Origin of the sequence: Streptomyces sp. ICBB 8177, from assembly GCF_003144095.1 — a bacterium.
Lineage (GTDB): Bacteria > Actinomycetota > Actinomycetes > Streptomycetales > Streptomycetaceae > Streptantibioticus_D.
The window spans coordinates 396,654-454,324 of the sequence record NZ_NSKH01000004.1; the positions used below are offsets into that span (position 1 = coordinate 396,654).

A 57,671-nucleotide genomic window follows, 5' to 3' on the forward strand; every position below is an offset into this window, starting at 1 on the left:
CACCCTGCCCTGTTCCAGCCACGCGTACCAGGAGGCGCTGATGCCCGCGAGCTCTGCGACCTCCCCGCGCCGCAGACCCGGGGTGCGGCGGCGGGACGAGCCGGGCAGGCCGAGCTGACTGGGCGACAGTCGTTCCCGGCGGGAACGCAGGAAGGCGCCCAGCTCCTGGCGGGGTGTGCGTCCGCCGGACGGCTCCCCGGTCCCTGCTTCGTACGGCCGTCCCATCCGCCCCGTCCCCCAGCCCTCACCGCCGCTCAGGCGAGCGTGCGTCCCGTGCCCCTACAGCCAAGCCCGCCGTCGGCGGCGCGGACGCCGGACAGGCTGTCAGTGATGGTAATCGGCTGACGGATCCGGCCACGGCCGGCCGGTGGTGAGCTGGAGGCACCCGCTGGAGCTGTCGGACGGCAGCAGGAAGGAGTGCTCTCATGACCGCCACCACCCCGGACCCCGTGCCGGTCAGGCCACCGGCACCCACTCCAGCCCGGGCCGGGGGTGACGTGCTGCCGGGGCGGGCCCTGTGGTTGCTGCGGGCCGCCGGATTCGTCAGCAACTTCGACCGCTTCTGCATCGCCCCCATGCTGGTGCTGATCGGCCGTCAGCTCGGTGAGCCACTGCCCACGGTGGTCCTGGCGGCCAGCGGCTACTACCTGGCGTACGGGCTGATGCAGCCGGTGTGGGGGCTGGCCAGCGACCGCGTCGGCCGGGTGCGGGTGATGCGGATCTCGCTGGCGGGGGCGGCGCTGGCGGCGTTCGGCTCGGCGCTGGCGACCGGCGGACCGGAGTTGATCGGTGCCCGTGCGGTGGCCGGGGCGTTCTTCGCGGCCTCCATCGCCGCCTCGCTGACCTACGTCGGCGACGTCGTCCCGGTCGCTCTCCGGCAACGCCCACTGAGCGAGCTGATGACGGCGTTCGCGCTGGGCACTGCGGTGGCCACCGTGGTGGCGGGGGCTCTGGCGCACTGGGTGAGCTGGCGGCTGGTCTTCGCCCTGCCCGGGGTGCTGGCCGCCTACCTCGCGGTGGAGTTGCGGCGGTTGCAGGAGCCTCCCCGGGAGCGCGCGGCGTCACTTCTCGCGCCGTTCCGGGTGGTGATGGCGTCGCGCTGGCAGTGGTTAGTGATGGCGGTGGCCATGGTGGAAGGGGCCGTGCTGCTGGGCTTCCTCACCTACCTGGCGCCGGCGCTGGAGGCCCACGGTGTACCGACGGCGCTGGCTGGTGCGGTCTCCGCGTTGTACGGCGTGGGCTCGATGACGGCTGCCCAGGTGGTCAAGCGGCTGGTGGGCCGGTGGACTCCGGTACGGCTGATCGTGGTAGGCGGTGCGCAGATGGCGGTGGCGTATCTCGTCGCCGCGGGCAGTCAGTCGCCTCAAGCCCTCGTGGTGACGGCGCTGCTACTGGGTGGCGGCTGGTCGTTCATGCACTCCACCATCCAGTCGTGGGCGACGGCCTTGTCGCCGACCGCCCGGGCCACCGGCGTGGCGATGTTCGGCGTCGCGCTCTACGTCGGCAGCGCGGTCGCCAGCGAACTGGCCTCGGGCGCCGCACAGGCCCACCACTACCGGCCCATGTTCCTGTTGGCCGCGGTTCTTTCGGTACCCCTGACCGCGGCGGCGGCCGTCGGTCGCGCGCGGTACCGCTGAAGCCCCGGCGGTGCGGTCCCCCGTACCGCACCGCCGGCAGCCGGGCCCCGCCGCCCGTCCCCACCGACCGGCCCCCCGTCCGGTCGCGGGGCGGGGCGGGGTTCGTGCTGATCACCGCGTCCATCGTTCGGGTGTCGGTATTCGGGTGTCGGTGCGAGCAGCCTGATCGGAGCGGCCCTTTCAGGGGGCGCATCTTCCCGCCGGTGCCCGGCACCGTGCCGGCCAGGGTGCTCACCGAGCCGAGCACCGCAGTCGGCGCAGCACGGCTGCGGGGCGGCGACCGGTCGAACGATTTCCGTACCGTGGAACGGATTGCGCCGACGCCGATCAGCAACTCGCCGGTGGACGGGCCGGCTGTCCCGGTGACCGAAAATCGGCGCAGAGCAAAACCGAGGTGATCACCTGGAGCCTCGACGCCGTTTCGTTCGGTGAGGGCGCCATCGGCCGTGTGGGGGTCTGTCGGTTCCGTCAGAGCCAGCCGCGTTGTGCGGCTTTGATGCCTGCTTCGAAGCGGCTTGAGGCACTGAGGCGTTCCATGATCGAGGCGACCTGCCGCCGGATGGTGCGATCGGTGAGGCCGAGGCGCTGTCCGGCCGCTTCGTCGGTGAGGCCGGTGCCGAGCAGGCGCAGGAGTTCGCGTTCGTGGTCGGTGAGGCCGGCTTGAGGGTCGTCGGGGCGGGTGGTCCCGAGAGGTACGGCTGTGTTCCAGGCCTGCTCGAAGAGTTCGAGCAGGGCGGTGACGATACCGGGCTCGGTGACGTGCAGTGCGCCTCTGCGGTTGTCGGCGGGGTCGGTCGGCACCAGGGCGTGGGTGCGGTCGACGATGACCATGCGTTGGGGGGTGGTGGGGGCGGTGCGGACTTCTCCGCCGTGGCTGAGCAGCGTGTGGGCGTAGTCCGCGATATGGGTGTGCCGACGGGCGTGTTCCTGGTACAGGGAGCGCAGGATGACACCACGGCCGAGGGCGGCGAGGTCGTGGTCACGTCCGGCGTTGAGGTCTTCGGGGCGCTGGATGCCGGGCTGGACGCCGATGATCTCCGTGTGGGCGGTGCGGCACAGGCGTTCCAGCCGGTTGTGGATGGCGTCCATGCCGAGCAGGCGCTCGCCGTGGGCCGAGCGGTGTTGGGCGCGATCGGCGACCATGCGGGTGACCGCCGCCCGGGATGCGGCCAGTTGGGCCTGCCGGGCCGCGAGTTCGGCTTCCTGGCGGGCAACGATGTCAGCCAGGCCGATGTCGGGGTCGACGGCCCGCATCTGTCCGGGGTGCTCGCTGGACGCGCGGACCAGCATCAACTGGCCGAGTTCGTCGAGGCAGTCGTGGACCTGCGTTGACGTCAGACCGCATACGTCAGCGATTTGATCGACAACGTAGTCAGGGTGGTCGAGCATCGCCTGGTAGACGTCTGCGGCGTCGTTGCTCAGTCCAAGTGCTTGCAGCATGCCCCGGTGGTCCCCTCCTGCTGAACGCCGCTCCCCGGCCGCACATCGAGCCTGACAACTCTAACTCTCGGCACCAGCATTCAGGCTTGTTTGAGCCACACATGCCGCAGGCCGGCAGACGGACATGTGCGGGGCGTTCAGGGCGCCACACCATGACGAGACCGAAATTTCCCCCGATGGACACGGCCTCATGTCCTGAACCGGATAAGCCCTGTTCAGGACCCCCGGAAAGCCTTCCAACGGTTTCGGCTTGCGATGAAGCTGTTCATCGCCGGCAGGGACAACCCGAACGGCGACCGGGCGAAGCGTCAACCGCGGGACGTGGGTCCGGAACAGGACACCTCGCCATGTGATTCAGAAAGGAACGGTCACCATGATCCGCACCTGTATAGCCAAGGCCACCGCGGTCGCCGCCTTCATGCTCGGCATCACCGTGCTCCTCACCCCCGCCGCGGTTGCGGCCGCTCCCTCCACCACGGCGGGCGCCGCCCCGGCCTCTGCCGTCCAGATGGCGTCCCCGGACACCGGCACCTGGGGCGGCTGACCGCCGCATGGACATCGTCTACACCAGCCTGAACCGTCGCAACCAGGTCTTCGTCGACCCGACGAGCGAGGTGTCCGAGGTGCTGGGCGCCCTGTGGGCCCACACGACACTCGAGGACGGTTTGGAACACGCCTCCGGCCGTGCCGAGACAGACCGTGTCCACCTGCTGATGTACCTGCTCACCCTCGATCCCGCCGCGCCCGGTTTCCGTAGCGCGACATGTCGTATCAGCGCCCTGCTGCACCGCTGCCATGCGGCCTCACCGCTGATGCAGCACCGCTACCTGCCGCCTGACGTACCGGTGTAGCCACGCCACCGACCGCTTTCCGGTACGCCGCCGCGGCCGCCTTGTTCCACTCGACCGTTGTCGCCGGACAGCAGTCCGCACCAAGCCTTCGAAGCGAAGGAGTGAACCGATGGTGAACGCGTTGGACGACCCCAGTAGCCGCCTGGTCGTGGTGGTGAACGGCGAAGAGCAGCACTCGCTCTGGCCGGACCACTGTGCCGTGCCCGCCGGATGGACCGTCGTACACGGGCCGGCGGACCGGTCGGCATGCCTGGCCTATGTCGAGGCGCACTGGACGGACATGAGGCCGTTGAGCCTTCGCCTTGCCGTCGAGTGACGGCCACGCCGCCCTTCCCCCTCCCACTCCCGCCGAAAACCAGAGGTATGCCGTGGAGGCACCACACCGGCCCGGTTCCCTCTTCCAGAACAGGTCGTTCGCCGTGTTCTGGTCGAGCCAGTCGATCTCTTTCCTGGGAACACAGATCACCTATGTGGCACTGCCTCTGACCGCGGTCGCCGTCCTGCACGCGTCGGCGATGGAGGCCGGCCTGCTGAGCGCCCTGGAGACGCTCCCCTTCCTGTTGTTCGGACTCTTCGTCGGCATCCTGGTGGACCGACGGGCCAGGCGACCCATCCTGATCACGGCGAACGCGATCAGGTTCGCCGCCCTTGCCTGGATCCCCGTGGCCTACTCGTTCGGCGTGCTGACGGTCCCCCAACTCCTTGCCGTGACCTTCCTCGTGGGCGTCATGACCGTCTTCTTCGAGATCGCCTACATGTCCTACCTCCCAGGGCTGGTCGGTTACGAGCGGCTGATGGAGGCCAACGGCAAACTGCAGGCCTCCGCCTCGACCGCCGAGGTCGCCGGCCCGGGCATCGCCGGCGGGCTGATCGGCCTGATGAGCGCCCCCTTGGTGATCGCCATCGACGCCCTCAGCTATCTGATCTCGGCCGTCGCCCTGATCAGACTGCCCGCGGACACCGCGCCCCAGGCCGAGGAGAGGCCCGAGGGCAAGCAGTCGATCCGGGCCTCGCTCCGCGAGGGATTCGCCGTCGTCGGCCGCAGCCCCCTGCTCCGCTGGTGCACCGTCGCGGTCTTCTTCCTCAGCCTGTTCTTCAGCTCCGTCATGGCGGTCTACTTCCTCTACCTGGTCCGTGAGGTGGGGCTCGCTTCGACGGCGGTGGGCCTGATCGTGGCTGCCGGCAGCATCGGCGGGCTCGTCGGCGCCCTGCTGTCCGGGCGGCTGAACGCCCGGCTGGGTATCGGCCCGACCCTGGTGGCCGCCGTGGCTCTGCCCGGCGTCGGCTTTCTCCTGCTCGCCACAGTGGACGGGGACTCCCTCGGTTCCGCCGCGCTGGCCGCAGTCGCCACCTTCATCGGATTCTTCGGCATTCCGGTGTGGGACGTGACCGTGATCAGCTTCCGTCAGTCGATCACCCCCGAGCCGCTGCAGGGCAGGGTGAACGCGACCGTGCGCTCGCTCTCGTGGGGAACCCTGTCACTGGGCTCCCTGATGGGCGGTGCCCTGGCCAGTGCCTGGGGCCTGCGCGAGACGGTCGTCATCTCCGCGGTCGGGCTGTTCGTGCCCGCCCTGGTCGTACTCCTGTCCCCGGTGCGCGCGATGCGGCACCTGCCCGAGCAGGTGAACGAGCCGGTGCAGCCGACCCCGGTCAGCTCCTCCTGAGAACCCGTCCGGTGAGCGTGCCGGATCCGACCGTCCCGGCTCCGTTCCCCGGTGAGCCATGTCCTGTGAAGGAGAAGTCCGACGTGGCGGACATCGCACACGAGCGGTACCGGCCCGGCGAAGCGTCCTGGTCGCCCGGTCTCCCCATCGACCGCCCGCGGTCCTCGACGCGCCGTGAACCGCGCGACTCGGTGCGCATCACACTCGGCGCCGGGATCGCACGGCGTCTGGCCCGGGTCGCCCACCTCCACGACACCGACCGGTTCACCACCCTGACGGCGGTGACGCTCCTGCTGGCCGGCCGTTGCGCGGGAGGGGCCGAGGCCCGCGTCGGTGTGCTGGTCGGGCCCCAGCCGCACGGCCCGCTGGTACTGCGCGCCCACGGGGAGGACAGGCGGACCTTCGGAGATTTCCTCGAAGGGATCCGAGACAGCCTGCGGGAGGGTGCCGAGCGCCCGCACGAGCGCGCCGACTCCACCCGGACGGCGCCTTTCCGGCTGCTGACGGCGATGCGTGGCGCCTACTCCGACCAGTCCGCCGCCTCGGCCCATGACCCCCACCTCGCCCTCGTCTGGGACGAGCCGTCACCGGACGGCACCCTGCGCGGCACGATCGACTACGACACCGCCCTCTTCGACCGGGCGGCGGCAGCACGGTTCGCGGACCACTTCACGGCCCTGCTGGAGTCCGCCCTCGACTCGCCCGCGTCCCCCCTGCACCGGCTCGTGCACACGACCGCCGAGGAGCGGGCGCTGCTCACCGCATGGGGAACGGAACCGGCGCGACCGGCCGCCGACGGCGTGCCCGAAGCGCTGCGCGAGCGGTCCCGGACCGCGCCGGACGCCGTGGCGCTGGTGTTCCGGGACGAGACCCTGACCTATGCGGAACTCCGGGCCAGGGCGGAGGACATGGCGGCGGCCCTCCTGGAGCGCGGAGTACGAGCGGAGAGCGCCGTCGGGCTCGCCATGGAGCCCTCGGTCTCGCTGGTCGTCGCGATGCTGGCGGTGCTGCTGGCCGGCGCCGCGTACGTGCCGCTCGACCCGGGGCATCCCGACGCACGGCTGGCCCACATGGTGGCGGACAGCCGCGCGTGCCTGGTGATCGCCGACCATGACGTCCGCTTCGCGGGCGACGTTCCCGTGGTCCCGGTCGGCGCTCTGCGGGCGGGGTCCACCGGACCGGCGCACCTCCCGTCCGCCCATCCCGACCAGCAGGCCTGTGTGCTCTACACCTCGGGCTCGACCGGTCTCCCCAAGGGCGTCGCCATCACCCACCGCGGGATCGTGCGCCTGGTGTGCGGCACGGACTACCTCGGCTGGGGCTCCTGCGACGTGGTGGGACAGGTCGCCAACACCTCGTTCGACGCGGCCACGTTCGAGATCTGGGGCGCACTGCTGAACGGCGCGCGGCTGGTGGGCGTCCCCAAGGACGACGTCCTCTCGCCCCCGGCGCTGCGCCGACGCATCGAGGCCGACGGAATCACCACGATGCTGCTCACCACCGCCCTTTTCCACAAGTGCGCCGACGCGGACCCGGCCATGTTCCGGCCGCTGCGCACACTGTTCTTCGGTGGTGAGGCCGCGGACGTGCGCAGGGTGCGGGCGGTACGGGACGCGGCCCCCGGCGTCCGGCTCGTGAACGCCTACGGGCCGACCGAGGGCACGACCATCGCGAGCTGCCACGACGTCGGCGGACCGCCTGTCGGCGCCCGGCTGCCCATCGGCCGGCCGATCACCGGAACCGAGCTGTACGTGCTGGACGCGCACGGCGGGCACGCCGGCATCGGGCTGCCCGGTGAGCTCCACATCGGCGGTCCGGGCCTGGCCCGCGGATACACCGGACGCCCCGGCCTGACCGCCGAGCGCTTCGTGCCCAGCCCGTTCGGGGACGGGGAGCGCCTGTACCGGACCGGGGACATCGTCCGCTGGCGGGAGGACGGCGCCCTCGAGTACCTCGGCCGCGCCGACTCCCAGGTGAAGCTCCGCGGGGTCCGTATCGAACCGGACGAGATCGCGAACGTGCTCCGCGAGTGTCCCGGCGTGCGCGAGTCGGTCGTAGCGGTGAAGGGTGAAGGCGAGCGGCGGGCCCTGGCCGCCTACGTGGTCATGGCGGCCGGGGAACGGGCGGAGCCCCGCGTCCTGCGGTCGTTCCTCGCCGAGCGGCTTCCCGCGGCGATGGTGCCGACCTGGTACGTGCCCCTCGACGAGCTGCCGGTCACACCGAACGGCAAGGCGGACCTCAGGGCGCTCCCCGAGCCGGACGAGCGGGACGGCGTCCGGTCCGGGACCCGGGTCCCGCCGCGAGGCGCGACCGAGAAGCTGGTCGCCAGGGTCTGGTCGGAGCTGCTGCGGGTCGCGGAGATCTCCGCGCACGACGACTTCTTCGTGCTCGGCGGAAACTCGCTGCTCGCGGCCCAGGCGGTCACCCGCGTCGCCGACGAGCTCGGCGCCGGGCTCGGCATCCGGGACATCTTCCAGGCGTCCTCGGTGTCGGCATTCGCGCGGCGTGCGTCGGCGGCGCGTTCCGTGCGCGCCGCCAAACCCCTGGTTGCCGCTGGCCCGGGACCCCAGCCCCTCTCCTTCGCACAGCGGCGCCTGTGGTTCCTCGACCGGCTCGACCCCGGCAGTCCCCTCTACAACGTGCCCCTGGCCATGACGCTCACGGGCGTCCTGGATCAGACGGCCCTGCGCCACGCCCTGCGGGCCCTGGTGCGGCGCCACGCCTCGCTGCGCACCCGGCTGGTGGCGACCGCGGACGGCGAACCCGTCCAGGTGGTGGACGAGGCCGATGACGTCCGGCTGGAGACCGAGGACCTCGGCCATCTGCCCGAGGCCGCACGGACCGCGGCGGCCGACGAGCGGGCCCGAGCGGAATCCCTGCTCCCCTTCGATCTGTCGGCGGGCCCGCTCGTCCGCTTCCGCCTGCTGCGTCTGCACGAGCGGCGGTCCGTGCTGCTGGTGACGATGCATCACGCCGTCTGCGACGGATGGTCGGTCGGTGTGCTCCTGCGCGACCTGGTGGCCCTTTACCGGGCGGCGCTCGGCGGCACGGCCGAACCGCCGCCGCAGCTGCCGGTGCAGTACCCCGACTACGCCGTCTGGCAGCGCGCGCTCCTCGACGATCCCGGCCAGGCCGGACGCCTCGGTTACTGGACCGACTGTCTGGCGGGCGCGCCGCCGCTCCTCGGCCTGCCCACCGACCGCCCCCGTCCGGCGTCACCCCGGCACGTCGGCGACACGGTCGCGGTGCGGCTGTCGAGCGAGCTGACGGCCCGGCTCGGCGAGGTGAGCCGACGCTTCGGCGTCACCCGGTTCATGACCCTGCTCGCCGTGTTCACGCTGTTGCTGGGCCGGTACGCCGGTGTCCGGGACGTCAGCGTCGGCACGCCGGTGTCCGGCCGGCCGCGTCCGGAACTCGAGGACATGATCGGCTTCTTCGTGAACACGCTGGTGCTGCGCTCCCGTTGGGACGAGGAGCAGACGTTCGCCGAGTTCCTCGCGGTCGTCCGGGAGAGCGCGCTGAGCGCGTTCGAGCACCAGGACGTCCCCTTCGAACAGGTGGTGGAGGCCGTACGGCCGCCTCGTGACCCCAGCTGGACGCCGCTGTTCCAGGTGATGATGGCGATGCAGAACGTGCCGGGGGACACCGTCGTCGCGCCGGAGCTCTCCCTGAGGGTGCACGAGTCCGTCAGCCCGGTGGCGAAGTTCGACCTCACCCTGGTCTGGGAGGAGTCCTCGCTCGAGTCGGGCGCTCTGCGCGGTGCGATCGAGTATGACGTCGACCTGTTCGACCGGGCGACCGTGGAACGGTTCGCGGGCCACCTCACAGCACTCCTGGAATCCGCGCTGGCCGCGCCCGAAGCACGGCTGGACGAGCTGTCCGTACTCGGCGCGGCCGAGCTGGAGGCGCTCGTGGCGAGCCCCGGCCCGGCGTCCGGGGCGGCCGGGGACACACTGGTACGGCTCCTGGCCGAGTCCTGCGCCCGCTGGGGCGAGCGCACCGCGGTCAGCCAGGACGGGCGGTCCCTGACCTACGCCGAACTGGCCGCCCACTCCGACCGGATCTGCGCCCACCTGCGCGCCCGCGGCGTCCGGCGGGGCAGCACCGTCGTCGTGCGCATGGAGCGCGGCCCGCTCTGGCCCGCCGCGCTGATCGGGGTCATGAAGGCCGGGGCCGCCTACGTCCCGGTCGACGTCGCCGCCCCGCAGGACCGGCTCGAACAGGTGCTCGCCGACTCGCGGGCCGTCCTCGTGCTGGGATCGTCGGCGAGCGGCCGGCCCGCGTGCGGTGACGTTCCCCTCGTCCACGCCGAGGAGGCGCTGCGCGCGGACGGGCCCGCCCCGGACGCCGCTCCCTGTGTCACCGCCCCGGCGGCGACCGCCTACGTCCTGTACACCTCAGGGACCACCGGCGCCCCCAAGGGGGTGTGCGTGAGCCAGGCCAACCTCGCCACACCCTGTCGGCGGTCGCGGACCGCTACGGGCTGCACCCCGGCGACCGGGTGCTCCAGTTCTCCTCCACCGCCTTCGACGTGGCCGCGGAGGAACTCTTCGCCACGCTCATCCGGGGCGGCCAGGTCGTCCTGCTCCCGCCGGGACCGGTGCCCGGGATCGCGGAGCTGACCGAGCTGGCCCGGCGGGAGCGGCTGAGTGTGCTCAACCTTCCGGCGTCGTACTGGCACGAGTGGGTGGCCGTGTTCGACCGGTACCCGGCGGCCTCCTGCCCCGCGCTGCGGCTCGTCGTGGTGGGCAGTGAGCGGGTCGACGCCGGGCGGCTCGCGCAATGGCGGGCGGCGGCACCGACCGGGCTGCGCTGGATCAACGCGTACGGCCCGACGGAGACCACCATCACGGCCACCCTGCACGAACCGGGCCCGGGCGAGACCTACGACGGGACGACCGTCCCCATCGGCAGGCCGCTGGCCGGGGTCCGCGCGTACGTGCTCGACGACCGGCTCCGGCCGGTCCCGCGGGGCGTCCACGGCGACCTCCACCTGGCCGGCCCCGGGGTCTCCCTGGGCTACCTGGGCGACCCCGGGCGCACGGCGGCGTCGTTTCCGCCCGACCCCTGGGGGCCGCCGGGCGAGCGCATGTACGCCACCGGGGACCGGGTCCGGGCGCGCGCCGACGGGACGCTCGAGTTCCTCGGCCGCGACGACCACCAGGTCAAGCTCCGCGGTTTCCGCATCGAACTCGGCGAGATCGAGGCCGCCCTCAGCACGCACCCGAGCGTCACGGACGCGGCGGCGCTGCTGCGCGAGGACGTCCCCGGCAGGCCGGTGCTGGTCGGCTACGCCGCCCGCTCCGGCGCCGTCACGGCGGCCGAGCTGCGTGAGCACCTCGAACGGAAGCTGCCGGAGTACATGGTTCCCGGCTCGATCGTCCTCATGGACGCGCTGCCGCGGGGCGAACGCGGCAAGACCGACCGGCGCGCCCTGCCACCTCCGGGCCCGACGGGGGCCGGCCCGGCCCGGGCCCCGCTCAACGGCGCGACCGAACGCCTGGTCGCCGCCGTCTGGAGCGAGGTCCTGGCGGTCGAGGAGGTGGGCGCCGAGGACAACTTCTTCGAAGCCGGCGGGCACTCGCTGCTGCTGCTGCGGATGCAGGCCCTGCTGACGGAACGGCTCGGACGGCAGATCCCCGTGGTCGACCTGTTCGCGTTCCCCACGATCCGCAGCCTGGCCCGGCACCTCGCCGACGAGGGACAGCGCCCCTCCGCGACCGGTGACGCGGGGCGCCGCCGGGCGGCCGCACGCAAGGCGCGTTCGCGCGCACAGGCACCGCGGGGGAGCGCGCGGTGACTTCCGACATCTTGGAGACGGGAATGACGAACGACATCCTGGACGACGGCGGAACGCCCGCCACAGCGGTCGCCGTCGTGGGCATGGCCCTGCGATGTCCCGGCGCGCAGACCCTGGACGCCTTCTGGCAGAACCTGAGCGACGGGGTCGAGTCGATCACCACGTTCACGGACGGGGAACTCCTCGCCGCGGGTGTGGACCCCGACGAGTCCGGTCGGCCGGATTACGTGCGCCGGCTCGGTGTGCTCAGCGACATGGAGGGTTTCGACGCGGCTTTCTTCGGCTTCTCCCGGCGTGAGGCCGAGATGCTCGACCCGCAGCACCGGCTGCTGCTGGAATGCGCCTGGGAAGCCCTGGAGCACGCGGGAAGCGCCCCGGGCTCACCGGAGAAGGTCACCGGCGTCTACGCGGGTGTCGGCGAAAGCGCCTACCTGCACCGCAACCTGCTGCCCAACGGCGACCTGGTCGCACGGGTGGGCGAGTTCCAGACGTCCCTCGGCAACGACAAGGACTTCGTGCCGACCCGTGTCTCCTTCAAGCTGGACCTGCGGGGGCCGAGCGTCAGCGTGCAGACGGGGTGCTCGACGTCCCTGGTCGCCGTGCACATGGCATGCCAGGCCCTGAACAGCGGCGAGTGCGACGTGGCGCTGGCCGGCGGCGCCACGGTGATCCCGCAGCGGCGCGGGTACCGGCACGAGGAAGGCGGCATCAGGTCGGCCGACGGCCGCTGCCGCGCGTTCGACGCCGCGGCGGACGGCACCGTGGCCGGCAGCGGCGCCGCCGTCGTGGCGCTCAAGCGGCTCGACGACGCCCTGGCCGACGGCGATGTGATCCACGCGGTGATCCGGGGGTCAGCCGTCAACAACGACGGCGCACGCAAGGTCGGCTTCACCGCACCCAGCGTCGAGGGCCAGGCGGACGTCATCACGGAGGCACTCGCCATCGCCGACGTCGACCCGTCCACGGTCTCCTACATCGAGGCCCACGGCACCGGTACCCCGCTGGGCGACCCCGTGGAGGTGGCCGCACTCAAGAGCGTCTTCGGCACGGTCCCCGCCCGCAGCTGCGCCCTCGGCTCGGTGAAGACGAACATCGGGCACCTGGACACCGCGGCCGGTGCGATCGGCCTCATCAAGGTGGTCCTGTCCCTGCGGGCCAGGAAGCTTCCGCCGTCCCTGCACTTCACCGAGCCGAACCCGCGACTCGGGCTGGACGACAGCCCGTTCCACGTCAACACGGTCCTGGTGCCGTGGGAGGGCGAGCGTCTTCGGGCAGGCGTCAGCTCGTTCGGCATCGGCGGCACCAACGCCCACGTCGTCCTCGAAGAGGCCCCCGCGCGTACGCCCGCCGCCGGCGGCCGCGCCCGGCACGTGCTGCCGGTCTCCGCCGCGACCCCCACCGCGCTGGCGACGGCCGTCGACCGGCTCACCGCCCACCTGCGGGCGAACCCCGACCAGCGCATCGACGAGGTCGCGTACACCCTCCAGCGAGGCCGCCGTACCCTCGCACACCGCGGATTCGTCGTCGCCGGCGGCGTCGGCGAGGCCGTGGCGGCGCTGGGCTCCGGGGTCCCGGCGCGGCACCGCACGTCCCAGGACCGTGAGGTGGTCTTCGGCTTCCCGGGACAGGGCGCCCAGCGCGCGGGGATGGGCCGGGCGGCCTACGAGCGGGAGCCGGTGTTCCGCGCGGAGGCCGACCGTGTGGCGGCCCTGCTGCGGTCGTTGACGGACGGTGCCGTCGACGTACGGCCGGTGCTCGGTCTCGACGGCGCCGTGTGTGACGACGAGGCGACGGTCCACCGGACCTCGGTCGCGCAGCCGGCGCTGTTCGTTGTGGAGTACGCGCTCGCCCGGCTCTGGGAGTCGTGGGGGGTGCGCCCCGTCGCGATGGTCGGACACAGCCTCGGTGAGCTGGTGGCCGCCTGCGTCGCCGGAGTGATGTCCCTGGAGGACGCGCTGCGTCTGGTCGCCGTGCGCGGCCGGCTCATGCAGTCCGCGCCGGCCGGCGTGATGACGGCGGTCCCGCTGCCGGAGAGCGAGGTGGTGGCGCTGCTCGACGGTGTGGACCTCGCCGCCGTCAACGGACCGCGCGAGTGCGTGGTCTCCGGCACCGCCGACGCGATCACGGCCTTCGAGGCGCGGCTCGCCGGTCGCGGCGTCGTCTCCAAGCGGCTTCGCACCTCCCACGCCTTCCACTCGCGCCTCATGGACGGCGCGGCGGCGGCGTTCGAGGAGGAGGCCGCCCGCGTGCGGCTCTCGCCTCCGTGCATCCCGTTCGTCTCCGACGTGACGGGCGAGTGGATCACCGACGAGGAGGCGACCAGCCCCGGGTACTGGGCACGGCAGATCCGCGCCACCGTCCGCTTCCACGACGCCCTGACCGCCGTCCGCGACACCGGGGCGGTGCTCCTGGAGGCCGGTCCCGGGCAGGTGCTGACCCGGCTGGCCCGAGCCGTCGGCGGCGACGCGGTGGCGTGCCTGCCCGCCGCGACGGCGACCGACGGGCCGGAACTGCTGTCGGCCGTCGGCGAGCTGTGGTGCGAGGGCGTCGCGGTGGACTGGGAGGCGCTGGCCGGCGGAGTCCGGCCGCACCGCACGGTTCTGCCGACCTACCCCTTCGAACGCGAGCGGTGCTGGATCGACCCGCCGCTCGCCGACGCCGCCGGCTGCCGCTGCGGAAGCGGGAGCGGGCAAAGTCCGGCGGAGGAGCCCGCGGCGCGGGAGCCGGAGGAGACCGGTGCACCCGACTACCAGGACCAGACCGAACGAGAGGTCGCCGCGGTCTTCGCCGACCTCCTCGGCGCCCGGGCGATCGGCCCGGAGGACGGCTTCTTCGAGCTGGGCGGGCACTCGCTGCTCGCCACCCAGCTCGTCTCCCGGGTTCGCGGCCTCTTCGGCGTCGACATCCCGCTGCGCACCTTCATCGAGTCGCCGACCATCCGCGGCCTGGCGCGTGCGCTGGCCGACGCCGGCGCGGAGTCCGGCGCCGACGCTCCCGGCGCGCTGCCGGCCGTCGTACCCGACCCGGATGCCATCGCGGAGCCCTTCCCGCTGACCGATGTGCAGCAGGCCTACTGGATCGGCCGCACCGGAGTCTTCGACATCGGCAACGTCGGCATGCACGGCTACGAGGAGTTCGAGGTCACCGGCCTCGACCTGCCCCGGCTCGAACTCGCCTTCCGGCGGCTCATCCGCCGCCACGGCATGCTCCGGGCGATCGTGCTGCCCGGGGGCGAACAGCAGATCCTCACCGAGGTGCCCGACTACGTCATCGCCGCCCAGGACGTCCGCGGGCGGCCGGAGGACGAGGCGCGCGCGGCCCTGGAGGCCACCCGCGACGCCATGTCCCACCAGGTCTTCGCGCCGGAGCAATGGCCGCTGTTCGAGCTGCGCGCCACCCTCCTGGACGGGGAGCGCACCCGCCTGCACTACAGCATCGACGGTCTGATCACCGACGCCCGCAGCTCGAACCTGCTGCTGCGTGAACTCGCCGACCTGTACCGGGACCCAGACCTCGACCTGCCCGAACTCCAGCTCTCCTTCCGCGACTACGTCCTGGCCGAGCAGAGTCTGGAGCAGACCGAGTCCTACCGCCGCGCCCGGGCGTACTGGTGCGAGCGGGTGCCGGACTTCGCCCCCGCCCCCGAGCTGCCGCTGGCCCGCGAGCCCCGCACCATCGACGCGCCCCGCTTCAGCCGGGTGAGCGGAACTGTGGACGAGGAGCGCTGGAGCAGGCTCAAGGCGGTCGCGGCCCGCCGCGGCATCACCCCCACCGCGCTCACCATCACGGCCTACGGCGAGGCGTTGGCCACCTGGGCCACGCATCGCAGGTTCACGCTCAACCTGCCCATGGCCAACCGGCTCCCGCTGCACCCGGGCGTGGACGCCGTCGTCGGCGACTTCACCTCGGTGACGCTGCTGGAGGTCGACGCGACCGGCACCGGCTCGTTCGGCGAGCGGGCCCGGGCGGTGCGGGACCAGTTGCTCACCGACATCGACCACCGCCTCTTCAGCGGTGTCCGGGTCCTGCGCGAGATCAAGAAGGTGCGCCCGGACGCGGCGATGCCGGCGGTGTTCACCAGTCTCTTCCTCGACCACGGCCAGGAAACCGGCCTCGGCCGGGAGGTGTTCAGCATCTCCCAGACACCGCAGGTATGGATCGACGCCCAGGTCTTCGAGTCGGAAGGCTCCCTGGTCCTGGACATCGACGCGGTCGACGAGCTCTTCCCCGAGGGGCTGGTGGCCTCGGTCCACGGCGCCACCCTGGACCTCTTGCGCCGGCTGGCAGACGACGAGGAGCGGTGGGACCGGCCGCTCCCGTCGCTGCTGCCGGCCACGGACGCGGCGGTGCGGGAGGACTACAACCGCACGGCAGGCCACCTGCCTTCGGGCCTGCTGCACGAGCCGTTCTTCGCCGTGGCCGAGCGGAGCCCGGACCGCCCGGCCGTGATCACGCGGGCCCGGACGCTGAGCTACGGCGAGCTGGCCGGTCGTGCCGGGGTGATCGCTGCCCGGCTGACCGCGCTGGACGTCCGACCGAACGACCTGGTCGCCGTGGTCATGGAGAAGGGCTGGGAACAGAGCGCCGCGGTGCTCGGCATCCTGGCCTCGGGCGCGGCGTACCTGCCGGTGGACGCGGAACTGCCCGAGGAGCGGATCCACTTCCTGCTCACCCAGGGGCAGGTCCGGGCCGTGCTGACCCAGTCGTGGGTCGCCGGCCGGCTGGCCGGGCCCCTGGGGCCGGAGGACACGGTCCTCGCCGTGGACACGCTGCCCGCGGACGCGGGCACGCAGCCCGTCGCCCGACCGGCCACGCAACCCGGCGACCTCGCCTACGTGATCTTCACCTCGGGCTCGACCGGTGTGCCCAAGGGGGTGATGATCAGCCACCGCGGCGCCCTCAACACGGTCATCGACGTGAACGACCGCTTCGCGGTCGGTGAGCACGACCGGACGCTGGCCCTGTCTTCGCTGAGCTTCGACCTGTCGGTCTACGACATCTTCGGCCCCTTGGCCGCCGGCGGCGCCGTCGTCGTCCCGGACCCGGCCTCGCACCGTGACCCGGCGGTCTGGCTGGAGCTGGCCGAGCGGGCGGGCGTCACCCTGTGGAACTCCGTACCGGCGCTGATGGAACTGCTCGTCGAGCACATGACCGTGGGCGGTGCGCACAGCGACGCGCTGCGGCTGGTCATGCTCAGCGGCGACTGGTTCCCCGTCACCCTGCCGGAGCGCATCCGGCGGGTCCTGGGGACGCCGCAGATCGTGAGCCTCGGCGGCGCCACCGAGGCGTCCATCTGGTCCATCCTCCATCTCGTGGGGGAGGTGCCGGCTCACTGGCCGTCGATTCCGTACGGCCGCCCGATGCGCAACCAGGCCTTCCACGTCCTCGACGAGGCGTTCCGTCCGCGTCCGACCGGTGTCCCCGGGCAGCTCTACATCGGCGGCGTCGGCCTGGCGGAGGGGTACCTGCGCGACGAGGAGCGGACCGCTGCGAGCTTCGTCCGTCACCCCGTCACGGGCGAACGCCTGTACCGGACGGGCGATCTGGGGCGGTTCCTGCCCAGTGGTGAAATCGAGTTCCTCGGGCGCGAGGACTTCCAGGTCAAGCTCCAGGGGTACCGCATCGAGCTGGGCGAGATCGAGACGGCGCTGCTCCAGCATCCCGCCGTGCGCGGCGCGGCGGCCGTCGTCCACGGCCGTCCCCAGGGAGCCAAGCGGCTGGTCGCGTTCGTCGTGCCCCAGGAGGGCGACCGGGTCCCGTCCGGCATACGGGAGTTCCTCGGTGCGAAGCTGCCGGGCTACATGGTGCCCGAGACCGTCGTCGGGATCCCCGAGCTGCCGCTCACGGCCAACGGAAAGGTCGACCGCAAGGCCCTCGTGGTGCCGGACGAGCCGGACGAGCCGACGGTGTACGAGGCACCGGCCACGGAGATCGAGAAGATCGTCGCGGCGGTGTGGGAGAACATCCTCAAGGTCGAACGGATAGGCCGGCGGGACCACTTCTTCGAGCTCGGCGGCGACTCGCTGACCGCCATGCGCACGGTCGTCCGGTTGCGCAAGGCCCTCGGCGTCGAGATCCCCATCCGGGTGATCTTCGACAACCCGACGCTGGAGCGCATCGCGGCCGCGATCGGCTCCTCGGACGACAGTTCCCCGTCACGCCCGGTGTCGGGGCCCGTCCGCACGGACCACGGTGCGGCTCCGGTCCCGCTGACGGCCGCTCAGGCCCGCCTGTGGTTCCACGACCAGCTCGTCCCGGGCAGCACCACGTACAACCTGGTCCAGCCGTTCCGCCTCACGGGCCCGCTCGACGCCACCGCTCTACGCGGCGCCTTCGAGGCGTTCGTCGACCGCCACGACGTCCTGTCGCTGTCGTTCGAAGCGGCCGGGGACGCCCCCCACCAGATGCCCGGCACCGGCAAGCCGCTGGACTTCCAACTCATCGACGTGAGTGACGCGCCCGAGCAGCTGGCCCCGGAGCGGGTGATCGCCGAGGAGGCGCGCGCCCCCTTCGACCTCGCCAGCGGCCCGCACTTCCGGGTGCGGCTGCTGCGGGTCGCTCCGCAGGAGCACGTCCTGGTGGTCTCCGTGCACCACATCGTGTGGGACGCATGGTCGACCTCGGTCATGGTCCGTGAGATCAGCGCGCTGTACCGCGATGGCAACGCGGCCCTGCTTCCGGAACCCGGTGTGTGCTACGCCGATGTCGCCCTGTGGGAGGCCGAGCAGGCCCGCTCGGGCGAGTTCCGGCACCAGATCGACTTCTGGCGCCGCGAACTGGCCGCTCCACTGCCCGTGCTGGCCCTCCCCACCGAGGGGACGGTCGACGACTCCGAGGTGATCGAGGGGGCCCGGGCGCCGCTCTCGGTCGGCCCCGCGGTGGCCGCCGGCTTCCGGGAGGTCTGCACGGCCGAACGCGCCACCACCTTCATGGGCTACCTCGCCGCCTGGAAGGTGCTCCTCCAGTGGTGGTGCCGCCAGCAGGACATCGTCGTGGGTGTCCCGGCCGGCCACCGCGCCCACCCGCAGCTCGAGAACACGATCGGGTTCCTGGTCAACAGCCTGGCCATCCGGACGCGTTTCACGGGCGACCCGACCTTCACGGACGTGCTCAAGGAGGTGCGCGAGAAGGCACTGGAGGCGTACGCGAACCAGGACGTGCCGTTCGACCACGTCGTCCAGGCCGTCAGGCCGGAACGTCGCTCGGGCGAATCGGCGCCGGTGTACCGCACCTGGTTCCTGCTGGAGGACGTTCCGCTGCCCGACTGGGACCTCCCCGGCGTACGTGCCGAGGAGATCGACGCGGAATTCCTTCTGTCGGTGCACGACATCAAACTCACGCTCGTGGCCGACGAAGAAGGCGGGATGACGGGCGGAATCGACTACCGCGTCGGTCTCTTCTCCGATTCCACCGTCCGCCGTCTGACGCACTGCCTGAGTGAACTGGTGAAATTCCTGTCCACCCGGCCGGACGCGAGGCTCAGCCTTGTCAACCGCACCCTGGAAGACCTGTGGGAAGGCAAGGAAGGGAGTCAGAAAAAGCGGTCATGGAACGAAATCCGGTCGCAGCGGCGACCGCAGGAAAATCGAGGAACGACGAATGCTTGACGCCGAAATACATCGAAGCGATCTTGTGCGGCTGGGCCTGCACAAAATCGCGCACCAGGACGAGACCCTTCTGGACCACATGTTCCGGGCCTGCGCCATCCTCCAGGACATGAAGGCGGGGGAGCACGTCTGCCTCGCCGGACTGTTCCACGGCGTCTACGGAACGGAAGGGCTGCACAACGACAATGTCGAGTCCATTCCCGACGAACGGCGCGTCGAGGTCCGAGCGGCTGTCGGACCCCGGGTGGAGCAGATGATCCACACCTTTTCCGTCATGAACTACGCGTCGCTCGGCAAGAGCTTCCGAAACATCATGCGGCCGAAAGGGGAGCCGGCCCTGAAGGACCGGCGAACCGGTGCGGACATTCCGCTGGACCGGGAGGAGTTCGAGGATCTCCTGCGCCTGAAGCTGGGTGACGTCCTGGCGCACATGCCGCAACAGGTCAGCCACTCCCACCTCAATCTCCCGGCCGAGTACGCGGGTTTCTGGCAGATCGCCGCCGAATACCTCGGTCCGGACGCAGTCAACACATGGAACACGTTCACGAAGGGGCAGCTGTGGATCGAGCCGGAGCAGAACTGATGTCTCAGGCCTGGGAAGGCTTTCGTCTGTCGAAGCAGCAGGAGCACGTCCTGGGGCTCGTGGCCGACGGCCGGGCCGGCCGCACGGTGGCCCGGGCGGCCCTCGGCACACCGCTCGACCGCGAGGTGCTGGAACGCGCGGTGGCCGACGTGGTGTCGGCGCACGAGAGCCTGCGCACCGTCTACCGCAAGGTGCTCGGCGACAACAGCACCGCGCTGATGGTGATCGAGGACCGTCCTCGGTTCCGGCTGTCGGAGCGTTCCGGTGACGAGGCCGCGCTGACCGCCCTCGTACGGGAGGAGGCGCGAGCGCAGACCGACGAGGAGGACGCGGCCCCCCTGCGCCTGACCCTCTTCACCTGCGCCGACGGGCAGCGGTCACTCGTGGTGTCGGCACCGCGGATGAGCATGGACGCCCTCTCTGCCGAGGTCTTCCTCCGCGACCTCGGGGACGCCTGCGCCGCGAGGACGCAAGGCGCCTCGTGGAGCCGCGACGGCATCGTCCAGTACGCCGACTACGCCCAGTGGCAGGTCGAGGAGGGGGCGCCGAGCCCGCGTCAGAAGGAGCTCGCGGCCGGCCGCGCGGCCCGGCTGAAGGAGTTGCCTCCGCTGAACCTGCCGCTCGAACTCCTCTCCGACGACACGACCGTCGCCGACCTGCGGTGGACGGTCCCCGCGCCCCTGGCCCGGCGACTGCGACGCCTCGGGGACGACTGCGACGGCGGTCTGCGCAGCGTTCTGCTGACCGGCTGGTTCGTCGCCCTGTGGCACGCCGCCGGGCGGCCGGAGCACCTCGCGGTCAACGCGCTGCTCACCCGCCGGCCGTTCCCCGAACTGCGGACCTCGATCGGCCTCTTCGAGACCCCCGCGCCGGTGTTCGCGGCGGTCGGCGACGAGACGACGCTGACCGACCTGCTGCGCTCGGTGGACCTGGAGCTCGACACCTTCGAGCAGGCGGACGAAAGCTCCATGGACCCGGCCGGCCAGCACTTCACCGCCATACCGGGCTTCGCCTTCCACGAGGTCACGGAGTTGGGCTCAGCGCGCGAGGCGGCCTTCCACGACCTGTGGATCGAACCGTCCGACGACGCCCGCAAGGTGGCGCTCTCGGCACAGGACCTGGACGGGGAGATCCGCCTCACCCTGCGCCACCAGACCCTCGGAATGGCGGAGGGCGGCGCCGAGGCGTTGCTCGCCTGCCTGCGCGCGGCCCTGTCGGCACTGGGCGGCGACCTGGGTGCCGCCGTGCCCGACCTGGCCATGCTGGACGAGGACGCCGCGCGGGAACTCGTCGCGGCCACCAACCCGGCGCAGCCGCCCGCGCGCCCCGCTGAGCACTGGCACCGCCAGGTCGAACGGACCGCGCGGTTCGCCCCGGACGCCCCCGCCCTCAGGACGGCCGCCCGCTCCTGGACGTACCGGCAGTTCGACGAGGCCGCCAACCGGTTGGCCAACGAGCTGGCCGGGCGCGGGGTGCGCGCCGGTGAACTGGTCGGGCTCTGCCTGGAACGTTCGGACCTGGCCCTCGTCGCCATGCTGGCGATCGCCAAGGCCGGAGCGGGGTACGTGCCGGTCGACCCGAGCCTGCCCGCCAAGCGCCGGTCCGCGGTCCTCGACGCGGTCGGCCTCCGCCACGCCGTGGCGACCGCGGAGACGGCCCCGACCCTTCCGGGGGAGTGCGACACCGTCGTCCTGGACGCGGATCTGACCGTGTGTGCCCACCGCGCGAGCGACTGCCCCGACGTGGCGACCACCGACGACGATCCTGCCTACGTGATCTTCACTTCGGGCTCCACCGGCACCCCGAAGGGCGTCCTGGTCGGACACGGCCATCTGGCGGCTTACCTCGACGGTGTGCTCGACCGGCTGCGCCTGACCGGCCCGGTCGACTCGGTCGCCCTGAGCACCCTGGGCACCGACCTCGGCAACACGGCGCTGTTCCCGCCGCTCGTCACCGGCGGCGAGCTCCTGGTCGTGGCGCCGGAGGTCTCCGCGGACGCACAAGCCCTCGCCGAGCTGCTGTCCCGCGAGAGCTACGACCTCCTCAAGATCACGCCCTCGCACCTGGAAGCCGTCTTCACCGTGGCCGAGGAGCCGGAGCGGCTGATGCCGCACCAGGCCCTGGTCGCGGGCGGCGAGCCGTTCGGTTGGGGCTGGTACAACCTGTTCAAGGACTACCTCGGCGACTGCAGGCTCTTCAATCACTACGGCCCGACCGAGACGACCGTCGGCGTGCTCTGCGGGCAGGCCACCTCCTCCGACGACCTGGCCGCCCTGGCCTCCAGCGTCCCGCTGGGCACGCCGATGCGGCACGCCCGCGCCTACGTCCTGGATTCCGGGCGTCGGCCGCTGCCGGCCGGTGTGCCCGGCGAGCTGTGGATCGGCGGCTCGTCCGTGTCGCACGGCTACCTGTCCACGGCCCAGGGCCCACAGGACCGGTTCGTCCCCGACCCGTTCAGCCCGGACCCGTCGGGGCGGATGTACCGCACCGGTGACAAGGCGCGCCTGCTGCCCGACGGTACCGTCGAGTTCCTCGGTCGTGTCGACCGTCAGATCAAGCTGCGCGGCTTCCGCGTGGAGCTGGGCGAGATCGAGGCAGTCATGCGTCAGCACCCCCGGGTGACGGGCAGCCTGGTCGTGGAGGCCGGCGAGAGCACGGGCGCCCACCTCGTGGGGTACCTCGTCGACGCCGAGGGCGACCGCGGCAGCGCGGAGTGGCTGCGCGAGTTCCTGGCCGAGCGCCTCCCGGACTTCATGCTGCCCGCCCACCTGGTGGCCCTGGAAGCCTTCCCGCTGACCGGCACCGGGAAGGTCGACGCCTCGATGCTCCCCGAACCGGGCTTCTACACCCAGCAGTCCGCCACCTACGTCGAGCCCCGGACGGAGACGGAGAGGCGGGTCGCCGACATCGTCGCGCAACTCCTGCTGCTGCGCCGGGTCGGCGCCGACGACGACTTCTTCGAAGTCGGCGGGCATTCGCTGCTCGCGACCCAACTGGTCGCCCGACTGCGGGACGACTTCAAGGTGAGCTTCAAACTGCGCAACCTCTTCGAGTTCCCCGTCGTGTCGGAGCTCGCCGAATTCATCGACCGGCTCCTCGAGAAGAAGGCGGCAGAAGCATGTTGACCCAGACGAACGGCACCGGCACCGACGGACGCTTCACCAGGGCCCGAAGGTCCGTCGCGGTCACCGGCGAGGCCCTGGTCCGCGTCGCCCCGCTGGTCGAAGGAACGCGGGCGGTGTCCTGTACACCGACCCTCACCGGACTGGACGCACGGGAGTGGCTGGCGGGTTCGGGCGACACCCTGGCCCGGCTGCGTGACGAGCACGGCGCCGTCCTGCTGCGTGGCTTCGCGCCGCTGGACGCCGCGGGCCTGGCCGACCTCGTCACCGGGCTGGACGGCGGATTGCGCGACTACGACAACCGCTCCACGCCACGCCGGCGGGTCGACGGCAACGTCTTCACGTCGACGGAGTACCCGGCCGACCAGACCATCCCCCAGCACAACGAGATGTCGTACACCGACTCGTGGCCGGCGACCCTCTTCCTCACCTGTGTCGCTCCGGCGGCCACGGGGGGCGAGACACCCATCGCGGACAGCGCCCGCGTTCACGCCCGGCTGCCGCGGGCCACACGCGAGCGCTTCGAGCGGCACGGCGTGATGTACGTCCGCAACTTCGGCCACGGAATGGACCTGAGCTGGCAGGAGGTCTTCCAGACCGAGGACCGCGCCCAGGTCGACGCCTACTGCGAGCGGCACGGCATCCAGGCGGAGTGGCTGGGCGGCGAACGACTGCGTACCCGGCACGTGGTGCAGGCCACCGTCAAGGCGAGGGCGACCGGGGAGACGGTCTGGTTCAACCAGGCCAACCTGTTCCACGTCAGTTCGCTCCCGGAGCACGTCGAGCGCGAGCTGCGCGAGAGCTTCGCCGAGGACGAACTGCCCCGCAACGCGCTGTACGGGGACGGCACGCCCCTTCACTCGGAGGACCTGGCGCAGATCCGCGCGGCCTACGCGGCGGAGGAGATCGCCCTGCCCTGGCAGGCCGGCGACGTCATGATCGTCGACAACGAGCAGTTCTCGCACGGCAGGAAGCCCTACACCGGGGCCCGCACCGTCCTGGTGGCCATGGCATGAGCGACCCGACGACGTTCGAAGCCGTTCGCGAAGAGATCGCCTACGCGTTCGACAACACGCTGTTCTTCCGTAAGCACATGGAAGCCTGCGGTCTGCGGCCGGAGGACATCCGGGGCCCGGTGGACTTCCTGCGGCTGCCGCCCACCTTCAAGTCCCACTACCGGCGCAACTTCCCCGCGGGGGTGCTGGCCAAGGGCTACACACTCAACTCGCCGCACGTCATGCGCTTCCAGAGCTCCGGAACCTCCGGCGAACGGCTGAACAGCGCCATCCTGGCCTACGACCTGGCGAGGCGGCAGGCGACCGCGCTCGGCGTCAACCGGCGTTTCGACGAGCTGTGGCGTCCCGGCAGCCGGCCCAGGATCTGCCGCTTCGCCCCGCCGAACTGCTCGGACGTGGAGTGCGCGACGGGATTCTCGACCATGGAGGACCGGACGCTCGCGGACGGCACCCTGGTGCTGACCGTGGCCCACGACCTCCTGGCCACACCTGAGTGGCAGATCGTCAAGGCCCTCGACGAGATCGAGCTGTACGAACCCGACCTCCTGGTGGTGGACCCGACGCACTTCGCCTTCCTGACGAGGTGGGCGCGGCGCCTCGGCCGCCGGATCACCTCACCTCGCCGCCTGCACATGGTGTGCGGGTACACCCTCATGACGCGGGTTGCACGGCGCCAGATCGAGGAGTTCATGGGCCCGGAGCTGCCGATCGGCGACATGATCGGCATGTCCGAGCTCGGCTACCTCGGGTTCGAGTGCCATCTCGGGATGCGGCACATCAACGACCGTGACTTCCACGTGGAGTTCGTTCGCGACGGCGAGCCCGTCGCGGACGGCGAGACGGGCGAGCTGTACGTCACCACCAAGGACGACGCGCTCATCCCACGCATCCGGTACGCCACGGGGGATCACTTCACGCCCCTGGGCAACCCCTGCGACTGCGGCAGCGACCTGCCGCTGGTGCGGATCGAGGGCCGTGCCACCCACATGATCCAGCTGGCGGACGGCCGTGTCGTCACACCGGGCGCCGTCGACACCTTGGTCGGTGACGCCCCCGGCCTCGACGTCTACAAGCTGGAACAGGACCGGACCGGTGCCTGCACCTTCCGGTACATCCCCAACGCCGAGGCGCGGCCCGACGACACCGCCGCGCTCGTACAACGCCTGACCGAAGCACTGGCGCCGAACCCGGTGCGCGTCGAGGCTGTCGACTACATCGCCGGCGAGCGCAGCGGGAAGTTCCAGCCCTGCGTCTCCCAGATATCCGCGGAAGGTGCGCGATGACCGTTCGAGACGACTTCCCGGCCCTGCGGCGGAAGATCGACGGGGAGACCATCTCCTATCTGGACAACGCGGCCACGACCCTGAAGCCGCGGCCCGTCATCCAGGCGATCACCGACTACTACGAGACCAACGGCGCGAACATCCACCGTGGCAAGCACCGGCTCTCCGAGGAGGCCTCCGACGCGTACGAGGCCTCCCGCGTGGCGATCGCCACCCACCTCGGCGCCGCGGCGAACGAAGTGGTCCTGACGCGGAACACGACCGAGGCCCTGAACCTGGTCGCCCAGGGACTTGGCCTGGAACCGGACGCCTACGTCGTGGGGTGCATGGACGCGCACCACTCGCAGACGCTGCCGTGGCGGCGGGCCGGCCGCCTCGCGCTGACCCGGGTCGACACCCACGGCAGACTCGACCGCGACCACTTCCGCGAGCTGCTGCGCGGTCGGCCGAAGGTGGTAGCGCTCACGCACTGCTCCAACGTCACCGGTGTCGTCCACCCGGTGGCGGAGCTGATCGCCGAGATCCGTTCGGCCACCGACGCGGTCATCGTCCTCGACGCCGCCCAGTCCATGCCGCACGAGCGCATCAACGTGCGCGAGCTCGACGTCGACTTCCTGGCGTTCTCCATGCACAAGATGCTCGGCCCCACCGGAGTCGGCGTCCTCTTCGGCCGCACTCGCCTCCTGGCCGGACTGCGCCCCCTGTCGGTCGGCGGGGGCATGGTCGACTGGGTCGACCTGGACGGCAGCGTGGACCGGCGAACACCCTTCAAGTTCGAAGCGGGTACGCCGGCCATCGCCTCGGTCATCGGGTCCGGCGCGGCGATCCGGTATCTGGAGTCACTGAACGCCCCGGCGCTCCGGCGGCGCGAGCGCGAACTGGCCGCCGCCCTGGTCGGAGGGGCGCTCACCCGCCCGGGGGTGCGTCTGGTCGGTCCGCCGGACCTGACCGACCGGATCGCGCTCGTCAGCCTGCGGCTGGAGCAGGGCGTCCCCACCGGCGAAGTCGCCCGCATGCTGAGCGATTCCTACGGCTTCATGGTGCGCAGCGGTCACATGTGCTCACAGCCGCTGGTCACCGACCTGGCCGGCGGGGAGATCCTCCGTGTCTCCGCGTACCTCTACAACGAGGTCTCCGAGATCGAGGCCCTCTACGAGGCACTGGACGAACTGCTCAGCTGGATAGGCCCGGCCGCGGCCGTCGCCACGCGCCGCTGAAACCACCGATCGACAGAAGGTGTTCACATGTCTGGCCTGCGGACCCTGACCCTCGTGTGCTTCCCGCACGCCGGCGGTGGGCTGGGACGTTTTCGAAGCTGGCGGGAAGACCTGCCGGACCATGTCGAGGTGGTCCTCCCCGACCTGCCCGGCCGGGAGGGACGGCTCTTCGACGAGCCCCTCCCGGACGTCGCCTCGGTGAGCGCGTACGCGATGCGCACGCTGGCCGCCCGGATCGCGCGCAGCGAGCGGTTGGCGTTCGCCGGGATCAGCTACGGGGCGCTCGTGGCGTACGACATGGCCGCGCGCCTGGAGGCGTCCGGAAAGCGGGTCGAGGCCGTGTTCGCGGCCAGCCAGCGGGCGCCGTCCACCCCCCTGCCGCCGGTCGACTGGCGCTCGATGGGCGACGCGGAACTGCTCGGTGAGCTGGCCGCGATCGGTGGGCTGAGCCCGGACCTGACGGACGAGGAGGAACTCCTCGAACTGTTCCTCCCCACCCTCCGGGCGGAGCTCCACGCGAGCGAAAGCTATCTCAGACCCGGGACCCACGACCGCCTGCGGTGTCCGGTCTTCCTTTACCACGGCATCGAGGACGCCCTGATCCCGACGTCCTCGGCTCTCGCCTGGCGTGAGGAGACCGACCGCCTCTCGTGGCGAAGCCTGAAGGCCGCGCACTTCCTGACCGGGCCCGACGGTACGGACCTGTGGTACGAGGCGCTGCTCCAGGACCTGGCCTCGTGCGCCCCCCGGCCCGCTCTCGACCGTATCCCGTGAAGCGGTCGCCTACGCTGAAGAAAGGACCAACGATGAATCAAACACAGACCTCCGGCCTGCAACTGCCCCGCTGCTGCGCCCACCTGGTCTCATGGGACGACCGGCCCCGCACGGACCTCGCCTCGGCCGATCCCGGCACCCGGGGCCACGGCGCCGAGGACCGGCAGCACGTCACAGGGACGCAGACAGCGGTGCCGACCCCTCACGGTGCCGAGACGGCCTGACGTGGGCCGAGTTCGACGGAGAACACGGTGTGTTCGCCGAACCGGAGACCCGCTCCGAACGCTTCGAAGTCCTGGCCGGTTCGCCCCGGTCGGCCGCGTCGGAGTGAACCGTTCGAGACCCGGCGTGAGGACGCGCGACGGGCGGTTCACCCGCCATGCTCCGGCCGAGGGCCCGGCCCCTTCTCAGCGCGCGCGGACCGCCCTCCTGCGACCCGGTGAACCGACCTGAACGAAAGGAGCAGTAATCAACATGACAGAAGTTCCCGGTCTGATGCATCCCCGGTCCTGCGTCCCCCTCATGACCTGGGGCGACGGTCCGCCCGCCGTTCGCACTCCTGCCGACCCCACCCGTGCGGGCCTGCCGGCCGAAGCCCCGGCCCCGCAGCTCGTGACGGCTTTCGGTCCCAGTGTGCTCCAGCTCCGCGAAAGCCAGGTGGTTCGTACGTGAGAGGCAGCGACCTCCAGATCGCCGGCGACATTCTCGAGGTCCCGCACCTGCTGCAGCCCCCGCGCGAACACCCGGCCACCGTCGCCGAGTTCGCAGGCATGGCCCGTGCCATCGCCGCCGACCGCTCCCAGTGGGAGCACCTGGTCCGGTACGACGCCACGAAGCGCTGGTACCACCGGCTGCGCACCGACCCGGGCTACGAGGTGTGGCTGCTGTCCTGGGTGCCCGGGCAGGGCGGCAGGACGCGCGACCACGACCGGTCCTCCGGTGTGCTCACCGTCCTGGAAGGCACGCTCACCGAACGAACGCAGAGTGGAGAGCGCGTCTTGGGAGCAGGCAGCCAGCGGGTCCTTCCACCGGGTTACCTCCACCAGGTCGTCAACGACGCGCTGACGTCGGCGGTGAGCCTGCACGTCTACCACCCGGGCCTGACCGAGGCGCGGGCGCACACCGCCCCCTACTGCGAAGGCCGTACGCGGCCGCGCTTGGTGACTGCCTGACCCGGCCCCTTACCGGGAGTAATGCCCTTGCGGGGCGCGCCCGAAGTATGCCGCGTGCCCCGCAAGGAATGCTTCAGGGTGACGGCAGGCCCAGTGACCCCGCGCCGCCGTCATCGACCGAAAGCCTGCGCCATCCGGAAAGCGTGGCCGGCTGTCCTTTCTGCTTCACCCGCCCCGGACGATGGCCATGGTGGTGGCCACACATAGGTGTTCCGGTGCTGAGCCACTTCAGCCCGTTGCACGGCACCAGCCTGCTCGCGTTCGTGCCACAGCCGGGCCTGGGCGCGGTTTTCCGGGGGCACGCCTGTCACGCCGCCGCGCTCAGGGCCACAACCTCCGGAGCCACGTGGTGCGTCGATGACTGCGCTGGTTATGCTGCCCTGTCTTGTCAGGCCAAACAGGAACGGCATCATGAGCGGCACCTCGCCACCCTTTCCCGAGCGGATTGAGCTGACAGGGGAAGGTCTCGTCCTGCGCGACTGGACGGAAGCAGACCTCGCCGCGATGCCGGATTTGTTCGACCACCCCGACGTCGCGTACTGGACGCCGATAGTCTCCCCCTTCGATGAAACGGCCGCCCGCGCACGGTTGGGCAGGGACCGGCAACTGCGAGCGGAGGGCACGACCATCCTGCTCGCCATCACCGTTGATGGTCGCGCGCCGCTCGGGGAGGTGATGCTGCGGCGTGTCCCGGAAGGCGCGGAGATCGGCTACGTGATCGGCCCGGCGCACCGCGGCCAGGGGCTGGCCGCGCGAGCGGTGCGGGTGATGGCCGCTTACGCATCCGAGCAACTGGCGGTGGGGAAGGTGATTTTGGAGCTGGAAGCCGAAAACGCCGCAAGCGTTGCCGTGGCCACCAAAGCGGGCTTCAGACTGCTTGACGTGCCACTGATCGAAGGGGAGGAGAAGGGGCGGCCCTATGCCCTGCAGACGTGGGGCCTGCTGCCGGTCTTCTGACGCAGCGGGTGAGCCCGCGCGCAGGCCGGCGAAAGCCCACGGGTGACCGGCGGAGGCCAACCTCGCGTGCTCAGCCGGTGGGGGCCGCGACGGCGTCGACGAGGGGTAGGCCAGAGCTTGTGGAGCGGCGGGCGCGGTCGTAGCTCTTCCGTCGGCGACGCAAGCAATGCCTGATCAGCCGTAGCGCAGGGCGGCGGTGAGGTAGGACCGCAGGAAATCGTGCTTCGATCCGTAGCTCGGCTCGTCGGCGATGTTGCGTACGCGGGTGTCGAACGCGCTCTGGGTGAGGGCTCCCACCGAGTACAGGTAGGCCCATTGGTGGAACCCTGCCGGCTTGTCGGGCAGCGCGAGCTTGAGCGCGTCGATGAACTGGCGGGCCAACGGGTCGAACTGGTCCCGGATGACCGGGCGTTCCTGGCTGGACGGATCGGAGGCCTCGCGCAGTATGAGGCGGGCGAACCAGATGCCGTCCGGCTCGTCGTGCAGCGCGAGAACCGGGTCGGTGAAGGAGCTGACGACCTGTTCGAGAGCGTCGTCGGCACGCAGGTCGGGGATCGCCTTCAGGCGCGCCAGCCGTTCGTCGTTGACATACCGGCGTTCTTCGAAGATCGCCGAGTAAAGGCCGAGCTTGGAAGTGAAGTGGTAGACGACGAGGGACAGTTGGACGCCGGCCTCTTCGGCGATCTGGCGCATCGTCGCGCCGTGGTAGCCCTCCAGGGCGAAGAGGCGTTCCGCCGCTCGCAGGATCGCCTTCCGCCGACTGCCGCTCGTCTCGCTTCGACTGGCCGTCATGTCGCCCATCTGGCCGTCCCTCAATCTCTGCGTGCTTCCGCTCGAGTATGGCACCGGCGTCACCGGGGGATGTGAGCCGAGTCGGGAGCCCTCCCATGGCGACGCGGGTGGCGGCCGGGTTCAGCCGCCACGAGGCAGCCCACAGGTGGCCGACGTGTTCGCCAACGCGTCGCGGACGTTTTCGACGAGCGCGTCCTCCACCGCCCGCACGGTACCGAACCCGTTCTCCTGAAAGATGTCCCCCTCCCGCTTGAGCAGGCCCGGCCTCGGCTCGACGGACCGGCCGAACCACAGGACGTTCCCGTTCGCCGCGTCGAAGCGGGGCCAGCCGGCTCCCGGACGGCCGCTGCGGATGAAGGACGCGTACAGCTCGCCCATCCGCGCGCTGACCCGGCGCACCTCCCCACGGTCGGCCCCGTCGAACGCCGGCCACCAGGCGAGGTCGCGTTCGGAGTGGTTGCGGAACAGGAAGGGGATGTCCCCGGTGTGTACGGCGCGGAGCCGGCCGTCGAGTCCGGGCAGGTCGTACGAGAACTGGAAGAGGTGCACCGGGATCCGCTGCGCGCTGAGGTTCCGCGCGATCGCCAACGACGGCAGTTTGAAGAACTCGAAGGACATGATGTCCGACAGCAGCCTCCCGGGAAGGTGGCCCGGGTGGAGTTCGTGCATTCGCCGGTAGACCTCCTCGGCACCGTCCGCGCCGAAAACCTGCTCCATGACGCGTAGCACGTCCTGCCGGGAGCCGTGCCTGACCGTCTCGGAGTGCCCACGGAAGAACTGCCACTCGTCCTTCGCGAAACCGATCGCCACTTCCAAACCGGGCTTGGCGGCGACATTCTCCGACAAGTGCAGCGCCGGGACCTGCGGAACCCAGTTTTCGTCGACGACCGCGCCCAGCGGAGGCCAGGCGAGATGGTGGTCCGGGGGGAAGTAGCGGGTCAACACGTTCTGCACGGCCAGGAACCGGTTCGGATCGACGTCCTGGAGCCGCGACGGGTTGTAGAGGCCGAGGAGGTCGAGATACATCCGTGCGACGGTGACGGCTTCCGATCGCTGCTGCGTGCACCAGAGATTGAAAGGGGACAGCGACTGCAACACCGCGCGCCGGAAGTAGGGATGCGCGTTCGGGTTGGTCAGCAGGTGTGAGACCGCGGTGGCTCCAGCGGACTCCCCGCCGACCGTGATGTTCTCCGGATCACCTCCGAAGGCCACGACGTTCTCATGCACCCACTTCAGTGCCGCCAACTGGTCCTGTACGCCGAGGTTGACCGCCTCCGGCAGGTCACCGGCCAGGAGTCCGAAGTGGACCCATCCCAGGGCGCCCAGACGGTAGTTCGGCCGGACCACGATCACGTTGGCCTCGCGAGCCAGGTTCGCGCCCCTTTCCAACGCGAACGAACCGGAACTGACGGCGTTGGCACCGCCGTGGTAGTAGACGTAGACGGGCAGGCCTCTGTGTGGCGCCGACTCCGGTACCCACATGTCGAGGTAGAGGCAGTCTTCCGCCGCGTGGTTGTGGCGGTAGGTCGCGTTCGTGTAGCCGGGCCAGGCCATGATGCCGGGCACGCCGGGGTCGATGTCCCGCACGATGCGCTCGACCTCGCCCTGGTTGGCGGAGTTGAACTGGTACGAGGCGGGACCTGGGCGGCTCGCGTCCTTGACGCCCTGCCACGGTTCCGGTGGCAACGGTGAGCGGAACCGCAGCGGTTCGACCGGAGGCTGGGCGAAAGGGACACCGTGATACGCGATGACACCCTCTTCATGGATTCCGCGGAGCAGTCCGGCTGTCACCCGGGTGACAGCCTGCGCGTCCATCGTGTGCATGACCTTCCTTCTCCTGCCGAACCGTGGGATGCGTCCGGGATCGGGGCAGAGTCTGTTCGGAGGGTGGGCCGGCGCCAGGCGGCCCCGCGCACTGCTCACACGTTGTCAGGCCGGCGCGGTCTGCCGCCCGAGTCGGGCCGCGGCCTGCGGGAACAGCGCAGGGCGTTTCGCCCGATGGCTTCGCGTTGTTCGCGAGGCAGCCCGGCGATGTCCGCCAGGGCATGCCGGTTGCGCCTCTCGCTCCTCGGCAGTGGTGGGCGGCGTGAAATGCGCGCGCACATCGAGCAGGTCGGTCATCGTCACCGGAGCACCTTTCTCCCGGAGCCGGCGTGGTAGCCGGGCGAGGCGGGCGACGTTTCCGCGCACGGTGATCACGCGCCTGCCCGGCTCATCACCCGCACAGGTCTGGCACGGAGCGACCGACGCGCACAGGACCAACAACCCACCGCGACGCTGCTCCTTCCCACTCCTTCCACCGAGACGAGAGACCCGCCGGACATCAAGCTAAGACTTGACTGTACGTACGTCCAGTGATTTTGAGCGCGCCGCGACCCAATCCCGTAACCTCTGGTGCTGGTTGGCGCCTTGGCTGGGCGTGGATGGGTGATTCCAGCGCCTGACCGCGGTCCTGCACCCTGAACCATGGCATGCGGCAGATGATGACCCGCTGGGCTGGTGTGGTCGGGCGGCCAAGTGACGGGCGGGGCAGGCGTCGAGCCGGCCGCGGCCGGCTCGACGGTCACTCGATGGGTTGGTCTTCGTGTCCTGTGCCGTGGCCTGTCTGTGGTGTGGGTAGTTCGGTGGGTGTGATCAAGAAACTCGTTCTCGCCTTGTCCATGGCTGCGGTTGTCGGGCTGCCCCTGGCCACTCCCTCGGCCACCGCGGATTCTCCCGTCAGGGAGATCCACGGGCACGGCAAGCAGGCCTGCCCGGAGCGGTCCCTGTGCCTCTACCAGGACCGTGACTTCAACGGCCGCCACGATGCCCCCGTCTGGGTCCTCAACGGCCACGATGTCGACCAGCTCAGCAAGTACGACGCCAACGACCGGGCATCGTCCGTCTACTACCGGGCGCCTTTTGCGTGGTACGCCTATCTGTGCGAGCACGCGTCCTGCGGCGAGGGCGACTTCAAGCTGATCCACGGAGCCGCCTCCTACGAGACTCTCGACGGCCTCAACGGGGATCACGGCACGATGGTCAACTCCAGTGAGAAGAGGGTGTGGCTGACCGACAGCATCAGCGCCGTCAGGTTCGGTTCCACGAACCGCTGAGCCACCACTCGGCAGGAGAGAATGCCAGGCAGTTCCCGCGCAGCCGTGAGGCGCCGGTCTGCCGTGCCCGCGGCTCCGAAGCGCCTTCAGCCGTGCCGCCGCCGTCCGCCCACGACCGGGCGCGTCTGCCCGCAGAGAGCTGCGCCTGACCGCTTGCCAGGTACAGAGGGCTTCGCCGCCGACAGGAGTTGGCGCTATGGTCCTGACCGTGGCCGCCGCCCCCCACGACATCTCGGTCAGCAACAGGCCGGGGCTCCTGCGACAACTCGTTCGCTCATGGCGGCGTCGGCGGTGTCCCAGCCGCCTACCGGCGGGTGACCGTGCGTGCTGAAGATCCTCGCCGTCGCGCGGGCGGCGGCCGTCGAGACCGCCGGCCGAGATCCGCGACGGAGCCCGGGCCGCAGAAGTCACCGGCCCCCGCTCCAACGATGGACCGACCGGCAGGCGCCTGATCGTACGCAAGGAACGGTCCGACTCTGGATGCCGGTTGAGGGTTCACGGCAGCTGACGGTCCAGGTTCTCCGGGATGCTCAGCTCCTGGGTTCCAATGACGGACAGCAGTTCCAGTTGCTCGGCTCCCGTGCTTCCGGGCGAAGCGGTGAACCACAGCAGACGTTGCCGGCCGTCCTCGCTGAGGAGGTTGTAGCAGTCGAGTTCGATGACGCCGAGCAGGGGGTGGACGATCCTCTTGTGGTCCATGCGGCGCACCGCGACGTCGTGGGTGTCCCAGAGGGCTGCGAACTCCTGGCTGCGGCGGCGTAGCACGGCGACCATCTTCGTGACCTCTGGGTCCCCGCCGCGCCGGGCGGCCGCCGCTTGGAGGTCGGCCACGAACACCCGGGAGTGGTGCGGGTGGTCCTCGGGCGGGTAGATCTCACGCGCCTGCGGGTCGGTGAACCAGCGGTACACGAAGCTCGCCGCCGGGCCACGGTGTGCCGGGGACGACCCGAACAGGCTCAGGGCGAGGTCGTTTTCCACCAGGGTTTCGTGCAGGTCGGTGATGACGCGCGCGGGGGTGTTCGACAGCCGGTCCAGGAGGGCGAGGAGCGCGGGCTGCACGTGTGCCGATGGTCCGTGCGCTGACGGGGGGACGGGCCGTTCGGCCAAGTGGAACAGATGGTCGCGCTCGTCGCCGTTGAGGCGCAGGGCTCGTGCAAGGGCGGCCAGGGTCTGGGCCGAGGGCTGCACGCCGTTCTTCGCGCCACCGCGTTCCAGCTCGGTGTAGTAGTCGGCGGACAGCCCTGCCAGCTGCGCGACCTCCTCGCGGCGCAGCCCGGGGACGCGCCGGCGCGGGCCCCGGGGGAGACCGACCTCGGCGGGGCGCATGCGGTCGCGGCGCGTCCTGAGGAAGGCACCGAGTTCTGGAAGGTTCACCCCTCCATGGTCGCTCGTGGGCCGCAGCCCATCCAGGGGGTGGCGTCCCCTGGGTAAACGCAGCCCTGGCTAGGGATGGGGGACCGACCGATCGTGGAAGACGCAGCAGGGCGATGGCGAGACCGCGGCCCGACCCCATCCACCACAGGAGTCAGCTATGGCCATCCCCACTTCCCTTGCCGGGACCGCTGTGCCGGTCCAGTCCGCCACCTCATCCCGTGTTGCGATCGTCCCCGGCGACGTCGAGCGCGCGGAAGCCTACGACCAGCGTCAGCACCCCGTATGAGTGATCCGGGCAAGCGCCCGGGAGCGCTCGTCCCTTCGGACGCCGATGTGACCGAGATCGGCGAAGCGATCACGCGACTGGTGGGATGAAGCACGGCACCGGCCTCTGCGCACCCACATAGACCCCGGTCGAGATGGCAGCGAAGTCGTCTCCGCGGCCGCCTACCGCCTCCGCGCCGACTTCTTCCGCCGTATCGGACTGGACGAGCCTGCGCACCGCAGGCAGCTCCCAGGAGCACCGCACCGAGAGAAGGAACAAGCAGCCATGCCTTTCGCGAACTTCAAGGTTCCCGAGAAGACCCTCACCGCGAATCAGAAGGAGGAGATCGTCACCCGCACCACCGAGCTGTACGTCGAGATCTACGGCGAGCGCGCCCGCAACAACACCATGGTGCTGGTCGAAGAAGTCGCTGACGGGGGCTGGGGCATCTCCGGCCATGTGCTCACCCTCGCCATGCTCGGCGAGGCGACACCGAGCGACACCAGCAACGCCTGACCGCATCCGCCGTCATTCGGGCAGGACAGCGCCCTGAAACCGGGGACCGCCGGGTCGAGCGTCCGCCGCACGGCAATCGCTCACCCGGCGGGCCGGCCATCGTGGGCCTGCGTTACGACCTGGCCTACGGCAGCGCACACCTCGTCGCCTTCCACGGTCTCGAGCCGTAGCCACGCCGCATCCTGAGCGTTCCGCACCCCTGTCGCGTCCGCTGAGCGCGCGCATCATTGCCGGTCACCCTGTAGGCCGGGGGCCTGCGGCACGTCGCAGCCGGTTGGCGATCGCGAGCCCCAGCCCTTCCTCGGCCGGCACCGAGGCGACGATGACGTCGCACCCTTGCTGGTCGAGTTCGCGCAGGAACCCGTACAGACCGCGCGCGTAGTCAGTCATCGAACCGGGGACCCTCACCACCGCATGTGCCGGCACGGCGGCGTCGGGGGAGGCGGGTGGGAGGACAAGGCCTACCCGGTGCCCCGCCTCCCGCATGCGCTGAGCTTCGGAGACGAGCCCTTCCGGCTCGACGAGGACGACCCGCGCTCGCGGTGCGTAATGCGACGGGTGCTGGCCCGGCACCCGGACGCTGCTGCTCGAGGGGACCGCCAAGGGGTGCCTCAGCACCTCCTCGAGGGCTTCGCGCGTGATCCCGCCGGGGCGCAGGATGCTCGGTGTGTCGCCCGTGACGTCGACGATGGTCGACTCGACGCCGACCGCGCAAGGGCCGCCGTCCAGGACGAAGTCGACCGCGTCACCGAGCTCCATGCGGACATGGTCGGCGGTGGTGGGGCTGACGGCGCCGAAGCGGTTCGCGGACGGGGCCGTGACACCGCCGCCGAAGGCAGCAAGCAACGCAAGCGCTACAGGGTGGTCGGGCACTCGCACGGCCACCGTCTCCAGTCCGCCGGTCGCCTCGAGCGGCACTCGGCGACCGCGCCGCAGGACCAGCGTGAGCGGGCCCGGCCAGAAGCGCTCGGCCAACAGACGCGCCGTAGGCGGCACATCCTCGACCCACTCGTCGAGCATCTGCGCATCGCCGAGATGGACGATCAGCGGGTGAGAGGGCGGACGCCCCTTGACCTGGAAGATGCGTGAGACAGCGGCGGGATCCTCGGCGTCGGCCCCCAGGCCGTAGACGGTCTCGGTCGGGAGAGCCACGAGCCCTCCGGCGCGCAGCACACCGGCTGCCTTCTCGATGTCACTGGTCCTCGCGATCACCCTCGCAATCCTAGGCGCACGTCGAGGACCAGGCAGCGGCCACGACGTCTTCCTCACCCTGGAGTGCCGCAGTTGACCGCAACTTCATTGGACGCGAACTTCGTCGGGTGCGGAACCTGTTGCTGCGTAGCGCCGTCGGCGCCGACGGACCACAGACCAGAGAGCGGGCTGCGTGGGCGCATCCACAGGCACCTCACCGCCTCCGGCCCCTGAGGGGCCGGAGGCACTCGCCTCGGGTGCCTTCCTCACCGTGCAGGAGAGACTGGCGGCCGTTGTGGCAGCTCGTGCTCGTGCCGAAGCGGGCTCGACGACGGCCTTGCGGATGCGGTAAGCGGCCCTGCCGGGAGATCGTCGCGGCAGCCTTGGGGCTGTCGCGATCGCGTGAAGCTCTGGCTTCGAGGGGCACCCGTCGGTGGACTCGCCAGCTACGCAGAACCCCGTACGAGACAACCTCCGTCAGATGGCGGGGCTGCAGTGCACAGCGGCACCGGACCACGAGGTGAACTGGAAGCAGGCTTGGATCATGTAGCCGGGTCCGTCGTAGTAGCCGTAGGTGGAGCCGTCACCGCCGCCTGGCGTGATGGAGTGGATTCCGGAGGGCTCGTTCGCTGTGCTGCGGAGCATGGGCACCTCCCTCATGCGGTGCTCGTGCGGTCCAAAGGGTTCGTGAGCACCGGACTGTGCCGCGATCACGTGACCGGGGCACAGCAAGTCTCATCAGCTGGAAAGAACCAATGGGACCTCCGTCGCTGGAGATTGCGGGCCCGCGGGACGAGGCAGGCTTCGACCTGCAGCTTCCCGTCGGCATTTGACGAGTTCGAGGGACGCGGGACGCCCTGCTTGATCTATGCCGCCGGGCCCCACAGGCCTGGGAGACAGCCCGCGAGCGAAGGACACCGCCGCTCCCGGCCGGCTTTCTGGACAGCTGGGACGCGGCGGGCGGGGGAGCGCCGTCGTAGTGCTGTACGGGCGTCCGCAGGCGCTGGTCCACCGCGCCCCGCTCGGCAACGCCCGGAGGCCTCGTCCTCGGCGGACAGGCGAGTGGCCGCGCCGCCGCCGGTGACGCCCTCGATGTGATGCTTCTCCAGGGTGAGGCGGAATGCTTCCTGGATCAGGTGCTATCCGCAGAGCGCCCGAGGCCTTCGCCGCCAAGTTCGGACGAGGCCCGCGTGCGGGGGACGATCCGTTATGTGCGCGTGGTACAGAAGAGCGTGCGTGCTTGGCGTGGTGAACCGGAACTACGCGGCAGGTCATGATTCACGGCAGGACGCGTTGCGCTGATCACCTCATGAGCGGTTGTGGGGTGGTTCTGCCGGTGACGGTCGAACCACCCTTGTCAGCCGCGTGGTTCCACCATCTGCTGACCCGGCCCGCGGTAGAGGTGGACAGACGCGAATTCCGCGCTCGATGGGGGAGCGCTGATGCGCCGATCGGTGGAGGCGAGCATCGTGGCGCCGTGTTCTTCCGCCACCAGTGGCAGCGGGACCCAAGGCTTGCCGAACGGACTGCGGAGTTCAGCGCGAACGCGCGTGCGCGTCGCTTGTCTGTCCGCTCGGCCCGGCGCGCGCAATGGCATCCGGTTCCGTATCGGTGTGCCGCCGGCCGTTGGTCGAATGACGGCCACGCAATAACGTCCTTTCCCGGACAGGTGTTGTCCGTTGCCGGTCGCTTGTCACGGTTCGGGCCTCGTCACGAGCGGCGTAGCAGACTTGGCCGGTGAAGGCGAGTGCTCATCACCGCGGGGTGGGTTCGCTGATCGGGTGTGAACCTCGGCGGTGTGGAGTGGCTCCCTACTATGTGGGGGTGACGTGCAGGGCTCCCTCATGGAGGAGGTCGGGTGTTCGCGGTGGCTGTCCGGAGGGACGCGCGGGGTGTGGTGTTCACGTTGCGCGGTGAACTCGACTTCGACAGTGTGGTGCAACTGCACGACGCCGCTGAGAGGGAACTTGGCAGGCGGGATGCGGGGCCCGTGGTGGTGGACTGCGCTGCCCTGTCGTTCTGCGATTCCTCCGGCGTCAGTGCGCTGATCCGGCTGGCCCGGCAGCTCACCGCCCGGGACCGGGAGCTGCGGTTGGCGGCTGTGCCGGCCTCTGTGTCCCGTCTGTTCTCTCTGACCGGGCTGGACCAGCTCTTCGCCGTCCACCGGGACGTGGCCGAGGCCTTGGCCGGCGTTGCGGCAGGACGTGGCATGGTGGTTGCCGGCGGCTCCGACGAGCCCGTCCGGCCGAGTGAGGGGGAAAGCGCATGACGCGCACACCGGAGCAGCAGCGTGCCCAAGTGCCGGCTGCGCGTCATCCGTCCACCGGTGGCGAGGACGACCTGGGGGCACTGTTCGGGAAGTCGACGGCGGTTTTCGCCGCCCTCGCGGGACCGGCGCACATGCTGGAGGCGGCGAACGGCGCGTTCTTCGAGGCGATCGGCGGCGGGGAACGCGCTCGTACCGGTCTGCCCTTGGGCCAGCTGGTGCCCGAACTCGTCGAGCAGGGCTTCGTCTCCCTGTTGGACCGTGTCTACCGCACCGGCCAGGCCTACAGCGGCCGGAACGCGCGCGTGGTCCTGGGGGAGGGCGCCGCCGCCCGCGAGGCGTTCTTCGACTTCACCTACGAGCCCCGTCTGGACGATGGCGGCAACGTGATGGGCGTGCGAGTGATAGGGGTGGAGACCACCCAGGTCAAGCACGCCCAGCGGCTCGCCGCCGAACACCGGGCACTGCTGGAGCAGATCGCCCGCCAGGCGCCTTTGCCTGAGGTGCTGGACGGCATGGCCCGCACCATCGAGGACCTCGCACCCGAGGAGGTGCTCGTCTCCGTCCTGCTCGCCGACGCCGACGGGCGGCACCTACGGCACGGCGCCGCACCGAGCCTGCCCGACTTCTACAACCAGGCCATCGACGGCATCGAGACCGGGGAGGGCGTCGGCTCGTGCGGTACGGCCGCCCACCGCCGCCAGAACGTGATCGTCACCGATATCGCCACCGATCCGTTCTGGGACGACTTCCGTGACCTGGCGGAAAAGGCCGACGTGGCCTCCTGCTGGTCGACCCCCATCCTCGCCCGCGACGGCGCCCTGCTGGGCACGTTCGCGATCTATCACCGCACTCCTCGGGCCCCGCAGGAGAGCGACCTGGCTCTGGCCCGTGTCTTCGCCGACACCGCCGCCCTGGCCATCGAACGCCACCAGGCCGAGCAGGCCCGCACCGCGGCGGAAGCCCGCGAGGCGGCCGCCCGCGATGATCTGGCCTTCCTCCTGCGCGCCAGCACCGCCTTGACCACTGACCTGGATGCCGCCCAGATCCTGCGGCGTCTGGCCGCCTCCTGCGTGCCGAGACTCGCACCGCTGTGCGCGGTCGACATCATCGAAGGCGGCCGGGTACGCCGAATTGCCACCGCAGCCCCGACACCGCCCGAGCAGGACCTGCTCGCCTCCCACATCCCGGTCTACGACGCCGATGACGACGCCGTCGCCCGCGTCCTGTCCTCCGCCGTGAGCGAAGTCGCCCGCCGCACCCCCACCGGGCCCGGCCCCTGGCGCGAACTGGGCGTCACCGGTTACCTGTGCGTGCCCCTGCTTGATCGCGGCAGCGCGTTCGGCACCCTGACCCTGCTGTCCACCGGCGACCACGTCTTCGACGGCCACGCCGTCGCCCTCACCGAGGAACTCGCCCGCCGTGCCGCCTCAGCCGCCCGGAACGCCCGCCAGTACACCCACCGTGTGACCCTCGCCCGGGACTTGCAGGCCGGCCTGCTCCTGCCGGACCTGCCCGACGTGCCCGGCGCCGACATCGCCGCCTACTACCACCCCGCCGGCGAAGGCCTCGACATCGGCGGCGACTTCTACGACCTGTTTCCCCTCGATGACGGCCGGTGGGCCTTCCTTCTCGGCGATGTCTGCGGCCGCGGCGCCCTCGCAGCCACCACCACCGCTCTCGTCCGCCATACCGCCCGTGCCATCGCTCCTCTCCTGCCCGGCCCCGAGGACGTCGTCCAAGCCGTCAACCGCGCTCTGCTCAACCGGCCCGACAGCCACGGAAACGGCTTCGTCACCCTCGTCTACGGCCAACTCACCCCTACGCCCGAGGGCCTGGACATCGAACTGGTCCGCGCAGGACACACCCTGCCCCTCCACCTCACCGCCGCACGCACCACCCCCGTCGACGCCACAGGAGGCCTGCTCGGCGTCGCACCCGACCCCCAGGTCACCCCACACCGCCTCCACCTGCGCCGCCACGAAAGCCTCCTGCTCTACACGGACGGCATCACCGAGGCCCGTGACGCCGCCGGCACGCAGTTCGGCGAACGACGTCTCAGCCACGCCCTGACCCGGGTGCCGCCACAACACGCCGCCCAGCAGGTCGTCGATGCACTCATCGGTGCACTGCGAACTTTCACCGCAGGCCGCGGCATCGACGACGACCAAGCCGCCCTCGTCATCACCGCCGTCCCCCGCCCGGTCGAAGACCACCGCCCCATCACGTCGGGATGCCGCTGAGCAGCGAACAACCGCGGCGCGATAGGAGTGTCCGGCGTTGCCTGTGATCGGGGGATGGACGCCGGCGACATCGGACCGGAGCCGCCGTAGGCACGGGCCGGCGTTCGCGCGGGGGCCAGTGGTGCAGCGGCGGCGCCGGTCCTGGTAGGCCCGGCTGGCCGCGAGGGCGGAGGACGCTTACACCGCGTCCGCCGACACGCGGGTTGCCGGCCGAAGCCCGAGAACCGGGACGCGGAAACCCGCGACTGGTCAGCCACGGCATCCGCTGATCGCAGCAACCTCCCGACGCGGTGGAGGCAACGCCGTTGCTGCCCCCGGGCGTTGATGTACCTGCCTCGTGGACCCCGCGGTGCTTCACAGCGGCCTGCCCAAGGGGCTTCCGGCCGAAGGCCGATCCGCCTGACGGCGGGATCGGTCCCACGGCCGCCCAGGTCGATGCGCTCGGGCACGTTCGCCATATGCATGGCCGACCACGGCACCGTCCGGCCGGGGCCGATCGGCTCGCGCGTCTCGGTGTCGACTACCGCCAAGCGGAGACGAACTGCCGGCCGATGCTCTGCCCGGTTGCGCCCACGCTGTGCCCACTGCCGTACCCATCGCGTCGGGGTCGGCGCCCAGTATCGTCGAGGATCAGCGTGTCGACACCGCCTGTGGGCCGGGGCCCACGCCACGAGATGACCTTGACGACGGACCGTATGGTTCAACGCCGGATAGTGAAGATCATCTGCGGCAGCATTCTGCCGGTGATGGAGCTGGAGGGGACGCTTCCTACCCGAACCGCGCCCATCGCGCGGTAGAAGAACTCGGCGTTCGGGTCCGCGTCGATCGTGAGTTCGGTGAACCCCAGGTCTCGCCCCGTGGCGATGGTGTGCTCGAACAACACGCGCCCGACCCCTTGGCCAATGGCCCGAGGATCGACGAACATCATGCCCAAAGCACCGGTAGGCGGCTTTCCTTCAAGAGTCGTGAAGCCCAGAATACGGCCGTCCCCGTCAGCCACTGTGGCCCGTCGGCGTGTTACCTCATGAGCGGCAATGGTGAGCTCGTCTCGGCAGGCTTCCAGGAAGTCGACGGGATAGCCCCAATACGCCTTGGACCGCAGCGCCAAGTCGGTGAGGACATCGGCCTCCGTCGCGCTTGCAGGCCTGATCAGCACGTCCATGTACGCCTCCGGGTGAGGAACCGATCTCTTGATGATCGCACCGGCGCCCGCCCCGACGCCGGACTTCGGCGGACGCGGCACGTCTGCCCTTTTCACCTGTCGGGTCGCGGCCCCAAGGCCAAGGTTGCGGCCCGGCCGAGGCGCTGGCACGCCGCTGGAACCCGTTCCTCTTCGACGGCCCGGGGCGCCAGACGATGCTCTTCGAACGCGGTGTGCCGTTCCGCTACGGCGGAGGGCCGTCCTGATCCCGGTCATCGACACACTTCGCAGCAGTCTTCGAGGAGCTCGAAAGCCAAGCCGCTCACCGCATCCGGGTCGCGATCGACTCCGCCGCAGGGCCCTTCGAACGCGCCGACCGGGGCGTCGAGGCGTTCCTCGACGTCTGCTCAGAAGACACCTATCGGCATGTCGACCTCCTCCAGCGGCCCCTCGCCCTGGGCTGGCAGCGACGGCGCCAGCTGGACCAGCTCCACCTTGGACGCCTCGTCCTCGACACGGCCCATGCCCTCCTCGACACCGCGGTCATCCGGCCCCAGCCGGCCGAGCTGATCGCCAGAGTCTTCTGCGGCGCCGCTCTGACCGAACGGTCACTGGCCATCACGGAGACCAACAACCCGGACCACGCCCGCCACCAGGCCACGAGACTCATGCACGACTTCGTAGGCGGACTGGCGATCAACGCCGAGGCACACCGCGGATGACTCTGGTGAGTTGCCGTAGGCGATGAGGCCGCCAAGACGGTCGCTCTGCGCTGAACACGACCGGTTCACCCGAGTCCCGGGAGCCGTGGCCCGCCATGCCGGTTCACCGGATTCGCCCCGTTTCGCGCAAGGGGTTGTCACGGAACATCAACTCGCCTGTCACAACGGCATCTTGATCAGACCCGCATCGCAACGGACCGCCCGGCAGCACACATCTTCAGCACCGACAGCGGCCCGCCAGCTGGAGCGGGCCGGACCAGACCATTCCGCAGGAGTGCACATGCGCGCCAAGAACATCGCCGCCCTCACCGTGATCGTCGCCGCGGCCGGCCTCTCGCTGACCGCATGCGGCAGCAGCGACGGTTCGACCGCGGCCGCGCACACCAGCACGCCTGCTTCCGCGAGCAGCTCGACGAACGGCCAGGACACCACCAGCCCTTCCACCGGCACCTCCAGCAACACCAACGGCGGGCCGGGAACCACCACCAGCGGCAGCGCCAGCGGCGGGAAGAACACCGGCACCAGCGGCGGCACGGGGAAGAACACCACCGGTACAGGGACCACCGCGTCGGGCGCCCCGTGCAAGACCGCGCACCTCGGCTTCAGCGCCGACTCCGCCGGAGTCGCCAACGAGATCGTCGTCAACCTGAGGAACACCGGCTCCGCCAGCTGCACCATGCACGGCTTCCCCGGCGTCCAGCTGCTCGGCGCCGACGGCCTGGGCGACGAGGGCCCCAACGCGGCTCGCACCGACACCACCGCGCCCGCCGTCACCATCGCCCCCGGGGAGGAGACCCGCTTCCTCCTCCACTACATCCCCGACACCAGCGGCTCCGGCAAGATCTACACCAAGCTCGCCGTCACCCCGCCCAACGAAACCGTCTTCGACGTCATGAGCCTCAACGGCTTGAAGATCACCGTGCCCGCCACGTCCGGCGACGCCCCCGACGTCTACGTCGACCCCGTCGGCTACCACACCGGCACCGGCAAGTAACCACACCAACAGCCTCAGCCCACACGAGACACCAGCCCCAGCAGCCACGGTCGGTTGTGGTCCGTGGCCCCCTCGGCCACAGGGACTCCCAACGAGAGCCCGCAGCAAGGGACTCGGGAGGACCAACACTTCTGCGCCAGGGAGGTCGTAATGAGCGGGTGGGCCGCCGACGACGCCGGCGAATGCGGTGGCCCGGATTCGCAGGCCCCTGTGAAGCGGCCGGGGCCCGCACCTCAGGTGGAATCAGCGCAGTCGACGTGCCCGGCCCAGGTGTGCGCGGTCCTCCCTGCGCAGGGCGGTCGGGTCACGCGGACAGGAGCGCCGGAGACTCACTGAGACCAGCGCGGAGCGACCCCGGACGCTCACACAGACACACTGATCGAGCCCGGGCGGCTGCTGGGTGTGGCTGCCGTGCTCGATGCACTGGTCAAGATCCACCTGGTCACGGATCCGTCCCGACTGCCGCCGGTCTCCGGCAGACGGCGAGGGGCGGCGTGACCTGTGACATGTGTTGTGCCACTGCCTGTGTAACAGGTCTGTCTTCAGCGGGAGTTCGGGGGAACGTCTCACCGTGACTGAGCAGTCCTGATGATCAGAAACGTTCGCCGATACCGACCCACGCGGATGCGTGCGGGGTCGTGTCGAGCGGCGGATGCCCGCAACCGATCCGAGGAAGACGATGCGCGTTCACAAGCTCACCTTCGCCGCTCTGGCCGTTGTTACGAGCCTCTCGCTCACCGCCTGTCAGAACGACGGCGGCGGCACGACGGGACAGAAGGACCCGTCGGCCGCGTCCACCGCTTCGTCCCAGGGCGGCGGTGCGGGGGCGGACGGCGGCTCCGGTCAGGGCGGTGGTGCGCAGAATTCCGACGGGGCGGGCTCGGCCGGGAACGGCTCGGCGGGCAAGGGCTCCTCCGCGCAGGGCACGGCCGCGGGCAGCGGATCCGGCGCGGCAGACGGGACGGGCAAGGCCGCCTGGTGCCGTACCGACGAGCTGGAGATCACAGCAGTGGACAACACCATCGACGGCGACCCGGAGCGCACCGTCGTGGTGACGATGAAGAACCACGGTGGCCGGGACTGCACCATATCCGGGTACGCCGGAGTCGACCTGCAGCTTCCGGAAGGCGCGTTGTCCGCCAAGCGCACGGGCGAGAAGGCCACCTCGTCGGTCCTCCGGAACGGGCAGTCGATCGCCTTCGGGATCCACTACCCGACCAACGACACGGGCGGCTCCGGCGTCCGCGTCATCGGGCTGCGGGTGACGCCGCCGAACGAGACCCGGACGGTCACCCTCAAGTGGCCCGGCGCCGCCACGCTGCCCGTCACGGACGCCACCACCTCCCAGGTGACGGTCGGCCCGGTGGGCAGCGCCGGCCAGGGCGGCTGAACGTACATCCAGCCCGCCGCCCCAGCGGTGGACGAACGGCGCGAAGCGGCGGCGAACATGGATGGCCGCTCGGCCGAGTCGAGCCTCGCCCACACACACGAGGTGCCGGTGTATGCCCTCGCGCCGCCGGCTGCGGCCCGCCACCGTCGGGGACGCTGTTGGCTGTTCCGGGGCCTGGTTACTTCGCCCTGCCGAGCCTTGCTCGGCAGGGCGAAGTCGTGCGAAGTGGCTGTTCGGGTGGGGGCCCGGGTGTGTCGGTGAGGTGAGCGTCAATGTGGGCGAGGTTGATCGCGGCACCCGTGAGGTGGTGCTGAAGGCTGGTCTTCGCGGGGCCCGGTAGAGGTCGTCTTGTATGGGACGTGAGTTGGGCGGTGAGCTGAAGCACGATGGTTTTCACGTGGGCCGGCTGGTTGTCACCGACGGCTGTGTGGGCGGTTGGGACCGAGCGCGACAGCTCGCAACTGTGGTCATCCGTGTCAGGCATCCCAGTCCTGGTTCTCCTGGGCTGGCCTCTGCCGGCTCAGGCGTCAAAATGTCAGTGGGCTCTGCCAAGGTGTGCGTCGTGGATGAACTGGTGGAGCGTGTCGACGATCAAGATCGTATGCTGGGGATGGTGGTCAGCCGCCGGCAGGCCACCCAGGAGGGTTGGCTGCACCGCATCGCCGTGACGGTGTGCCGTGATGAGCGTGGACGGATCCTCATCCACCGACGGTCGCAGCAGGTGTCCCGCTTCCCCGGGCTCTACGAGATTGAGGTCGGTGGCGCCGCGAATGTCGGCGAGTCCTACGAACAGGCCGCCGCGCGGGAGCTGGCCGAAGAACTGGGCATCCGTGCGCTGCCGCGCCTGCTGTTCACGTTCATCAACCGAAGCGGCTTGAGCCCTCACTGGCTCGGCGTGCACGAGGCCGTGGTGCCGGACACCGTGGTCGCCGATCCCGATGAAATCGCCTGGCATGGCTGGCTGACCGAGCCGGAGCTGCGGTCGGCCCTGCTGGAGTGGCGCTTCACTCCCGACAGCAACGAAGCCTTCAGCCGGTATGTGGCCTTCCGGGTCGCGCGGTCCTGACGTGGCCCAACACGCCCAGGTTCAACGCCTGTTGAACCTGGCCTCAGAGGGCGGTATGTGACGTGATGTCGCGTTGCTCCTCATCCGCAACCCGGACAATGAGGCTGGTCCGTGCTCTAGAGCCCCGGTCCCGTCAGGGCGGCAGCGACGATCAAGCTTCCCAGCCCTGGCCCACACATCGCGGCTATGAGGAGCACAAACCCAAAGGCGCGATAGAGGACCCGCTGGCGCAGGCGTGGTTGGGGCGCCAGTCCGAGACGCGCTTGCGCGTGCCTGGTGACCTTGATCGTGGGGCGATCGGACTGTGACGATGCGCTCTCGATGGCCTGGCGTATCGCGGTGTCGATGCTAGGTGATGACCCGTCCACCACCAGGCGCACGCCGTGCTCGTCGTGAAGGTGCAGTTCGTCGATGAAGCCGCCCGTGCGATTGATCGTCTCGAAGCGGCGAACCTTCGTCAGCCGGTTCAGGTCCAGCGTGCGCGGTCCGCTCAGCGTGCGGGCGGTCAAGGACCGTGTTCCTGCCTTGACGGTGAGATGGACCCTTCCACCCCACCCGTACCAGATCGGAAGAACTGCCCCACCCGCGATGTACCCAGCGATCATCGACAAGGGAACGTAGGACTCGTTCAGCGCGTGGGTCCGTATCAGCGCCACATCGATGACGACTGCTGCGGCCCACACACCCGACACGATGGCGATCCACCGGCGCATGCGCCGAGCGCAGACCGTCGGCGCCACCGGACAAGGTGGCAACCGGCGTTGTCCGCCGCGTGCCAGCCGGCGTAGCCGTCGACGCTCCTGTGCGAGCTCCTGACTGATCCGCTTCCAAGACGGTCTTCGTTTCTCCACGCCCGGAGGCTATCGCCATTTGGGGAGATCACCGGAGGGCTACGGCAGCGGCAGGGTGAACAGCCCCTGCTCGGCCTCGACCAGGATTTCCCGCTCGACGAGCCGCTTGAGCTTGAGGCGGACGTTGTTGATGTTGCTGGGCGCGATCTCCACGTCCATCGCCTCGCACACCGCCCGCGCCTCGCCGGGAACAGGTCCGCGAACTCCGCGTCGGTGAACAACGGCCCCAGCTTGTCCCTCACCCGGATCGCAAAGCCTCCCTTCGGGAACGCGGCCCTGCGTCCCCCTCACAGTCTCCGCCGAAATCTCCCCAGAGCCTTGCGGCTGCATCGACACCCGCACCCACCCCATACGACAACGTCGGCTTTCAAGACCACAACCAGGTCTTGAAAGCCGACGTCACGCACGACCCCGGGTTGGCCAACAACGTCCCCGACGGTGGCGGGGCCGCATGTTTCGCTTGTGGTGCTGGTCAGGCGCCGGGCTGTACGGGGCCGATGCGGGTGCCGAAGTCGACGGACAGCTTTCCGTCGGCCTCCTGGCTGCCGGGGATGGTTCCGCCGCCGGGGGTCTTGAGGGTGAAGACGACCCGGTTGGCCGTGGCGCCTTCGGACGCGTTGGGCACCTGGATGTCGAAGTGGACGGGGTGGCCGGGGCCGAAGGTCACCTTGGTGCCTTGTGAGCCGTAGGGGTTCGCGGTGATGCCCTTGAGGGAGTTGTAGTTGTAGAACTTCACATCGCTGGGCGAACCGGCCAGCTGGCAGGCGCTGGTCTTGGGGGCGGCGGTCAGCGTGACGCGGTAGTGGCGGTGCCCGGAGCTGGCGGTGTCCGGCGTGATCTTCGTCTTGAGATTGGCGGGGCGGCACGAGGACGGCGCGCTGGAGCCGGCCGGATGCGCGGCGGTGGATGCCTGCGCGACACCCGTACCGGCGATTCCCGCCAGTGCAACGCCGGCAACTGCCATGATGAATTTGGTGGACTTACCCATGGTCGACTCTCCGTGTCTAGCTCTCCTGCGTGGGGCCGTGCCCCGAACTCCTGACGCCATGAAGCCTGCCGATTTTCTTCGCCGTGGCCGTCACGGCGACGTAACGCCTTCGCCACAGGGACCGAAGTGCCGCGTTCCACGGGCCGTCACCGCGTTGGTATGGGTCGGCGATTGGCGTCGGCGGGGAGTGCGGAACGCTTACGGGTAGACGAGGAAGAACGGCGCGCGGGCTCCTGGAAGCGGGGAAAGGTCTGGCCGCACTTCGACGCAAGCAGCGCCCTGGAGAAGCCAGTTGCCCCGTCGCCACCCGCCATTCCTCGTAGGCCCCACCCATGTGCGGGATGACGATGCGTGGCTTCGTTCATCTCAAGGAACAGCGACTGTTGACCGGTTCTGGAGGCAATTGCCGACCAGCCGACTCGTGAATGTCGAAGAGAAATGACGGCGCTCGCGAGTGAGTGAGAGGAACGCGGGGCGGCCAGATGCCCGTGAGGGTGGCCCTCAACGCCATCGTGTCGTGGAGCACGATGTACATCGAGGCCGCCGTCACTCAGCTCCGCACCGAAGTCCACGACGTCCGTAACGAGGTCGCGGCCCGGATCTCGCCGCTGAAGCACCGGCACCTGAACCCGCTCGGCCCTTACAGCTTCACCGCCGGCGTGCCGGCCGCCGACGTTCTACGTCCGCTGCGCGACCCGGACGCGCCGGTGTTGGACGAGGACGACGCTGGGAAGGTGGCCACGTCACCTCGGCGGGACGGTCGGGGGCGCCACCTGGCGCGGGCCAGTCTGCTAAGCCCGGGGGGCGATCGAAACCGTGCGGAGCTGCTGGCGTGAGCCGCTCACGTTGGGCGGTCCGCTGTCCGGGCGAGTTCCACGATCTCGTCGACGGGCCTTGCGGTGTGCAGGGCGACGGTCTGCGCGATGAGGTCGGTGAGGTCAGGCCAGGGCATGTTCCCGTGCGCGTTGTAGAGCGCGACCAGGCCGTGCAGGGCGGTCCACAGCAGTAGGCCGGCCTGCCACTCCTGCTCGGGTCCGCGACGGTCCTGGTGTTGATCACGGTCCTGGTGTTCGGGCTGGTCCTGCCGCGCGCCGGCCAGCGAAGCGACGACGGATCCGAGCAGTTCCTCTCCCGCGCCGTGCGAGTTCGTGGGCACCAGCTCTGCGGGCATCCCGCCGCCGAAGAGCGTGCGGTACTGCCCGGGGTGCTCGACTCCCCAGTGCACGTAGGCGGCGCACCGGGCGACCAGGTCGCCCAGGGGTCCCTCGGCACCGTCCGCGGCCGTGCGCATGACCGTCGCGAGTTCGTCGTAGCGCAGCCGCAGCACGTGCTGGACGAGCGCGCCGAGGTCCGGGAAGTGCCCGTAGATGCTCGCGGGGGCGACACCGACCTCGCGAGCAACCTGCCGGAGGGTGAGCGTCTCGGGCCGTTCGAGCGTGGCCAGCAGCCGGGCGGCGGCCTCCACCAGCTCGGCCTTGAGGACCTGCCCCTGCCCCCGTGGGTTCCGTCGGCGTCGGTGGGGGACGGCCTCTTCGCTGCTCACAGGCGTACTCCCAGCGTTCGGCAACAGTCGTTCACTTTACCGCCGGCCGCGCGCTCGCCTCCAACTCCGCGCCCGCCTCCAACTCCCTCGCCCCCAACCCACGGGCCTGCCAACCCTGGCCCCCGACCCCCTGCCTTGACATCGGTTACCAACACTTGTTCACTTACGTAACCAACACTTGTTCAGTTATTCGGGAGGAAGCATGCGCATCGCCGTACTCGGGGCGACCGGCAGGGTCGGCCGCCTCGTCGTCGAACAGGCCCTTCAACGCGGGCACGAGGTCGTCGCGCTGGTCCGTCGACCGGAGGCCCGCCCGGTGTCCGGACGGCCGACCGTCGAGATGCGCCGGGCCGATGTCACCGCCCCCTCCGCGTTCCCGGGTCTGACGGACGTCGACGTGGTGGTCTCCGTGCTCGGTATCCGCAAGGGCGACGGCCCGGGAACGCTCGTCGCCGGCGCGAGGCTCCTCGCCGACGCCCCGGTGCGCACGCTGTGGCTCGGCGCGCTCGGTTCCGGCCCCTCCGTCGGCGCCGGCGGCCGGATCTACCAGTGGGTCATGAAGGCCTTCGTCGGCGAGGAGCTGGCGGAGAAGGCCGCCGCGGACTCGATCGCCCTCGACGGCGGCGCGACCGTCTTCCACGCCCCCGACCTGTGGGCCGGCGGCGTCAGCACGGGGCGCCGCAACGTCCCGCTGGAGGACTACGCGAAGCCCGTCCTGCCGCCGCACGCCTCCCGTGCCACCGTCGCGGCGCTGATGCTCGACGAGGCCGAGCGGCCGACCCGCGCAGCGGGAATCCTCGTCCCGGTGGGACGCGTCTGATGCGCGGGTACGTCGCCGTCGAGGAGGCCATCGCGATCCCGGGCCTGGCGGACCGGCGGCCGCCGTTGCCGATGCCGGACAACATCGAACCGGCCTTCCTCGCGGACATGGCCGCCCGGCTGCCCGACGTCACGCGGTTGCGGCTGCCCGACATGGACGCCAACGGCATCGCCGTACAGGTGCTCTCCCTCACCGTCCCGGGCATCGAAGCGGAAGCCGACCCGGCCCGCGCGGTGGACGACGCCCGGTACGTCAACGACCAGCTCGCCGAGATCGTCGACGCCCACCCTGGCCGGTTCGCCGCCTTCGCGGCGCTCCCGCTCCAGGACCCGGCCGCCGCCGTCACGGAGCTGCGCCGAACCGTCGAACACCTCGGGTTCAAGGGAGCGCTCGTCAACGACCACATTCAGGGCCGGTACCTCGACGACCCCGCGTTCGATCGGGTCTGGGCCGCGCTGAGCGAACTCGGAGTACCGCTGTACCTGCACCCCGGCATGCCGCCCGCGGACCGCTGGCGCGTCCTGGACGCCCACCCCGAGCTGGACGGCGCGTTGTGGAGCTGGCAGGCCACCACCGGTGGGCACGCCATGCGCGTGATCATGTCCGGGGTGTTCGACCGGCATCCGGAGGCGACGATGATCCTCGGGCACGCCGGCGAGTTCCTCCCCTTCCAGCTCTCCCGCTTCGACTCGCGCTACGCGACCCTCACCGTGCCGCACCCGCTGCGGCGCAAGCCGTCCGAGTACTTCGGGACGAACGTGCTCGCCACGACCAGCGGTGTGTTGTCCCCGGCCGCGATCGAAGCGCTCGTGCACGTGCTCGGTGCGGACAGCGTGCTGTTCGCGGTCGACTACCCGTACGAAAGGACAGGTACGGCCGTCGCGGCCCTCGAACGGACCCGCCTCCCGGACGCCGACAAGCAGAAGATCGCCTCCGGCAACGCCCGTCGGCTCCTACGCCTTTGACCGCCCCCACCCCCTGGAGTCAACTGGCGGGCATGCTTCGGTTGTTCCGTCGTCGACTCCTCGAAAGTCAGCTCGTTGCCGCCGGACACCTCACCGGATGACGCCTCGTCAAACCAGGAAAACTCGATGGAATGATCCGTGTGGCTGAGGGCACTGGCCGTGGTGGAGGTGGATGACAATGGGTCCCTTGCTTTTGGTTCTGCTGCTCGCTCTGATCCTCTTCGGTGCGGGCTTCGCCCTGAAGGTCCTGTGGTGGGTCGCGGTCGCCGTGCTGGTCATCTGGCTGCTGGGCTTCCTGGTCCGCACCGGTGAAGGCGCCGGCCGAAGCCGCTGGTATCGATGGTGACCTGACACCAGAGGCACGACATGGCCGGGGCGGCACCCTGTGCGGGTGCCGCCCCGGCCATGTCCGCTGCTTCTGCGGCGAATTACCACGCCTGGCCTCGGGTAGGCGAATTCGCGGCGGGGCGGGCCGAATCCCGCAGGGACTCGCCTCCAACGCCCGCCCCGCCACCCTGCCGGACGCGTATTGCCCTGCCGCCGCGCAGGGTGAGCCCGGTCAGCAGTTGGTGGGCCAAGCCGATCTCGTCATCGGCTACACCACCGGCTACAGGGGTGGCGGCTCGATAGCGCTGGCCCGGCTCCTCGGCTCATCGACCTCCCCTGAAGGGCATTACCTCCACCCGTTCCGGCCTACGACAGACAGCTGCCTCCGGCGAGCCTGCGATGTTCCGCCACCTGTCGCGGTTCGCCATGAACCGGCCTGGGACCCGCACGCTCGTCGTCTGGGGACGTGAACCCGCACAGGTTGTGCGCAGGCCTGTTGGCCTGCGCCGCCTTCTCGTGTCGTCACACCCCGCACGACGTTGTCCGGTACGACGGAACGGCGGCCTCACAGGTCCGCGGCGGTGAGGCGCTGCTCGATTCCGTCGAGGCGGTCCATCACGACCTTCAGGGCCTGTGCCGTGGTTGCGTGGGTGGTCCCGGCCGTGGCGGAGGACTGCTGCGCGTGGGCGAATCCGGCGGTCACCGAGATGACGGCGGCCTTCAGGGCGTCGCTGGTCAGGCCGGCCTCTCGCAGCACAGCTCCCACGCCGCTGCCCGTACTCGCGTGGGCGATCCCGATCAGCAGGTGTTCGCAGCCCAGGTAGTTGTGCCCGAGGGCGATCGAGGCCTGGAGGGCTGCGCCGATGGCGGCGCGCGCGGGAAGGGTCAGGCCGGTCCACCGGGAGGGCTCGCCGGAGTTCTCCCGGTCAGGGGCGGTGGGGTGGGCCTCGTCCCGCTCCGCCACCGCCACGGCGGTGCGCAAATCGTCGGCGCCGGCCTGGAGGCCGGGAAGCAGCCGGACCGCGAGGTTGGCGGGTGTGTCGAGGATCCCGATGAGCAGGTGGCCGCTGTCGACATACCCCGCGTCTGACGCCGCGGACCGGGCGCGGTCGAGAGCCTCGCGGAGTTTGTCCGTCATCCGGCCAGTGACGCGCTCGGCGAAAGCAGGGTGCGCGTCGGGGTCGAAATCCGGGTTGCCGAGGGCGACCGCGGCCTTGCGGGCGGTGCTGATCGAAGCGACCGCAGCCCGCAGGGCCTTCTGGCAGATGGCCGAAACGGGAACGTCGGCCGCCTTGACGGCGGCCGCCAGATCGTCGGGCAGATACACGTTGATCTTTGGCATGCTCAGGCACCTCAATATCTGCGTCGCGCGACGGGTTCGGCCGCCCGTACACCGACGGCACGTGGAGCGACGAACCGCATATCGTCCACTGAGACGACCAGGCCGCCGCCCCAACGCCTGCGTGAACGGGGTAGCCGCCTGATAGCCGATCAGCGTGGCGTTCGCAGTCCGGTACGTCGCCGCAGTTACGTCTGGTCGGCATGGGGCAAACGCCCGTACTTCAGCGCGTCCGCAGTCCCGATGGCCGGGCTGTAAGTCGACGGCGGCTGCGCGCGCACCAAGAGCATGGCGATCGTCACGTGCAGGTCCTTCAGCCGGGTCTCGCCGCCGCCGACCGAGGCGAACGCCTGATCGGCGCCAGTCCAGGAGCAAACCTCCAACAGCGCTCCGGTAGGCCGACGCGAGGGAGCATTGCCCCCACGGCCCCACGCCGCTGACCGCCCTGGCCAGTCAGTTTCTGATCGCGCACCCGAAGGCTGATCAGCGCGGTGACGTCGAAGGCGGCAGCCTCGTAGATCATGGCGTGCCGAAACGCGGCGTCCGGGCCGGCGGCGGGTGCGAAGTAGACGGGCTCTGCCGCGGCCACCCGACCGACCCGCCCAGCTGCTGAGCCGTGGGCATCAGCCCGGACACAGAACCGGCCGCGGAGCCGTGCACCCCCGCCGGCACCAGAGCGAAGACCGAGGCGGTGAACGAGCCGCACGTGGCGCCGCCGAGAGCCAGGACCGGCAACGCCGCCCAGCGTCCGGCCGCCGTGCCGATGAGCGGCGCGAGAGCCAGGGCCGCCGTCCCGCCGACACCAGCGCCGAGACCGTGAGCATGGCCGAGCGGGCCGGCGTGGGTGCGCCACGGCTGCCCAGCACGGCCGCGGCCGCGAAGGGAGCCGACGTGACGTCGAGCAACCACACGAATGTCGCGCTCAGCACGACCGGCAGTACGAGCCGCCCGCCGCCACCGTCCGCGAGCCGTCCGCGCTCAGGAACGGGGAATGCTTCACGGGCCGATGCCGGCTCACGAGGTGAGGGCCGCGGCGAGCTCGCCCGGCCGGGCTGCGAACGGGCTGTGGCTGCCGGGCAGGGTATGCACAGTGAACGGGTTGGCGGGGAAGGCCCGGTCGGCTTCCGCGATCATCAGGTCCTGCGCGGCCGGCGCCAGCGCCCGGTCCTCGGCGCACCGCAGGAACGTTCGTGGAACTCCTCCCCACCGTTCCGCCGTCAGGTTGACCGGAGTCGTCGGGAGCGCCAGGGGCAGATCAGGGCTCAGCGCGGACCGCCACCGGTCAAAGCGGTCCCGGGGGGTGTCGTGGTAGTGGGTTTCCCACAGTTCGTCGAGGTAGGCGGGATCCGGCGAGAGCGGGTTGATCCGTACGGCGCCCAGGGACTCGGGGTCGCCGAGGCTCAGGTTCTGGCCCAGCGCGGTGGCGTTCTCGGGTGAGCCCAGATAGTCGAAGAACCGCGGGCGCCCGCCCGGGACGAACGCGGACAGGTAGACGACCCGGTCCACCAACTCGGGCGCCCGCTCCGTGGCCAGAGACGCTGGACCGCCGCCCGCGCTGTGCGCGACGAGCACGACAGTGCCATAGCGACGCACCTGGCGCAGGACGCTCAGTACTGCCTCGGCGCAGTCGTCCATGGTCAGGAGGGCGAGCTGTGACTTCTCGGTCAGCAGGCCCGGCTGGCCCGGCAGCAGGTATCCGGTGGGCAGGGGTGCATCGAAGCCGTGCCCCGGCATGTCGACGGCCACGCTCGCAGCGCCCAGTCCGGCCAACGCACGCTGCGTCGCCGCCCACTGTCCGGAGCTGTGCCAGGCGCCGTGCACGAAAACGAAGACGGTGTCGGTCAGAGATACATTCCTCATGGCCCCATTGCACACAGGAACCACAACGCCATCCATTCATAGATCTGGTAAGTGGCATGGCAATATCTTTGAGGTATTGCCGCCGGGCGACGGGATGGGGGCGGGTCATGGAAGCGCGACACCTGCGGTACGCGGTCGCTCTCGCCGAGCACGAACACTTCGGCCGGGCTGCCGGCGAACTGGGCATCGCGCAGCCGCCGTTGTCCAAACAGATCGCGGACCTGGAGCGCGAGGTCGGGGCCCGGCTGTTCGACCGTACACGTCAGGGGGTGTTCCCGACCGCCGCCGGCGAGGCGTTCCTCGCGCGGGCACGCCGGGCGCTCGACGAGATCGCGGCGGCCAAGGCCGACGCGGGACGCGCCGCGCGTGGCGAGACGGGACGGCTGCGCCTCGGCTTCGTCGCCTCCGCGCTGCTCGACCCGCTGCCCGGCGTCCTGACCCGGTTCGGCCGGGAACGGCCCGACGTGAGACTGGAACTGCACGAGATGGCGACCAGCCGCAGCAGCCCGGCTCTCGTCGCCGGGGAGCTGGACGTGGCCGTCACCCTTGGGCCGCCACGGGGTGCCGGAGCCGAGCATCTCGTGTCCGTCCCGATCGGACGCGACCACGTGATCGCTGTGGTGAGTACGGTGCACCCGTACGCGGGTCAACCCTCGGTAAACGCCGACCAGTTGCAGCGACAGCCGCTGATCGTGTCGGCCGGCGAGGACGAGCCCGCTGTAGCCGCCGGGCTGCGCGCCCTGCTGGGCACGGACTCCTCGGCTCTCGATGGCGCGACCGTCGCGAGGGACGTGCACACGATCATCGGCCTCGCCGCTTCCGGCGTGGGCGTCGGCCTGGGGCCGTCCCGCATGAGGGCGGTCCCGCGTCCCGGCGTGCGGTTTTGCGAAGTGACCCCGAGGACGCCCCTGCCCGATCTTGTCCTGTCCTTCGCGGCCCGCGACCACTCCCCGGTGCTGCGCGCCTTCCTCGACACCATCCACAGGACCTGCCCCGTAGTCCGTGCCGCACTCAACGACCGGCTCCGGCCCCACACTTGATTGAGGCCGGTCATGCCTACGCGCGCGTGTCCGGCCTACCGGCACGAGTCGCCGAACCGGTGGAACGCGGCCTGGCGGGTGACGCCGGGCAGGTCCCCGATCTCCTGCCGGGTGTGTCCGGCATCCCGCGACTGATGCACGGTCAGTTTCAGGACCCACTCCGCCAAGCGGTGGGTGGCGTCGGCGAGTTGCCCCAGGCCTCGCCACCGGATCGTCCCCCACCGTCGCCCGTTTCCCCTTCCTCCTCGCCACGGCCGTCAACCGGCCGGCGTGATGCCCTGGCCCACCGGGCTCGCCAGGTCAGCCTGTTGGACACGCGAGGGTGGTCCTCATGCGGGCTTGGCGCCGGTGATGAGGCGTTCGGTGCGGAACAGGGCGGTCACAAGGCGCCAGGCGATCGTGTCGATGAGCAGCAGGACGGCGCCGATGGTTACGGCGACGGTGGTGGTGGGTTTGATGACGTCGAAGCCCACCAGCGCTGTTATCGCGAGCGGCGGGAGGCTGGCGAGCGAGCTGAGTTGCTGCGCGACGCGGACGTCGCCGGCGCGGGTGGAGACGGCGATGGCGGCCCAGATGGACCAGAGTGCCAGCAGCGGCGTGAACAGGAACTGGGCGACGATCCTGGGGGTTTCGAAGATGTCGTGCGCCACGTTCGGGTGTGCGAAGAGCCCGACCGCGGCGAGGAAGACACCGTACATCGTGTACGCGACCCCGAGTGCCGGCAGGAAGACCGCCAACGCTTTGCCGAGCAGGAGTTCGGCCGGGCGGATCGGGGTGGTCAACACGGGCTCCAGGGTGCCCTGCTCGCGCTCGCCGACCACCGCGTAGGAGGCGACCACCGCCGGCACCAGCGCGGGGATCAGCATCAGTTCCAACGTCGCGACGCCGACCAGGGTGTCGAGTTTGGACGCCGGGGCGTTCGCCGGGAGTTTGAAGACGGTGATCACCGGCTCGATCATGAACAGCAGTGGCATCACCGCCATGGTGGTGGCGATGAGGCGATTGCGCCGCAGGTCGTTCAGTTCCTTGCGCACCAGGGCCCGGACCCTGCTCCAGCTGAGGCGGCCCCTGGTCCGGTCGCTGGGCGGCAGCGGTGTCTGGCTCGTCATCGTGCCTGCGCCTCCACGTCCTCGTCGATGAGTTGCAGATAGACGTCCTGAAGTGAGTGGCGTGACGGTTTCAACGCGAGCAGGTCAGCGCCCTCGGTGACCACGGCGCGGGCCACGGCGGGGGCCGCCAGGTCCGGGTCGGTGATGGTCAGCACGTAGTTGGCACAGTCCTCCGGGCCGTGCCCCGGGCTCCAGCCGTCGACTCCCGGCAGACCCGTGAAGACGCGGTCGGGCTCGGTGAGCGCCGCTCGGGTGGTGACCTCGAGGGTCTTGGCGAACAGTCGCTCGCGCAGTTCGTCGGGGCGTCCGATGGTGCGCAGCGTGGTGTTCAGGATGCCGACGCGGTCGCACAGGGCCTCGGCCTCGGCAAGGCGATGCGTGGTGAGGAAGATGGTGACACCGCGGTTGCGCAGCCTGTCGATCAGCTGGTGGACGTCCCGGGCGGCCAGCGGGTCCAAGCCGGAGGTCGGCTCGTCCAGGAACAGGATGCGGGGGTCGCTCAACAGGGCTCGGGCAAGCCCGACCCGCTGGCGCAGGCCCTTCGAGAGCGAACGGCACAGGTCGTCGGCGCGATCGAGCAGGTTGACGGCCCGCAAGCAGCGCTCGATGCGGGTTCGCCGGTCGTCGAGTCCGTACAGGCCGGCGAAGAAG

General features: G+C 70.5%; 44 protein-coding genes and 3 pseudogenes (2 of these 47 cut by a window edge). 29 read left to right on the top strand and 18 right to left on the bottom strand.

All coding sequences use genetic code 11. From position 1 onward, the window contains the following. Positions 1-225, bottom strand: partial view of a helix-turn-helix transcriptional regulator gene (locus CK485_RS07415; protein ID WP_109448237.1) — the beginning only. Its footprint begins 672 nt before the window's first position; the window shows 225 of its 897 coding nt (coding positions 1-225); it begins with the start codon at positions 223-225; its stop codon lies beyond the left edge, outside the window. 200 nt (positions 226-425) lie between these two features. On the opposite strand from CK485_RS07415, the gene CK485_RS07420 reads away from it, so the two are divergent. Then, positions 426-1,637: an MFS transporter gene (locus tag CK485_RS07420; RefSeq protein WP_109448239.1), complete on the top strand. Its 1,212-nt coding sequence runs from the start codon at positions 426-428 to the stop codon at positions 1,635-1,637. Between the two features lie 468 nt (positions 1,638-2,105). Here the strand turns inward: CK485_RS07420 and CK485_RS07425 are convergent, their stop codons facing one another. Then, positions 2,106-3,077 carry a LuxR C-terminal-related transcriptional regulator gene (locus CK485_RS07425; RefSeq protein WP_109448241.1) on the bottom strand — a complete coding sequence of 324 codons (972 nt, stop codon included), beginning with the start codon at positions 3,075-3,077 and terminating at the stop codon, positions 2,106-2,108. A gap of 373 nt (positions 3,078-3,450) precedes the next feature. Between CK485_RS07425 and CK485_RS28705 the strand changes: the two genes are divergently transcribed. The 16 genes from CK485_RS28705 (at position 3,451) to CK485_RS07500 (ending at position 29,123) form a co-directional block, all read left to right on the top strand. Further along, positions 3,451-3,621 (top strand): hypothetical protein, encoded by a 171-nt coding sequence (locus CK485_RS28705; RefSeq protein WP_158288182.1) that lies wholly within the window; start codon positions 3,451-3,453, stop codon positions 3,619-3,621. Between the two features lie 7 nt (positions 3,622-3,628). Beyond that, positions 3,629-3,928: a hypothetical protein gene (locus CK485_RS07430; RefSeq protein ID WP_109448243.1), complete on the top strand. Its 300-nt coding sequence runs from the start codon at positions 3,629-3,631 to the stop codon at positions 3,926-3,928. 109 nt (positions 3,929-4,037) lie between these two features. Then, a complete protein-coding gene (locus CK485_RS07435) occupies positions 4,038-4,244 on the top strand; it encodes an MbtH family NRPS accessory protein (RefSeq protein WP_109448245.1) in 207 nt (68 codons plus the stop codon). Between the two features lie 52 nt (positions 4,245-4,296). Then, complete coding sequence (locus tag CK485_RS07440) at positions 4,297-5,592, top strand: MFS transporter (RefSeq protein ID WP_109448247.1); 1,296 nt, start codon at positions 4,297-4,299, stop codon at positions 5,590-5,592. 83 nt (positions 5,593-5,675) lie between these two features. Beyond that, positions 5,676-10,214 (top strand): non-ribosomal peptide synthetase, encoded by a 4,539-nt coding sequence (locus CK485_RS29450; protein ID WP_146214498.1) that lies wholly within the window; start codon positions 5,676-5,678, stop codon positions 10,212-10,214. Positions 10,215-10,681: 467 nt separating this feature from the next. Then, a complete protein-coding gene (locus CK485_RS29455) occupies positions 10,682-11,392 on the top strand; it encodes a phosphopantetheine-binding protein (protein WP_241968219.1) in 711 nt (236 codons plus the stop codon). A gap of 23 nt (positions 11,393-11,415) precedes the next feature. Beyond that, positions 11,416-18,999, top strand: coding sequence for a non-ribosomal peptide synthetase/type I polyketide synthase (locus CK485_RS07455; RefSeq protein ID WP_109448253.1), 7,584 nt, complete (start codon positions 11,416-11,418; stop codon positions 18,997-18,999). Then, positions 18,992-19,582: a DUF6817 domain-containing protein gene (locus CK485_RS07460; RefSeq protein ID WP_109448254.1), complete on the top strand. Its 591-nt coding sequence runs from the start codon at positions 18,992-18,994 to the stop codon at positions 19,580-19,582. Before CK485_RS07455 ends, CK485_RS07460 begins: the two co-directional genes overlap by 8 nt. Next, entirely contained in the window at positions 19,582-22,707 is a 3,126-nt protein-coding gene (locus CK485_RS07465; RefSeq protein WP_199239269.1) for a non-ribosomal peptide synthetase, read from the top strand. Before CK485_RS07460 ends, CK485_RS07465 begins: the two co-directional genes overlap by 1 nt. Then, entirely contained in the window at positions 22,701-23,720 is a 1,020-nt protein-coding gene (locus CK485_RS07470; protein WP_109448256.1) for a TauD/TfdA family dioxygenase, read from the top strand. The genes CK485_RS07465 and CK485_RS07470 overlap by 7 nt, the downstream gene beginning before the upstream one ends. Further along, the gene (locus tag CK485_RS07475) at positions 23,717-25,003 is read left to right on the top strand and encodes a phenylacetate--CoA ligase family protein (RefSeq protein WP_109448258.1); all 1,287 of its coding nucleotides are present in this window, start codon (positions 23,717-23,719) and stop codon (positions 25,001-25,003) included. Before CK485_RS07470 ends, CK485_RS07475 begins: the two co-directional genes overlap by 4 nt. After that, positions 25,000-26,220, top strand: coding sequence for an aminotransferase class V-fold PLP-dependent enzyme (locus CK485_RS07480; RefSeq protein WP_109448260.1), 1,221 nt, complete (start codon positions 25,000-25,002; stop codon positions 26,218-26,220). The genes CK485_RS07475 and CK485_RS07480 overlap by 4 nt, the downstream gene beginning before the upstream one ends. A gap of 27 nt (positions 26,221-26,247) precedes the next feature. Then, positions 26,248-26,994: an alpha/beta fold hydrolase gene (locus CK485_RS07485; RefSeq protein WP_109448262.1), complete on the top strand. Its 747-nt coding sequence runs from the start codon at positions 26,248-26,250 to the stop codon at positions 26,992-26,994. 32 nt (positions 26,995-27,026) lie between these two features. Beyond that, positions 27,027-27,218, top strand: coding sequence for a hypothetical protein (locus tag CK485_RS07490; RefSeq protein WP_109448264.1), 192 nt, complete (start codon positions 27,027-27,029; stop codon positions 27,216-27,218). A 444-nt stretch (positions 27,219-27,662) separates the two neighbouring features. Then, positions 27,663-28,166 (top strand): cysteine dioxygenase family protein, encoded by a 504-nt coding sequence (locus CK485_RS07495; protein ID WP_109448266.1) that lies wholly within the window; start codon positions 27,663-27,665, stop codon positions 28,164-28,166. Positions 28,167-28,574: 408 nt separating this feature from the next. Beyond that, positions 28,575-29,123 carry a GNAT family N-acetyltransferase gene (locus tag CK485_RS07500; RefSeq protein ID WP_109448546.1) on the top strand — a complete coding sequence of 183 codons (549 nt, stop codon included), beginning with the start codon at positions 28,575-28,577 and terminating at the stop codon, positions 29,121-29,123. A 174-nt stretch (positions 29,124-29,297) separates the two neighbouring features. Here the strand turns inward: CK485_RS07500 and CK485_RS07505 are convergent, their stop codons facing one another. After that, on the bottom strand, positions 29,298-29,915 hold the full coding sequence (locus CK485_RS07505; protein ID WP_109448548.1) for a TetR/AcrR family transcriptional regulator: 618 nt from the start codon (positions 29,913-29,915) through the stop codon (positions 29,298-29,300). Between the two features lie 120 nt (positions 29,916-30,035). Further along, on the bottom strand, positions 30,036-31,739 hold the full coding sequence (locus CK485_RS07510; protein WP_109448268.1) for a carboxylesterase family protein: 1,704 nt from the start codon (positions 31,737-31,739) through the stop codon (positions 30,036-30,038). A gap of 836 nt (positions 31,740-32,575) precedes the next feature. On the opposite strand from CK485_RS07510, the gene CK485_RS07515 reads away from it, so the two are divergent. Next, positions 32,576-33,010: a peptidase inhibitor family I36 protein gene (locus CK485_RS07515; RefSeq protein WP_158288183.1), complete on the top strand. Its 435-nt coding sequence runs from the start codon at positions 32,576-32,578 to the stop codon at positions 33,008-33,010. Positions 33,011-33,505: 495 nt separating this feature from the next. Here CK485_RS07515 and CK485_RS07520 read toward each other — a convergent pair whose 3' ends face one another. Next, positions 33,506-34,384 (bottom strand): helix-turn-helix transcriptional regulator, encoded by an 879-nt coding sequence (locus tag CK485_RS07520; RefSeq protein WP_109448273.1) that lies wholly within the window; start codon positions 34,382-34,384, stop codon positions 33,506-33,508. 550 nt (positions 34,385-34,934) lie between these two features. On the opposite strand from CK485_RS07520, the gene CK485_RS07530 reads away from it, so the two are divergent. After that, positions 34,935-35,165, top strand: a complete 231-nt coding sequence (locus CK485_RS07530; RefSeq protein WP_109448275.1) for a 4-oxalocrotonate tautomerase family protein — start codon at positions 34,935-34,937, stop codon at positions 35,163-35,165. Between the two features lie 234 nt (positions 35,166-35,399). On the opposite strand, the gene CK485_RS07535 is transcribed toward CK485_RS07530, so the two are convergent. Both CK485_RS07535 and CK485_RS28710 read right to left on the bottom strand, forming a co-directional pair. After that, a complete protein-coding gene (locus CK485_RS07535) occupies positions 35,400-36,377 on the bottom strand; it encodes an L-threonylcarbamoyladenylate synthase (RefSeq protein ID WP_109448277.1) in 978 nt (325 codons plus the stop codon). A 456-nt stretch (positions 36,378-36,833) separates the two neighbouring features. Then, positions 36,834-37,001: a hypothetical protein gene (locus CK485_RS28710; RefSeq protein WP_158288184.1), complete on the bottom strand. Its 168-nt coding sequence runs from the start codon at positions 36,999-37,001 to the stop codon at positions 36,834-36,836. 1,213 nt (positions 37,002-38,214) lie between these two features. On the opposite strand from CK485_RS28710, the gene CK485_RS07550 reads away from it, so the two are divergent. Together CK485_RS07550 and CK485_RS07555 are read left to right on the top strand one after the other, a co-directional pair. Continuing rightward, on the top strand, positions 38,215-38,625 hold the full coding sequence (locus CK485_RS07550) for an STAS domain-containing protein (RefSeq protein ID WP_109448281.1): 411 nt from the start codon (positions 38,215-38,217) through the stop codon (positions 38,623-38,625). Continuing rightward, positions 38,622-40,865, top strand: coding sequence for a SpoIIE family protein phosphatase (locus CK485_RS07555; protein WP_109448283.1), 2,244 nt, complete (start codon positions 38,622-38,624; stop codon positions 40,863-40,865). The genes CK485_RS07550 and CK485_RS07555 overlap by 4 nt, the downstream gene beginning before the upstream one ends. Positions 40,866-41,565: 700 nt before the next feature. Here the strand turns inward: CK485_RS07555 and CK485_RS07560 are convergent. Beyond that, complete coding sequence (locus CK485_RS07560; protein WP_109448285.1) at positions 41,566-42,027, bottom strand: GNAT family N-acetyltransferase; 462 nt, start codon at positions 42,025-42,027, stop codon at positions 41,566-41,568. A gap of 981 nt (positions 42,028-43,008) precedes the next feature. On the opposite strand from CK485_RS07560, the gene CK485_RS07570 reads away from it, so the two are divergent. The 3 genes from CK485_RS07570 to CK485_RS07580 all read left to right on the top strand — a co-directional run bounded on the left by CK485_RS07570 (position 43,009) and on the right by CK485_RS07580 (position 46,178). Beyond that, entirely contained in the window at positions 43,009-43,722 is a 714-nt protein-coding gene (locus CK485_RS07570) for a DUF4232 domain-containing protein (RefSeq protein WP_109448287.1), read from the top strand. A gap of 679 nt (positions 43,723-44,401) precedes the next feature. Next, on the top strand, positions 44,402-45,112 hold the full coding sequence (locus CK485_RS07575) for a DUF4232 domain-containing protein (RefSeq protein ID WP_109448289.1): 711 nt from the start codon (positions 44,402-44,404) through the stop codon (positions 45,110-45,112). Positions 45,113-45,644: 532 nt separating this feature from the next. Continuing rightward, complete coding sequence (locus tag CK485_RS07580; protein WP_109448291.1) at positions 45,645-46,178, top strand: NUDIX domain-containing protein; 534 nt, start codon at positions 45,645-45,647, stop codon at positions 46,176-46,178. 116 nt (positions 46,179-46,294) lie between these two features. Here CK485_RS07580 and CK485_RS07585 read toward each other — a convergent pair whose 3' ends face one another. The 4 genes and pseudogenes from CK485_RS07585 to CK485_RS07595 all read right to left on the bottom strand — a co-directional run bounded on the left by CK485_RS07585 (position 46,295) and on the right by CK485_RS07595 (position 47,993). After that, positions 46,295-46,891: a hypothetical protein gene (locus CK485_RS07585; protein ID WP_109448293.1), complete on the bottom strand. Its 597-nt coding sequence runs from the start codon at positions 46,889-46,891 to the stop codon at positions 46,295-46,297. Positions 46,892-47,068: 177 nt separating this feature from the next. After that, positions 47,069-47,200, bottom strand: coding sequence for a hypothetical protein (locus CK485_RS30025; RefSeq protein WP_275124591.1), 132 nt, complete (start codon positions 47,198-47,200; stop codon positions 47,069-47,071). Beyond that, positions 47,194-47,365 (bottom strand): annotated as a pseudogene (locus CK485_RS07590) (IS5/IS1182 family transposase); the annotation flags it as partial. The gene CK485_RS30025 and the pseudogene CK485_RS07590, both read right to left, overlap by 7 nt. 136 nt (positions 47,366-47,501) lie before the next feature. Next, on the bottom strand, positions 47,502-47,993 hold the full coding sequence (locus tag CK485_RS07595; protein ID WP_241968202.1) for a DUF4232 domain-containing protein: 492 nt from the start codon (positions 47,991-47,993) through the stop codon (positions 47,502-47,504). Positions 47,994-48,511: 518 nt separating this feature from the next. On the opposite strand from CK485_RS07595, the pseudogene CK485_RS07600 reads away from it, so the two are divergent. Next, positions 48,512-48,748 (top strand): annotated as a pseudogene (locus CK485_RS07600) (Tn3 family transposase); the annotation flags it as partial. A gap of 110 nt (positions 48,749-48,858) precedes the next feature. Here the strand turns inward: CK485_RS07600 and CK485_RS07605 are convergent. Further along, entirely contained in the window at positions 48,859-49,560 is a 702-nt protein-coding gene (locus CK485_RS07605) for a TetR/AcrR family transcriptional regulator (protein ID WP_241968203.1), read from the bottom strand. 202 nt (positions 49,561-49,762) lie between these two features. Between CK485_RS07605 and CK485_RS07610 the strand changes: the two genes are divergently transcribed. The 3 genes from CK485_RS07610 (at position 49,763) to CK485_RS07620 (ending at position 51,691) form a co-directional block, all read left to right on the top strand. Beyond that, positions 49,763-50,380, top strand: a complete 618-nt coding sequence (locus CK485_RS07610; RefSeq protein WP_109448299.1) for an NAD(P)H-binding protein — start codon at positions 49,763-49,765, stop codon at positions 50,378-50,380. After that, positions 50,380-51,345 carry an amidohydrolase family protein gene (locus CK485_RS07615; RefSeq protein ID WP_109448301.1) on the top strand — a complete coding sequence of 322 codons (966 nt, stop codon included), beginning with the start codon at positions 50,380-50,382 and terminating at the stop codon, positions 51,343-51,345. The genes CK485_RS07610 and CK485_RS07615 overlap by 1 nt, the downstream gene beginning before the upstream one ends. Positions 51,346-51,523: 178 nt before the next feature. After that, positions 51,524-51,691 (top strand): hydrophobic protein, encoded by a 168-nt coding sequence (locus CK485_RS07620; RefSeq protein WP_109448303.1) that lies wholly within the window; start codon positions 51,524-51,526, stop codon positions 51,689-51,691. Positions 51,692-52,237: 546 nt separating this feature from the next. Here CK485_RS07620 and CK485_RS07625 read toward each other — a convergent pair. From CK485_RS07625 to CK485_RS07640, 3 genes and pseudogenes are all read right to left on the bottom strand, one after another. Further along, on the bottom strand, positions 52,238-53,014 hold the full coding sequence (locus tag CK485_RS07625) for a Clp protease N-terminal domain-containing protein (RefSeq protein ID WP_109448305.1): 777 nt from the start codon (positions 53,012-53,014) through the stop codon (positions 52,238-52,240). Between the two features lie 31 nt (positions 53,015-53,045). Continuing rightward, a pseudogene (locus CK485_RS30150) lies at positions 53,046-53,444 on the bottom strand (Tn3 family transposase); the annotation flags it as partial. A gap of 581 nt (positions 53,445-54,025) precedes the next feature. Continuing rightward, positions 54,026-54,871, bottom strand: coding sequence for an alpha/beta fold hydrolase (locus CK485_RS07640; RefSeq protein WP_109448307.1), 846 nt, complete (start codon positions 54,869-54,871; stop codon positions 54,026-54,028). A gap of 107 nt (positions 54,872-54,978) precedes the next feature. Between CK485_RS07640 and CK485_RS07645 the strand changes: the two genes are divergently transcribed. Further along, positions 54,979-55,911 carry a LysR family transcriptional regulator gene (locus tag CK485_RS07645; RefSeq protein ID WP_109448309.1) on the top strand — a complete coding sequence of 311 codons (933 nt, stop codon included), beginning with the start codon at positions 54,979-54,981 and terminating at the stop codon, positions 55,909-55,911. A 329-nt stretch (positions 55,912-56,240) separates the two neighbouring features. Here CK485_RS07645 and CK485_RS07655 read toward each other — a convergent pair whose 3' ends face one another. Continuing rightward, positions 56,241-57,020 carry an ABC transporter permease gene (locus CK485_RS07655; RefSeq protein WP_109448311.1) on the bottom strand — a complete coding sequence of 260 codons (780 nt, stop codon included), beginning with the start codon at positions 57,018-57,020 and terminating at the stop codon, positions 56,241-56,243. Continuing rightward, a protein-coding gene (locus tag CK485_RS07660; protein ID WP_109448313.1) for an ABC transporter ATP-binding protein crosses the window boundary here: on the bottom strand, positions 57,017-57,671 show its 3' portion. Its footprint extends 341 nt past the window's final position; 655 of the gene's 996 nt are visible here — the last part of the coding sequence; the start codon falls outside the window, past its right edge; the stop codon is at positions 57,017-57,019. Before CK485_RS07660 ends, CK485_RS07655 begins: the two co-directional genes overlap by 4 nt.

What these genes read in the sequence shown, in the direction of transcription:
- CK485_RS07420 (WP_109448239.1), top strand. Translation starts at nt 426, where the DNA reads ATGACCGCCACCACCCCGGACCCCGTGCCGGTCAGGCCACCGGCACCC.
- CK485_RS07425 (WP_109448241.1), bottom strand. Translation starts at nt 3,077, where the DNA reads ATGCTGCAAGCACTTGGACTGAGCAACGACGCCGCAGACGTCTACCAG.
- CK485_RS28705 (WP_158288182.1), top strand. Translation starts at nt 3,451, where the DNA reads ATGATCCGCACCTGTATAGCCAAGGCCACCGCGGTCGCCGCCTTCATG.
- CK485_RS07430 (WP_109448243.1), top strand. Translation starts at nt 3,629, where the DNA reads ATGGACATCGTCTACACCAGCCTGAACCGTCGCAACCAGGTCTTCGTC.
- CK485_RS07435 (WP_109448245.1), top strand. Translation starts at nt 4,038, where the DNA reads ATGGTGAACGCGTTGGACGACCCCAGTAGCCGCCTGGTCGTGGTGGTG.
- CK485_RS29455 (WP_241968219.1), top strand. Translation starts at nt 10,682, where the DNA reads ATGTACGCCACCGGGGACCGGGTCCGGGCGCGCGCCGACGGGACGCTC.
- CK485_RS07455 (WP_109448253.1), top strand. Translation starts at nt 11,416, where the DNA reads ATGACGAACGACATCCTGGACGACGGCGGAACGCCCGCCACAGCGGTC.
- CK485_RS07460 (WP_109448254.1), top strand. Translation starts at nt 18,992, where the DNA reads ATGCTTGACGCCGAAATACATCGAAGCGATCTTGTGCGGCTGGGCCTG.
- CK485_RS07465 (WP_199239269.1), top strand. Translation starts at nt 19,582, where the DNA reads ATGTCTCAGGCCTGGGAAGGCTTTCGTCTGTCGAAGCAGCAGGAGCAC.
- CK485_RS07470 (WP_109448256.1), top strand. Translation starts at nt 22,701, where the DNA reads ATGTTGACCCAGACGAACGGCACCGGCACCGACGGACGCTTCACCAGG.
- CK485_RS07475 (WP_109448258.1), top strand. Translation starts at nt 23,717, where the DNA reads ATGAGCGACCCGACGACGTTCGAAGCCGTTCGCGAAGAGATCGCCTAC.
- CK485_RS07480 (WP_109448260.1), top strand. Translation starts at nt 25,000, where the DNA reads ATGACCGTTCGAGACGACTTCCCGGCCCTGCGGCGGAAGATCGACGGG.
- CK485_RS07485 (WP_109448262.1), top strand. Translation starts at nt 26,248, where the DNA reads ATGTCTGGCCTGCGGACCCTGACCCTCGTGTGCTTCCCGCACGCCGGC.
- CK485_RS07490 (WP_109448264.1), top strand. Translation starts at nt 27,027, where the DNA reads ATGAATCAAACACAGACCTCCGGCCTGCAACTGCCCCGCTGCTGCGCC.
- CK485_RS07505 (WP_109448548.1), bottom strand. Translation starts at nt 29,915, where the DNA reads ATGACGGCCAGTCGAAGCGAGACGAGCGGCAGTCGGCGGAAGGCGATC.
- CK485_RS07510 (WP_109448268.1), bottom strand. Translation starts at nt 31,739, where the DNA reads ATGCACACGATGGACGCGCAGGCTGTCACCCGGGTGACAGCCGGACTG.
- CK485_RS07515 (WP_158288183.1), top strand. Translation starts at nt 32,576, where the DNA reads ATGGCTGCGGTTGTCGGGCTGCCCCTGGCCACTCCCTCGGCCACCGCG.
- CK485_RS07530 (WP_109448275.1), top strand. Translation starts at nt 34,935, where the DNA reads ATGCCTTTCGCGAACTTCAAGGTTCCCGAGAAGACCCTCACCGCGAAT.
- CK485_RS28710 (WP_158288184.1), bottom strand. Translation starts at nt 37,001, where the DNA reads ATGCTCCGCAGCACAGCGAACGAGCCCTCCGGAATCCACTCCATCACG.
- CK485_RS07555 (WP_109448283.1), top strand. Translation starts at nt 38,622, where the DNA reads ATGACGCGCACACCGGAGCAGCAGCGTGCCCAAGTGCCGGCTGCGCGT.
- CK485_RS07560 (WP_109448285.1), bottom strand. Translation starts at nt 42,027, where the DNA reads ATGGACGTGCTGATCAGGCCTGCAAGCGCGACGGAGGCCGATGTCCTC.
- CK485_RS07570 (WP_109448287.1), top strand. Translation starts at nt 43,009, where the DNA reads ATGCGCGCCAAGAACATCGCCGCCCTCACCGTGATCGTCGCCGCGGCC.
- CK485_RS07575 (WP_109448289.1), top strand. Translation starts at nt 44,402, where the DNA reads ATGCGCGTTCACAAGCTCACCTTCGCCGCTCTGGCCGTTGTTACGAGC.
- CK485_RS07580 (WP_109448291.1), top strand. Translation starts at nt 45,645, where the DNA reads ATGTCAGTGGGCTCTGCCAAGGTGTGCGTCGTGGATGAACTGGTGGAG.
- CK485_RS07585 (WP_109448293.1), bottom strand. Translation starts at nt 46,891, where the DNA reads ATGCGCCGGTGGATCGCCATCGTGTCGGGTGTGTGGGCCGCAGCAGTC.
- CK485_RS07595 (WP_241968202.1), bottom strand. Translation starts at nt 47,993, where the DNA reads ATGGCAGTTGCCGGCGTTGCACTGGCGGGAATCGCCGGTACGGGTGTC.
- CK485_RS07610 (WP_109448299.1), top strand. Translation starts at nt 49,763, where the DNA reads ATGCGCATCGCCGTACTCGGGGCGACCGGCAGGGTCGGCCGCCTCGTC.
- CK485_RS07615 (WP_109448301.1), top strand. Translation starts at nt 50,380, where the DNA reads ATGCGCGGGTACGTCGCCGTCGAGGAGGCCATCGCGATCCCGGGCCTG.
- CK485_RS07620 (WP_109448303.1), top strand. Translation starts at nt 51,524, where the DNA reads ATGGGTCCCTTGCTTTTGGTTCTGCTGCTCGCTCTGATCCTCTTCGGT.
- CK485_RS07625 (WP_109448305.1), bottom strand. Translation starts at nt 53,014, where the DNA reads ATGCCAAAGATCAACGTGTATCTGCCCGACGATCTGGCGGCCGCCGTC.
- CK485_RS07640 (WP_109448307.1), bottom strand. Translation starts at nt 54,871, where the DNA reads ATGAGGAATGTATCTCTGACCGACACCGTCTTCGTTTTCGTGCACGGC.
- CK485_RS07645 (WP_109448309.1), top strand. Translation starts at nt 54,979, where the DNA reads ATGGAAGCGCGACACCTGCGGTACGCGGTCGCTCTCGCCGAGCACGAA.
- CK485_RS07655 (WP_109448311.1), bottom strand. Translation starts at nt 57,020, where the DNA reads ATGACGAGCCAGACACCGCTGCCGCCCAGCGACCGGACCAGGGGCCGC.